This is a genomic window from Micromonospora sp. DT227 (assembly GCF_049841835.1).
Lineage (GTDB): Bacteria > Actinomycetota > Actinomycetes > Mycobacteriales > Micromonosporaceae > Micromonospora.
Window position 1 is genome coordinate 294990 of the sequence record NZ_JBNCLA010000003.1, and the last position, 56241, is coordinate 351230.

Genomic DNA, 56241 nt, shown 5'->3' on the forward strand with positions numbered 1-56241 from the left:
CCCCAGCCCTGACCCACCCCTACCCCCTCCACCCCAAACAGCCTCTTTCACGGAAAGCGGGGCGGGTTCCGCGGGCTGAGCCCCCCATTACCGGGTAAAGCGGCGCGGGGGGGGGGGGCCCCGGGGGGGGGGGGGGGGCCCCCCCCCGCCCGCCTCCTTCGGGTCCGGGTCCGCGGTGCACGCCGTGAGCACAAGGGCAGCGCAGCAGATGACCGCTGCCGAGATCGGACGGTGCTTCATCATCGCTACCAATCATTCGTCGGTCGGCGGTCGCCGGCCTTGATCACTTCCGGCGGCACGGAGGGTCAGTTGGCGCTGGGACCGAGCGCGGAACCGCTGGTCCCGGACGGGGCGGGCTCCTTCAGCTCGACGAAGATCGCGTGCGTGACGGTCTCGCCGATGTTCTCTCCCGCGTGCTCCTGGGCGGCGACCCACCGGACGCCCCCGGCGGGAATGTCCACTTCGACCTGGCGACCGCCGGCCGTGATCCGCCGCTGGAACGAGGTCACCGGGTACATGACCGTGTCCGGGTGTCGGTGCGGATGTGTCCTGGAGCCGGGCCCGTCCTTGTATTCCAGCACCCGGACCCGGGCGTTCTCGAAGATCACTTTGTAGAGCTCAGGGTCGGTGATGGCGGGGTCTGCACTGTCCACGGTCGCCTCGCTTCGTCCACGCCCATGCTGGCAGCGGCGGTGATATGGGACTCAAGTCCCATGGGACGACGGTACCATGATGAGAATGGCGATACCATATGAGGCGACCGGCCGCCGCGAACAGAAGGCACGCACCCGAGCCGCGTTGGTCGCCGCCACCCGCGAGCTGCTGGCCGAGGGGGCCATGCCGACGGTGGAGGATGCCGCGGCCCGGGCCGGGATCTCCCGCACGACCGCCTACCGATACTTCCCGAACCAACGCAGCCTGTTCGCCAGCACGCATCCGGAGATCCAGCAGCGGTCCCTGCTGCCCGACGGCGCGCCGGATGACCCGTCCGTCCGACTCGACCTCGTGATGCGGGAGTTCACCCGCACCACCACGCAGTGGGAGCCGGAGCTGCGGACCTCCCTCCGGCTGTCCCTGGAGCCCGGGGCCGCGCAACCCCAGCTACGCAAGGGTCAAGCCATCGTGTGGATCGAGGACGCCCTGTCTCCGTTGCGCGACACCCATCCGGGAGTCGACATCCACCGACTCGCCGTGGCGATCCGATCCGCGACCGGCATCGAGTCGCTGGTCTGGCTCGTCGACATCGCGGGCCTGTCCCGCGCCGAGGCGACCGAACTCATGAGTGGGACGGCCCGCGCCCTGCTGCGCGCGGCGCTCGCCGACGAGGCAGAGCACCGGCGGTACGCCTAGGCCATCCCGGCGCCCTCGCCCAACACCCCGGGGCCGGAAAGGAGGGGGCCCCGCTTAACGCATTATGCATAAGCGGGGCCCCCGGTTAACACCTGCCTACTTGAGGAAGCGGTCGAGCGCCGCCTCCATGGTGCCGCTGTCCGGCGCCGCGTACGACTTCATCGTCACCTTGTTGTAGGAGATGAAACTCGGGCAGCGGGCGGCCGGCGCGGTCACGGTGCCGCCGTCGCCGATCTTCTCGCCGGTCTTCGCCGCGTGGAACGTCAGCGTGTACCGGGAGGAGATGTAGTCGACCGTGACGGCCTTGCCGTCGCTGGCCTTGTACTGGCACTTCTTCGGCGTGCCCTCGCTGCCGTCGACCATCTTGAGGCAGCCGATCACCGACACGGTGGCGAAGTCCGCCGACTTGGCGTAGTACGGCTTCTCCGAACTGAAGGACTTCTGCGACCAGTACGACGGCCGGTCCGGGGAGTTCGAGAAGACGTACGCCTTCGCGTTCGCCGGGGTGGTGTACGGGGCGGCGTTGAGGATCGCCCCGCCGTCGCAGACCGCGGACATCTCGCTGGAGTAGCGGGCGGTCAGCGCGTCGTTGTTGGACGGCTCGTCCGGCCCGGTCGACTCCGGCGCGGACTCGGTCGGGCCGGGCGTCGAGGCGCCGGGCCCGGGAGTCGCGCTGCCGGACGCGATCGGCGTCGGGTCGTCCTTGTCGTCCCCGCCGAACGCGACGTAGGCGAGCCCGCCGCCGCAGCACAGCAGCGTGAGCGTCACCGCGCCGGCGGCGAGGCCGACGATCAGGCCCTTCTTCGACTTGGCCGGCGGCGGGACCGGCGCGAACGGCGCCGGCGGGGGATAGCCGGGCTGCCCCTGGTACGGCGCACCCGGCTGGGCGCCGAACGGCGCACCGGAGGCCGGCTGCGTGCCGTAGGGCGCGCCGGACGCGGGCGGCGTGCCGTACGGGGCACCCGACGCCGGAGGCTGGCCGTAGGGCGCGCCGGAGGCCGGCTGCTGGCCGTAGGGCGCGTTGGGGTCGGGCTGGTTGCCCCACGCTCCGGCGTTCGGGTCCGGATAACCTCCGTAGGGAGGGTGATTGTCACTCATCTGAGGTTCTTCCACCTGTCGTCCGTGGTTCCGGCGATCAACCACCCCGCAGCGTAATGACGGGTGCAAATCCGCGATCACCGAAGTTCGATCGGTCTTCACCACCGGTGCCGGGTCGGTTCCGGTGCGTGCCCGGCGCGGCGCGTGGCCCGTTCGGCAACCGCGCCCCACCAGGCCGGATCCGTTGCGGCACAACGGATGTCGGCGTCGGGGCCGATCAGCGAGGGTATACGAAAACGTGACACACGCTACATCGGTAATGCGCTCAGTGTGGGACGGGCACCGTGTCCCGGGCCAGCGCCAGCGCGCCGTACAACGCCGAGTCGTCGGCGAAGCGGGAACGCACCACGTCGGGCGGGTGCGGCAGCGCCTCGGTCAGCCGGTCGACGAGCATCCGCCGGATCACCACGCTGCGCGTCACGCCGCCGACCAGCACGATCCGCTGCGGATCGAGCAGCAGGCAGCAGGTCACCAGCGTCCGGGCCGCCTCGTCGACCCGGGCGGCCAGCGCGTCGCGCGCCGCGCCCGGCGTCTCGGCCGCGGCGGCGAGGCCGGCCGCCCCGTCCGGCACGCCGAGGTCGGCGGCGAGCCGGTCCAGCGCCCGGCCGGAGAAGTCCAGCTCCAGCATCGTGCCCGGCCAGGGACCGCCGGCCACCGCGTACCCGATCTCGCCGGCCGCGCCGCGATGGCCCGGCAGCACCGCGCCGCCGACCGTCACGGCCGCCGCGATCCCGGTGCCGATGCCCACCACCAGCCCGGGGTCGACGCCGCGCAGCGCGCCCAGCCGCAGCTCGGCCAGCGCGGCGGCGTTGAGGTCGTTGTCCACCGCGACCCGGGGCACGTCCAGCGCGTCGCGGACCGCGTCGGCCAGCCGCAGCCGTTCCCAGCCGGGCACGTTGGGCGCCAGGTCGATGCCGTCCGGGCGGACCACGCCGGGCGACGCCACGCCTGCGGCGGCGAGCGGGCCGCCGACCTCGCCGACCAGGTCGACGGCGAGCTTCAGCGCCCGGGACAGCGCCTGCGGCGCGCCCTGCTCGGCGTGCGTGGGCACCCGCCGGTGGGCCAGCAGCCGGCCGTCGGCGTCGGACACCCCGACCGCCATCTTCGTGCCGCCGAAGTCGATGCCGAGCAGCAGCCCCGCCGTGCCCGTGCCGGTGACGGACGGATCGGACAGTCGCACGGTCACCGCGCCCCCAGCTCGGCGGCCACGGCGTCCAGGAGGTCGTCCGCCTGGCGCAGCAACCCCCGGACGGCGCTCAGCCGGTCGGCGACCGGGTCGAGCGCGGCGGAGAGGACCCCCACCTGGGTACGGACCGCGCGGGCGCCCGGGCCGTCGGCCTGCGCCCGCTGGAGCACCAGCTCCGGCCGGACCGCGGCGGCGATGAGGTCGGCGACCGCGGCGTCGTCGAGCGCACCGGTGATCCCGTCGGCGGCGGCGCGGACACCGTCCGGGGTCCAGGTGTCCGGTCCGCCGTCGCGCACCAGCCGGCCGACGAGCGAGTGCGCGGCCCGGAACGGCACGCCGTGGCGGGTCAACGCGTCCGCCGCCGCGGTGGTGGTCGCGCCGGAGGCGACGATCTCCGCCCGGCTGGGCGGGCTCAGCGGCGCGATCTCGGCGAGGAAGCCGCCGACCAGCGTGAAGAACCGCTCGGCGCGGTCGTTGCTCTCCCAGAGCCGCACCTGCACGTCGGTGGTGGCGTTGTTGGAGTCCTCCCACCAGGCGGCGCCCACGTTGTTGAGCACCGACGCGGCGTCCGCCGCGGCCTGCCCGGCGTACGAGACGAGGTGCTCCAGCACCACCGGGTTGCGCTTCTGCGGCATGATGCTGCTGCCCTGGGTGAAGTCCCCCGGCGTGGTGACCCACTGCCAGCTCAGCCAGTCCATCAGCGTGCGGGCCAGCCGGGCGCCGGTGGCCAGCGCCCGCGCGTTGAGCGTGCCGACCCGGACCAGGTGGTCGGCGCCGGCCACCGCCTCGTACGAGTTGGTGACCAGGCCGGCGAAGCCGAGCAGCTCGGCCACCCGGGCCGGATCGATGTCCAGATCGGTGCCGGCGAACGCGCAGGAGCCCAGCGGCGAGACGTTGAGCTGGTCGATCACGTCGGCGTACGCGGCGGCCTGGTTGGTGAGCGCCTCGGCGTAGCCGGCCAGCGCGTGCCCGATGGTGGTGGGCTGGGCCGGCCGGCGGTGGGTGTAGCCGGTGATCACCACGTCGGCGTACCGGTCGGCCTGGGCCAGCGCGGTGCGGCCGGTGTCCAGCACCCGCTGGAGCACCTCGACGAGCTGGTCGCGCAGCAGCATCCGGAACACGCCGGCGTCCAGGTCGTTGCGGCTACGGGCGAGCTGCACGTCCAGTTCCGAGGTGGGAATGCCGCACGCCTCGGCGAGGCGCTTCTCCAGCAGGTAGTAGGTGTCCTCGAAGCTGCCGTCGTACGCCGGGGTCGCGGTGGTGTCGGCGCGCAGCTCGGCCAGGCCGCGCAGCAGCCGGGCTCCCCGGTCGGCGGGGATCAGCCGCTGCTCGGTCAGCATCACCACGTGCGCCTGGCTGGCGCGCACCATGGCCGGGTAGAGGTGACCGACGTGGTGGTCGTAGGTCGGGGCCAGGTGGTGGCGCTGGTAGGTGGTCAGCGTGCTCATCGGGTTTCCTTCCGGTTCGCGGTCAGGCCGAGCAGCCGCTCGGCGTTCCCGGCGAAGATCGCGCGCAGGTGGTCCTCGGGCAGGCCCAGCTCGTGGCAGACGCGGAGCTGGTCGTCGAGGTAGCGGGTGACGTAGCCGCGCGGGAACCAGGACGAGTCGCTGCCGTAGACGATGCGGTGCGGGCCGATCGTCTCGTAGCAGCGGCGGAACAGGTCCTCCAGCGTGAGCCGGTACGGCATCCAGCGCACCCACTGGTTCGAGCCGGACGTGTCGATGGAGATGTTGGGGCAGCCCCAGGCGGCGAAGAACAACTCCTGCACGTGCTGGACGCCGAAGTGCGGCACCACCACGTTCAGCTCGGGGAACCGGCGGGCCATCCGGACCAGCTCGTCCGGGCCGCCGTACCGGCCGACGGACAGACCGCCGGCGCTGCCGTAGTGACCGATGTGGATCAGCACCGGCACACCGAGACGCTGGGCGGTGGCCCAGAGCGGATCGAGGTCGGCGTGGTCGAGCGGGCCGCGCAGCAGCGGCGCGAACAGCTTCAGCCCGCGCAGCCCCCGCTCGGTGACCGCGCGCTCCAGCTCGGCGGCGGCGTCCGGGTCGTAGGGGTCGTGGTGGGCGAGGCCGAGCAGCAGGTCGGGGTGCCGGTCGACCACGTCGGCGAGCGCGTCGTTGCCGCCGCCGGTGACGAAGACCGCCCGGCGCACCCGCACCGCGCGCAGCTCCTCGGCCCATCGGTCCGCCTCGTCCTGCCAGCGCTCGGCAGGCGGCTCCGGGTCGGGGAAGCTCCAGGCCCGACGCCACTGCCGGGCGTACGGCGCGGAGCCGGCGGCCCGCACCTCGCGTTCGTGTACGCCGCCCGGGTGCATCCCGGCCGCGTCCTCGCAGGCGTGGATCGTCTCGTCGGCGCCGATGCGGAAGTGCAGGTGGAAGTCGACGACGTCCAGTCCCCGGTCGACGGTCACACGTCCTCCTGAGGTAGCGGGTCGGCGGTGGGCGGGGCCGGCATCGGGGCGGCCACCCAGGCGGCCACGATCTCGCGCAGCCGCGCGCCGGCCGTGGCGCGCACCGTCCGGCCGGCCTGCTCGGTGGCCCGCGACACGTGCCCGGACCAGCCCTGCCACGGGTCGGGGCGCGACTCGACGAGCACGTACGGGTGGGTCACCGGCAGCTTGGGGCGCGGCGGCAGGTCGGTGGCGGCGTCCAGGCGTACCGTCTTCGGCGCGAAGCCGAGCACGCCGGACGTCTCGTACGCGCCGCCGTGCCCGCGGGCGACCACGTCGCCGTAGAGCGCGCCGGTCTCCGCCGGGGTGACCAGTTGGAACCAGTTGACCAGCAGCAGGCTGGCGGTGCGCCGCCCGGAGACCCACTCCATGGCGGCCCGCACGGTGGACATGTTGGCGTCGTGGCCGTTGACCACCAGCAGCCGGGGGAAACCGGCCGCCACGATGCCCTCGATCACGTCGGCGAGGTAGCCGACCGCGATCTCCGGCCGGATCGCCACCGTGCCGGGCCAGGGGCGGGTCTGGCCGGGGCAGGCCGCGTACGCGACCGGCGGGAACAGCACGCCGCGCGGGCCGGGCCCGGGCGCGGCGCTCTCGCCGGCGAAGCCCTCGGCGAGGATGAGGTCGGCGCCGAGCGGCAGGTGCGGCCCGTGCCACTCGACGGCGCCGACCGGCAGCACCGCGAAGTCGGCCGCCGCGACGACGTCGGCCAGTTCGCCGCCGGGGACCTCGGCGGCGGGCAGCAGCCCGCCGCCGGCCGGCCAGCGGTTCGTCACGCCGTCCACTTCGTCGCCTCCCGGGCGGCCCGGCCGCCGTTCTGCAGGCGGCCGGAGACCACCATCACCACGAAGATCAACACAACCTGGAGCATGCCGTACGCGGCGGCGGTGCCGACCTCGAACGAGTACATCCGGTTGTTGATCTCCACCGAGATCGGCGCGGTCTCCGACGTGTAGATGAGCACCGAGGCGACGAACTCGCCGACGCCGTTGACGAACGCGAGCAGCGCGCCGGCCAGCACGCCCGGCAGCATCAGCCGCAGCGTGACCGTGCCGAACGCCCGCGCCCAGGACGCGCCGAGGTTACGGGCGGCCTCCTCCAGCGACGGGTCGAGCTGGGCCAGCGTGGCCGAGCTGGACCGGAACACCAGCGGCAGGAACCGCACGAAGTACGCCAGCGGCATGATCCAGAACGTGCCGATCAGCACCTGACCGAAACTGAACGCGTTGCCGGTGCTGAACGCCGAGATCAGGTTGATCGCCACCACCGTGCCGGGCAGCGCCCAGGCCAGCATGACCGCGACGTCGAGCAGGCCACGCCCGCGGAAGTCGAGCCGGCGCACCGCGTACGCGATGAGCACGCCGACCACGACGCAGCCGACGGTGGCCAGCAGGCTCATCTGGAGCGAGTTGACGATCGGCCGGTACGCGTCCGGGTCGGAGAAGATGGTGACGAAGTTCTGCGTGGTGTAGCCGGACGGGATCACCTCGGTGGTCCACGTCCCGTCCTCGGAGAACGCCACCAGCGCGATGGTCGCCACCGGGGCGAGCAGCACCACCACGGCGAGCAGCGAGGCGGCCAGCGCCAGCCAGCGGGCGAACGGGTTGGTCAGCTCGCGGCGGTGGCTGGCCACGCCCTTGGACTGCGAGCGGTAGCTGCGCCGCCCCTCGTACCAGCGCATGCCGAGCAGGAACAGCACCGAGACGACCGCCAGCACCGACGCGTAGGTCGAGGCCATCGGCAGGTCACCGTTGGTGCGGTTGATGTAGATCTGCATGGTCATGGTGCGGTCCACCCCGAACAGCAGCGGAGCGGTGTACGACGCCAGCGACGTCATGAAGACCAGCAGCGAGGCGGAGACCAGCGCCGGGGTGAGCATCGGCAGCAGCACGGTCCGCCACACCCGCACCCGGCCGGCGCCCAGGTTGTAGGCGGCCTCCTCCACCGACGGGTCCATGCCCATCAGCGCGGCGGACGTGGCCAGGTAGAAGAACGGGTACATGGTGAACGTGTGCACCACCAGCACGCCGGCGATGCCGCTGAACGGCAGCACCGGGTTCTCGGTGCCGAGGAGCTGTTGCAGCGCCCGGGGCAGGATGCCGGTCTCGCTGTAGAGGAGCTGGAACGAGATCGCCCCGATCAGCGGCGGCAGCGCCGCCGGCACCAGGATGATCGCCTCGATGAGCCGGCGGCCGGGGAACGAGAACCGCTTCAGCAGGAACGCCATGGCCACGCCGACGACGCCGCACAGGAACACGCTCGCGGCGGAGATCATCAGCGAGGTGAGCAGCGCGGAGCGGGCCACGCCGTCGCCGGTGAGGAAGCTGGCCCAGTTCTCCGGGCCGTCCACGCCGACGCTCTCGCCGAACGTGGCGAGCATCGGCTGCACCACGTAGCCGAAGAGGATCAGGACCAGCGGGAACACCAGCAGGTACGGGAACCAGCGCGAGTTGGCGTTGAGCTGCGGGCGGCGGGAGCGCCGGCCGCCCGGAGGCGTCGGGTCCTCGGTGATCGGCGGGACGGTGGCCGCGCTCGGGGTCGCGGGGATGGTGCTCACAGCGTCACCTCAGTTCGCGACTGCGGGGCTCGCAGAACCGGCTCACTCCTCGCGCTCACGCCCCCACCACCCACATCCGCTCCGGCGGCAGGCGCAGCCCGACCTGGTCGCCCACGGCCAGCCCGGCCGGGACGTCGATCGCGGCCACCTGCACCGGCTCGCCGGCCACGTCGACCAGCAGGTTGGTGGCCATGCCGGTGAACTCCAGCTCGGTGACCCGGCCGGGCAGCGCGCCCTCGTCGGTGCCCGCCCCGAGCGTGATGTGCTCGGGCCGCACGCTGACCAGCGCGGTGCCACCCTCGCGGAGCCCGTGGTCGACCGGCGCGGCGACCGGGACCTCCCAGCCGCCGGGCAGCGCCACCGTCACCCGTTCCGGGCCGGCGGTCACCACCGGCAGGCTGAGCACGTTGCTGCGGCCGATGAACCGGGCCACGAACGAGGTGGCCGGCCGGTGGTAGATCTCCTGCGGCGTGCCGACCTGCCGGACCCGGCCGGACTCCATCACGGCGATCCGGTCGGACATGGCCATCGCCTCGGCCTGGTCGTGGGTGACGTAGAGCGCGGTGGTGCCGGACTCCTTCTGGATACGGCGGATCTCGACCCGGGTCTCCTCGCGCAGCTTGGCGTCGAGGTTGGACAGCGGCTCGTCGAGCAGCAGCGTGCGCGGCCGGATCACCAGTGCCCGGGCCAGCGCGACGCGCTGCTGCTGGCCGCCGGAGAGCTGGTCGATGCGGCGCTCGCCGTACCCGGCGAGGTGGACCTGCCCGAGCGCCTCGTCGATGCGGCGCTTCGCCTCGGCCCGGCCGACCTTGCGGATCTTCAGGCCGTACGCGACGTTCTGGGCGACGCTCAGGTGCGGGAAGAGCGCGTAGTTCTGGAACACCATGCCGGTGTCGCGCTTGTTCGGCGGCCGGTTGGTGACGTCCTCGGTGCCGAACCGGATCCGGCCCGAGCTGGGGAAGTAGAAGCCGGCGACCATGCGCAGGGTGGTGGTCTTGCCGCAGCCACTCGGGCCGAGCAGGGTGAAGAACTCCCCCGCGCCGATGCGGAGGTCGACGTCGTCGACCGCCGCGGTGTCGCCGGCACGCGGGAAGCGCTTGCTCACCGACTCCAGCGTGACATCGATCATGATGTCTCTCCTTGCGTCCGGTAACCGGATCGGACCGGTGACGGGGTGGGTGGTGCGGAACGGCGACGGCGGGACGCCGGGTGCGCGCGGCACCCGGCGTCCCGGCCGGTCAGCCCTTGTTCTTGATCTGGCTGTTCCAGTGGTTGATCCACTCGGTCTCGTTCTTGCCGATCACGTCCCAGTTGACGTCCAGCGGCTTGAGGTTGAGCTGGGCCAGCCACTCCGGCTTCTCCGCGATGTCCACGGCCGGGATCTGGTAGTAGTCCTTGGCCAGCTCGGCGCGGAGCGAGTCGTCGAAGAGGAACTCCAGGAACTTCTGCGCGCCCTCGCTGTTGCCGCCCTTGACCTGGGCCAGACCGTCGACCAGTACCGGGGCGCCGGAGGCCGGCATCACGTAGCCGAACGGCATGTTGGCCTGGTTGGCCTGGAGCAGGATGTCCTGGAGGTTCCAGGCGCTCAGCGTGCCCTGCTGGCGGGACAGCTTGAGATACAGGTCGGTGGGGTTGGCGGCGTACGCGCCGGTGTTGGCGTCGAGCTTCTTCAGCCAGTCGTAGCCGGGCTGCGGGTTGCTGCCGTCCGGGGACTGTCGCACGATCATCGAGGCGTAGATCGACCGCATGGTGCCGGACGCGGCCACGTCCCGGATGATGATCTTGTCCTTGAACTCCGGCTTCAGCAGGTCGTCCCAGTCCTTCGGGGCCTGCTCCGGGGTGAGCGCCTTGTTGTTGTACATGATGACCTCGGGCAGCAGGATCTCGCCGAACCACCGGCCCTGGGGGTCCTTGTACTTCTCGTCCATCTTGTCGGCGAACGACGGCTTCCAGCCGGTGAGCAGGTCCTCGGACGCGCCCGAGGCGAGGCCCTGCTGGGTGCCGCCCCACCAGACGTCGGCCTGCGGGTTGGCCTTCTCCGCCCGAACCCGCTCCAGGATCTCCTGGGCGCCCAGGTTGAGCACCTCGACCTTGCCCTTGTACTCGGGGTACTTGGCGGTGAACTTGTCGACGACGAAGGTGGTGACCTTCTTGTCGCGGGCCGTGTAGATCGTCAGCTTCTCGACCTCGCCGGAGCCGGAGCCGGAGTCACCGGAGCCGCCGCCGCAGGCGGTGCCGGCGGCGAGGACGGTGGCGAGCGCACCGGCGAGCAGGAGTCGACGTCTCATGGGGTACCTCCGAGGGGTGTTGTGGGGGGATGGAGCGGTCAGGGAGCGGGTAGCAGGGTGGACAGGCCGGACGCGGCGGCCGAGAGCGCGTAGCTGACCGCGCCGTGCAGCACCGCCTGGTCACCGAGGACCGCGCGGCGGACCTCGGTCGGGCTGGGCGCGCCGGCGGACACCAGCGCCTGGAGCCGGTCCACGGCGGCGTCGTCGAGGTCGGCCGCGGCGCCGCTGAGCAGCACCCGGCCCGGGTCGATCACGCAGGCGCAGGAGACGATGAGCCGGGCCCAGGCGGCGAGCACCTCGGCCAGGTACGCGCCGGCCCGCTCGTCGGTGGCGGCCAGCTCGACGAGCGCCCGTACCGGCGCGGCCGGCCGTCGGCCCGGGGCCAGGGCCACCACCCGCTCGGCGATGGCGCCGGCGGACCAGCGGGCCTCGAACGGGCCGATGCCGTCGTGTCCCCGGTCGGCCGGGTCGAGCGGCAGGAAGCCCACCTCGCCGGCCGCGCCGCCGGAGCCGCGACGGACCTGCCCGTCCAGCACCAGCCCGGCGCCGATGCCGTCGGCGACGTGCAGCAGGAGCAGGTCGGCGACGTCGGTCCCGGCGCCGGCCGCGTGCTCACCGGCGGCCATCAGGTTCACGTCGTTGTCAACCACCACCGGCACGCCGAGCCGCCGCTGCACCGACTCCCCCACCGGGCGCGCCTCGACCAGCCCGACCGAGGGGGCGAGCCGGACCGCGCCGCCGGTGGAGACGCCGGGCGCGGCGATGGCCACGCCCCGCAGCGCGGGCAGCCCGTCGCCGGCCAGTTCCGGCACGGCGGTGCAGATCAGGTCGACGATGTCGCCGGTACGCCGCACCGTGCGGTGGGCGATGACGGCGCCGTCACTGTCGGCGATCTCGCAGCTGATCCGGGCCGGTTCCAGCGCGACGGCGGCGACCAGCTCGGCGCGGGGGTTGAACTCGAGGATGGCGCGGGGGCGGCCGGCCCGGGAGGCGCCGGGGCCGCGCTCGATCAGGTAGCCCTCGGCAATCAGGCCCCGGACCAGCGGGGTGAGGGTGGCGGGGCTCAGCCCGGTCAGCTCGGTCAGCTCGGCACGGGACAGCACCCGGGCCGAGCGGGCGGCGGAGATCACGCTGCTGCGCTTGATCTCCTTCGACCGCTCCCGGCTCACCGGGCTCGTCGGTGGGGTCACCACGTCTGTCACACTTCCTTCCTACGGCGAACGAACTATTGCGTCAAGTCACGATCTGGTCTCGCGGGCTCGGTACCCCGACTCGCGAACTGGACAAATGGCAGTGATGGGCGCGTCCGGGCGGGGCTGGTTCCGCCGATGCCACCACCTCGGCACCCACGATGAACCCGCCTTTAGTTCGCGTCACGAAGAAACACCGTCGCGCCCTTCTCCTGAGCGCCGTGATGACCCTGCCATTGAGGACAGTCACCCTTCCGGCCGGGGCGTCGACCAGCCGCGCGGCTCTCCGGCGCCCGGCGCCTGTCGGGCTGAGAGCAGAAACGACCCACCGGCCGCACCCTCGACCGGCCCCTGCCTCGCTCCGGCCGATCATCAGGTCGGGACGCCGGCCACCTACAGTCGTGCCATGCGGACCGACACGACCGGGACAGCCGAACCAGCGGCAGGTTCACATCCGGCGGGTTCGATTGCGGGACGTGCGCCCGTCCGGGCCGTCTACCCCGGCACCTTCGATCCCGTCACGCCCGGACACCTGGACGTGGTGGACCGGGCGCGCGGCCTCTTCGACGAGGTGGTCGTGCTCGTCGCGGTCAACGGCGACAAACAGCCGGGCAGCGGCGAGGAGCAGCGGGCCGCCGCCGTCCGGGCCGCCCTGCCGGCCGGGTGGACCACCGTCACTGTGGCGGCGTGGCGCGGGTTGACCGCCGACTACTGCCGTCGCCACGGTGCGGGAGTGATCATCCGTGGCGTGCGGAACACCACCGACCTCCAGGCCGAACAGCGGCTCGCCGGGATGAACCAGTCGTTGGGCGTCCCCACCGTCTTCCTGCCGGCGCGGCCCGAACTGGCCGCGACGTCGTCCACGGCAGCGCGGTCCGGGGACGGACACCCGCGTAGCCAGCCCCGCGCCACGCCTCCCCAGCCGCTCAACACGTTCCACCGCACGAGAGGCGTGTAGACCTTGGAAGAAAGGCGCCCCCACAGGGGCCATTTCCTACCAAGATCTATGCGAGCGCGGACCGCCGTCGACAGTCGCCCGGCCGAGCACCGGGCAGCCCACCTGGTCGACGCCGCCGGCGCCCGGCTCGCCACCGGCGATCTCACCGCCGCCGGGCGGGCGCTCGTCGACGCCGATCGGATCGCGCCCGCCGAGGTCCGGTGCCGGCCGGTCGCGCGTACCCTGCTCGCCGAGATCGCCCGGCGCGACCCGGCGGCGGCCGACGTCGCCCGGATCGCGGCGCTCATCGGCCTGACCCGCTGAGCGTCGTCGCGGGGCGGTGACCGAGCGTGTACCGAGTTCCGGAACCGTCCGATTTCATTGACTCCGGTCACTCTCACGCGGTTACGTGGCGGTAGCACCCCACCCCACCACCCCCACGGCACACGTGCCGCCCGCGACGCGTGCCGGCGACGAAAGGTGCCCGAAATGATGCGATTCGGAGCGGCGTACCGACGATGGCCCGGCCGGCTCACCGCGTGCGGCGCGGTCGCCGCCGTGCTCGGCGCGGTCGGCGCGGTCGCCGTCCTCGCCCCGACCGGGGCGTACGCCGCCAGCACCGGCTCGCTGGTGAGCGCCGCGAACGGCAAGTGCCTCGACGTGGCGAACAACTCCACCTCGGACGGCGCGACCGTGCACATGTGGACCTGCTACCCGACCGTCGCCAGTCAGAAGTGGACGCTCGCCGACGACGGTTCGGTGCGGTCCCAGGGCAAGTGCCTGGACGTCGCGAACAACGGAACCGCCGTACACATCTGGACCTGCTACGCCACGGTCACCACCCAGCGCTGGACGCTCACCGCCGCCGGGGACCTGGTCAACGCCGCGTCCGGCAAGTGCCTGGACATCCGCGACAACAACCAGGCCGACGGCGCGACCCTGCAGATCTGGTCGTGCGCCGGCTCGGCCAACCAGAAGTGGACACTCACCGGCGTGACCAACCCGACCACCCCGCCACCGACCGCCACCCCCACCGGGCCACCCCCCTCGGACACGCCGGTGACCAACCCGGACCTCGGCCCGAACGTCAGCGTCTTCGACCCGTCGATGTCGACCTCGACCATCCAGAACCGGCTGAACACGGTCTTCGCCCAGCAGGAGACCAACCAGTTCGGCAACGCCCGGTACGCGTTGCTGTTCAAGCCGGGCAGCTACGCGGTGGACGCCAACGTCGGCTTCTTCACCCAGGTCGCCGGCCTGGGCCTCACCCCGGGCCAGACCACCGTCAACGGCCGGGTGCACGTCGAGGCGGACTGGTGGCCGGACGGCTCGCAGAACGCCACCCAGAACTTCTGGCGCTCGGCGGAGGGGCTGACCGTCAACCCGACCGGCGGGCTGGAGCGGTGGTCGGTGTCGCAGGCCGCGCCGTACCGCCGGATGCACGTGCGCGGCAACCTGGCGCTCTCCGACGGCGGCTGGTCCTCCGGGGGTTGGATCTCCGACACGATCGTCGACGGGCAGATCCAGTCCGGCTCGCAGCAGCAGTGGATCACCCGCAGCTCGCAGATCGGCGGCTGGACCGGCTCCAACTGGAACCAGGTCTTCGTGGGCGTGTCGGGCGCGCCGGGCAACAGCTTCCCGAACCCGCCGTACACCACTGTCGGCACCGCGCCGGTGGTGGCCGAGAAGCCCTACCTGTACGTGGACTCGGCCGGGGCGTACCGGGTGTTCGTGCCCGCGAAGCGCACCGACACCGCCGGCACCACCTGGGCCGCCGGCGCCCCGGCCGGGCGGTCGATCTCGCTGAGCCAGTTCCAGATCGTGCGGCCGGGCGACACCGCGGCGAGCATCAACGCGGCGCTGGCCGCCGGGCGGCACCTGCTGGTCACCCCCGGCGTCTACCAGCTCGACCAGACGCTGAACGTGACCCGGCCGGGCACCGTCGTGCTCGGCCTGGGCCTGGCCACGTTCGTGCCGCGTAACGGTGTCACCGCGATGACGATCGCCGACGTCGACGGGGTACGGCTGGCCGGCGTGCTCTTCGACGCCGGCACCACGAACTCGGCCGTGCTGCTCCAGGTCGGGCCGCCCGGGTCGAGCGCCGACCACGCCGCCGACCCGACCGTGCTCTCCGACGTCTTCGTCCGGGTCGGTGGCGCGATCGCCGGTCGGGCGACGGTGAGCATGCAGATCAACAGCGACGACGTGATCGGTGACCACGCCTGGATCTGGCGGGCCGACCACGGCAACAGCGGCACGGTCGGCTGGACCGTCAACACCGGCCGCAACGGGCTGGTCGTCGACGGCGACGACGTCACGTTCTACGGCCTGTTCGTGGAGCACTACCAGCAGTATCAGACCATCTGGAACGGCGAGAACGGGCGGACCTACTTCTATCAGAACGAGATGCCCTACGACCCGCCGAACCAGGCCGCCTGGATGAACGGGTCGACCCGGGGCTGGGCGGCGTACAAGGTGGCCGACTCGGTCACCAACCACCAGGCGTGGGGGTTGGGCAGCTACTGCTTCTTCAACGTCAACCCGGCCGTGGTGAGCGCCCGCGCGTTCGAGGTGCCGGCACGCTCCGGCGTGCGGTTCGGCAACATGGTGACGGTCTCGCTGGGCGGTGTCGGCACCATCAGCCACGTCATCAACGACACCGGGGCCACCGTCGACAGCGGGCACCAGGTGACGAGCATCGTCAGCGGTCCCTGACCGGACGGGTGGCGGGCCGGCCCTCGGCAAGGGGCCGGCCCACACCCCCGACCACCCCTTAGTGAGCCCTGCTCATATTGACGAACATCACCGGCATCGGCAGACTCCCGACCACCACCACCCCTGATCCCGCTCCGGGAGGGCGCCATGAACCGTCCCCACCTGCCGCTGAGGCGTACGGCCGCACGACTGGCCGCGCTCGCCGCGGCCACCGCCGGCGTACTGCTCGCCGTCACCGCGCCCGCCAACGCCGCCGTGCCCGCCGGGCGCTACGTGGCGCTCGGCGACTCGTACACCGCCGGCCCGCTGATCCCCACCCAGGTCGACCTGAACTGCCTGCGGTCCAACCGCAACTACCCGACGCTCGTCGCCGCGTCCGCCGGGTCGTCGTCGTTCGCGGACGTGAGCTGCTCCGGCGCGACCACCGACGACATCCTGTACGGCGGCGACGGCCAGCTCGGCATCAACCTGCCACCGCAGCTCAACGCCGTCACGTCGGCCACGGCGCTGGTGACGGTGCAGATCGGCGGCAACGACATCGGGTTCTCCGGGATCATCAGCGACTGCGCGGAGGCGAGCGTCAGCAGCCCGCTCGGCTCGCCGTGCAAGGACCGGTTCACCGCCGGCGGCACCGACCAGCTCCGGGCCCGGATCGCGGCCACCGTGCCGAAGGTGACCACCGTGCTGCGCTCGGTCCGGCAGGCCGCGCCGAACGCGCGGGTCGTGGTGCTCGGCTACCCGGCGATCCTGCCGGACAGCGGGTACGGGTGCTGGCCGGTGGTGCCGATCGCCTACCAGGACGTGCCGTACCTGCGCGGGGTGGAGAAGGCGCTGAACAGCATGCTGGCCGACACCGCGGCGGCCAACGGCGCGAGCTACGCCGACGTCTACACCCCGTCGATCGGCAAGGACGCGTGCAAGAGCAGCGGCACCCGCTGGGTGGAGGGCCTGGTGCCGCAGAACTCGGCCGCGCCGTTCCACCCGAACGCCCGGGGCGAGCAGGGGATGGCCACCGCGCTGCTGGCGCACCTGAACTGAGTCAACCCCCCGGCCGAGCCGGTCCCGCCGAGCGGCGGGGCCGGCTCGTCGCCGTTCGGCGAACCCCGATCGCCGGCAAATATTTTCGCTCGGAAGAGTAGGGGTGAAGGGTATCGACAGAACGGCACGCGCCGGGATAGCGTGCCCGCACTCACATCCGTCGATCGATCGGATGCCGAGCGCCGTCGCCGAAGGAGCGCCATGCCCACGTCCCGATCCGTCCGTCTGCGGCGCCGAGGTCTGCTCGGCATCCCGGCCCTGGTGGCCGCCGCGCTGACCGTGGTCGCCCGTCCCGGCGCGGCCGTCGCCGCACCGAAGGCGGAGTGCCTGGCCGACCTGCTCCAGGAGCGGTGATGGCCACGATTCCCTGGCTGGTGGACGTGCTGCGGGCCGCCGGCGTGCAGGTCGTCGTGGAGGGCGACTGGCTCAACCGGGCCCGCCCCGGCTCGTTCGACCCGATCGGCGTGCTGTGGCACCACACCGCGGCCACCTCCAGCGCCACCAACCCGCACCCGGCGTTGAACATCTGCATCAACGGTCGCCCCGACCTGGCCGGCCCGCTCTGCCAGGCGCTCGTCGACTACCACGGCGTGTTCCACGTGATCTCCGCCGGCCGGTGCAACCACGCCGGCGTCAGCGGCGGCAGCGGGCCGATCCCGGCCGGCGACGGCAACACCCTGATGATCGGGTGGGAGATCGACTACAACGGCGTGGACCAGCGGATGACCACCGCGCAGTACACCGCCAGCATCGCCGCCACGGCCGCCGTGCTCACCCGACTCGGCAAGGACTCCAGCTATGCCCGTGGGCACCGGGAGACCAGCACCACCGGCAAGATCGACCCGTCCTTCATCGACCTGAACACGATGCGCTCCGACGTCGCGGCGAAGATGGCCGGCGGTGGCGGCGGCTGGTCCTCGATCGTGGACAATGCGACCGCCGGCCGGTTCTCCGCCAGCGGCAACTGGGGCGTCTCGTCCTTCTCCGGGCAGCGCTACGGCGCCGACTACCGGTACGCCGACCCGGTCGCCGCCAGCGACGCCGCCTGGTACAAGTTCAACGTCCCGCGCACCGGCAACTACCGGGTCGAGGCGTGGTGGCCGGCGAACGCGGGTTACAACGCGTCGACGCCGTACGTCGTGGCCACCACCACCGGCAACCGGACGGTCTACGTCGACCAGCGGGCGACCGGCGGGCAGTGGCGCGCCCTCGGCACGTTCACGCTGGCCGCCGGTGACGCCGACCGGGTGGCGGTGAGCCGGTGGAGCTCCGCCGCCGGCCTGGTCATCGCCGACGCGGTCCGGCTCACCGAGGTCTGACCGGGTCGTCTGCCGGGGCGGCGGCCTCGAACCGTTCGCGGGTGAGGAACGCCAACTGGGCGCGCTTCTCCGCCAGGTCGATCTCGGCGGCGAACTCGAAGCCCTCGATCCGCAGACGACGTAGTGCGGCCTCGTTGCGTACGTCCGGCTCGACCACCACCCGCCGCGCCGCCGGGTCGCGCAGCAGGAACCGGAGCAGCGCCGGGACGACGGCCGAGGTGAGGCCGCGCGCGTACCGCCGGGGTGGGTTGAGCAGCAGGTGCATGCCGACGTCGCCGGGGCGGACCGGGTAGCGCTCCCCCACCGGGTCCGCCTCCGGCCGGTAGGTCTGGAACAGCCCGACCGGCTCGTCGTCCAGCATGATCAGGTACGCGTGGTGGGTGTCCAACCCGTCCAGGAAGGCGTAGACCTCGCGCACCTCGTCGCGGGTGTGCGCGCCCATGCCCCAGAACCGGTTGCGGGGCAACGTGACCCAGCCGTGCAGCAGCTCGGCGTGCCGGTCCGGGCGCACCGGCGTCAGCGCCAGCGCACCGAGATCGGGGTCGCGCTCCAGGGGAATCGTCACGGTGTCGTCCTTCGGAAGAGGGTCGGCGGGCACCGGGACCAGCGTCCCGGCGGCCCAGTGCGGAAACTGGTCGGTGAAGTGCGGATGGCCGGGCCGCCCGGACGCGCCGAACGGGACGATCCAGCGGCTGGCCGCCCGGTCGCTCAGGTCCCAGACGTAGCGGGCGACCGGGCCCCGCCAGCAGGTGTCGGAGACGCCGGGAACACCGGACGTGGCCAGCACGCAGTCGGTGTCCCCGCCGAGCGCGGCCCGCTCCCGCATCGCGGCGACGGCGGCCACGGTCCCGGCGGCCACGCCCAGGTGCAGCGGGTGCGGCAGGTGCCGGCGACCCCACGGCTCGGGCGGCGGCCCGGCGGCCACCTCGACCAGCGCGTCGACGCCGAGCGACACGACGTCGACGCCGGGCTCCTCGACGAGGTGGTCCAGGGCCAGGCCGATCCGGGTCGCCGGGTCGGTCCAGGGGGTGAACAGCTCGTCGTACCCGGACGGCTCGTGCAACGCCCGCAGCGACGGGTGGGCGATCAACCGGCGGGCGAGCGCGGCACGCCAGGCCGCGTACGCCCCGGCGTCGGGCGAGTCGGCCACCATCTCGCGGTTCCAGGCCAGCAGCCGGTCACACAGCGCGCGGGCCGGCGCGCCGAGCCCGACGGCGTCGAGCCGGCGCAGCAGCCGGTACGTCGGGGTCGCCGGGAGGCGGGCGTCGGTGTGCACGGTGGACGCCTCGACGCCGTCGGCGAGCAGGGCGCGGATCCGCCGGGCGCGGTGCGGCGGCGCGAAGTCGACCCCGTGCGCGGCGACGTCCGGGCGACGGTCGTTGGCGCAGACCGCGACCCCGTCGACCTTGTCGTCCACCATCGGCAGGTAGTCGCCGCGCCAGTGGTGGCGCGGGTCCCAGCCGGGCACCGGCTCGCGGCGGCAGCGGTCGTCGCGTACCGGGACCAGGCCGGCGACCAGGCGACGGACCGTGCCGCCGGGGTCGGCGACGAGCACGCTGTTGACCGGCTCGACCCAGGCGCGCAGCGCGTCCGCGACGTCGCCGGCGTGGCGGGCGCGCAGCAGCGGCAGCAGCGCCTCGAACCCGAGCCGGGCCTCGACGCGGCTCGGCGCGCGCAGACTGAGCGCCTCGCCGGTGACCCGGTCGTGGTCGACGACCGGGCCGCGCGGCGTCTCCACGATCTCGACGCGTTCGACCGGACCGCCGCGCACCTCGATCTCCTCGACGTGCCGCGCGACCGGCACCCAGCCGGCGGCGTCGCGCGCCAGCAGCCGGTCGCCGTCGCGGCGGAGCTGTTCGCGGTAGACGTCCTGGTAGTCGGCCATCGCGTTGGTGACGGCCCAGGCGACCCCGCCGGCATGACCGAAGTGCGGCAACCCGGGTACGCCGGGAAAGGCCAGCCCGACCACGTCGAACTCCGGGCAGGCGAGCCGGATCTGCTGGTAGACGCCGGGTAGTTCGAGCAGCCGGTGCGGGTCACCGGCGATCAGCGGGCCGCGTCCGGTGGCCGGGTCGGCGGGCAGCGCCCAGGCGTTGCTGCCGGCGGACGCCGGCCCCTCCACCGCGAACCGGCCGACCGCGTCGGGGCCGAGCGTGCGGGCGACGTGCGCGTGCCAGAGCTTGTTCGGAAACGTGGAGAACAGCGCGTGCTGGACCAGGAACACGCCGAGCGGCGTCCACGGCCGCCACGGCTCCGGCGCGCTGCCGGTGGCGGCGAACTCGGGCGCGGCGGCGGCGCCGTCGGCGAACCCGTCGTTGACGCCGTCGACGTACGCCGTGACCCACCGGCGGGTGGCCGGGTCGAGTCGGTCGTGGCAGCGGCGGGCGGTGTCGTCCAGGCGGGCGCGCCTGGCGAACCGGTCCCAGGGCAGCTCCGCGGCGCCGACGTGGGCGGCGAGCCGGCCCTCGGCCCGCCACCGTTCGACGCTGAGCTGCCAGGCCCGGTCGTCCGCGGTGACGCGACCCTGGAGGTACGCGAGCGCGTCCACGTCGTCGGCCCACAGCTGCGGTACGCCCCACCGGTCGCGTTCGACACGCATCCGACCACCCCTCCTTGATAGTTAGGTGAGCCTAACCTAAGCTAACTGCCGCGTGGCTGTCGCCGCGCCCCTGTCCGTTCGACCACCGGGAAGCCGCATGAGTTCGACCGCCAGCGCCGCGCGCGCCCACCTGTTCCACACCGGATCCGTCGAGCGGTACCGGGACGTGCTGACCCGCGGCGTCGAACGGGTCGCCCGCCGGGTCGCCGAAGTGGACCGGCCGGGCACCGGCGTCCGACCCGAGGCGCTCGCGCCGCTGGTCGGCGGCATCGACCTGGACCGGCCGCTGGGCGACACCGACGCCGCCCTGGACGAGCTGCACGACGTCTGGCTACGCGACGCGGTCTGGTTCCACCACCCGCGCTACCTGGCCCACCTGAACTGCCCGGTGGTCATCCCGGCGCTGCTCGGCGAGGCGGTGCTCAGCGCCGTCAACTCCTCGCTGGACACCTGGGACCAGAGCGCCGGCGCGACGCTGATGGAACGCCGGCTGATCGACTGGACGGCCGGCCGGATCGGCCTCGGCGCCACCGCCGACGGCGTGTTCACCAGCGGTGGCACCCAGTCGAACCTCCAGGCGATGCTGCTGGCCCGGGAGGAGGCGTACCGGCGGGAGGTCGGCTCGGCCGCCACCCGGCCGGCCCGGCCGGAGGTGCTGGCCCGGCTGCGCGTCGTCACCTCGGCGGCCGGTCACTTCAGCGTGCAGAAGGCCGCCAAGCTGCTCGGCCTCGCCGCCGACGCGGTGCTCACCGTGCCCACCGACGCCGGCCGCCGGATGCGCACCGACGAGCTGGCCCGCACCATCGACCGCTGCCGGCGCGACGGTCAGGTGGTGATGGCGGTCGTCGCCACCGCCGGCACCACCGACTTCGGCACCATCGACCCGCTGCCGGAGATCGCCGACATCTGCACCGCCGCCGGCGTCTGGCTGCACGTGGACGCCGCGTACGGGTGCGGGTTGCTGGTCTCCCCCACCCGCCGGCACCTGCTCGACGGCATCGAGCGGGCCGCCTCGGTGACCGTCGACTACCACAAGTCGTTCTTCCAGCCGGTCAGCTCCAGCGCGCTGCTGGTGCGCGACGGCCGGACGCTGCGGCACGCCACCTGGCACGCCGACTACCTCAACCCGGCCCGCGCGGCCGAGCAGGGCATCCCGAACCAGGTGGACAAGAGCCTCCAGACCACCCGACGCTTCGACGCGGGCAAGCTGTGGCTGACGCTGCGGATCATGGGACCGGACGCGATCGGCGCGCTGTTCGACCGCGTCGTCGACCTGGCCGCCGACGCCTGGCGGCACCTCGACGCCGACCCGCGCTTCGAGGTGGCGGCGCCCGCCCAGTTGAGCACCGTGGTCTTCCGGTACGTGCCACCCGACGCGCCGCCGCACCTGGTGGACGAGGCGAACCTGCACGCCCGCGAGGCGCTCGCCGCCTCCGGCGCGGCGCTTGTCGCCGGCACGAAGGTGGACGGGGCGCACTGGCTGAAGCTGACGCTGCTCAACCCGGAGACCACAGTGGACGACGTGCTCGCGGTGCGCGACCTGATCGCCGAGCACGCCGCCTGGTACGCCCGCACCGCGGCCACGCTGGCCCCGGTCGGTTGAGGAGCACCATGTCGACGTACGACTTCATCGCCGTCGGGCTGGGCCCGTACAACCTCGGTCTGGCCTGCCTGACCGCGCCGATCGACGACCTGGACGGGCTGTTCCTGGAGGCCCGCGACGACGTCGACTGGCATCCCGGGATGCTGCTCGAATCGGCCCGGTTGCAGACGCCGTTCCTGGCCGACCTGGTCACGCTCGCGGACCCGACCTCGCCGTACTCGTTCCTGAGCCACCTCAAGGAGACCGGCCGGCTCTACCCGTTCTACATCCGGGAGAGCTTCTTCCCGCTGCGCGCCGAGTACAGCGCATACTGCCGCTGGGCCGCCGGCAAGCTGGCGAGCCTGCGCTTCCGGCACACCGTCACCCGGGTCGAGCACGACGACACCGACGACCGCTACGTGGTGCACGCGGACACGCCGGACGGGCCGATCACCCACCGGGCCCGGCACCTGGTGCTGGGCACCGGCACCCCGCCGCACCTGCCGCCGGCGTGCGCGGGCCTGGGCGGCGACCTGATCCACACCTCGCGCTACCGGGAGCACCGGGCGGCGCTACGGGCCAAGCGCAGCATCACCGTCGTCGGCAGCGGGCAGAGCGCCGCCGAGATCTACCACGACCTGCTCGGCGACATCGACACCTACGGCTACCAGCTCAATTGGGTGACCCGCTCGCCGCGGTTCTTCCCGCTGGAATACACCAAGCTGACGCTGGAGATGACGTCACCGGACTACGTGGACTACTTCCACGCGCTGCCGGAGGCCACCCGCTACCGGCTGGAGGCCGCGCAGAAGCCGCTGTTCAAGGGCGTCAACGCCGACCTGATCAACGACATCTACGACACGCTCTACGCCAAGAGCCTGACCGGCCCGGCCCCGACCCGGCTGCTCACCAACACCGAACTGGTCGACGCCGCGTACGCCGACGGGCGCTACCGGCTCGGGCTGCGCCACACCGAGCAGGACCGCACGTTCACGCTGGACACCGAGGGTCTGGTGCTGGCCACCGGCTACCGCCACCGGCTGCCGGACTTCCTCGCGCCGGTGCGCGACCGGCTGCGCTTCGACACGCACGGCCGCCTCGACGTGGCCCGCAACTACAGCGTCGACCGCACCGGGCGGGGCGTGTTCCTCCAGAACGGCGGCACCCACACGCACAGCATCACCTCGCCCGACCTGGGCATGGGCGCGTACCGCAACTCGTGGATCATCCGGGAGCTGACCGGCCGGGAGCACTACCCGATCGAGAAGGCCATCGCGTTCCAGGAGTTCGGGGTGCCCTCATGAGTACCTTCACCCGGATCGACGCGCGACTCGGACTGTTCGCGCTGCGCCCGCTGGACCCGGACGCCGACGCGCCGCTGCTGCACCGCTGGGTCACCCATCCGAAGGCGGCGTTCTGGCTGATGGGCGACGCCGACGTGGCGGCCGTGGCGCGGGAGTACCGGCGGATCGCCGCCCACCCGCACCACGACGCGTACCTCGGGTCCTGGCGCGGCCGGCCCGCGTTCCTGGCCGAACGCTACGACCCGGCCCGGGTGGAACTGGTCGGCCTCTACCGGTCGGAGCCCGGCGACGTCGGCATGCACTTCCTCTGCGCGCCCACCGACACGCCCGCGCACGGCTTCACCCGCGCCGTCATCACCACGGTCCTGGCGTGGCTCTTCGCCGACCCGGCCACCCGCCGGGTGGTGGTGGAGCCGGACGTGCGCAACCACGCGGTGCACGCGCTCAACGCCGCCGTCGGCTTCACCGTCGTCGGCGAGATCCGCAAACCGGAGAAGGACGCGCTGCTCAGCGTCGTCACCCGGGACCAGTTCCGCGACGCCACCGAAGGAGACCCGCCGGCGTGAACCCGATCGCATCCGTCGACCACCTGACCCCCGAGGCGTGGGCGACCGCCAACCGGCTGCTGGTCCGCAAGGCGCTCGCCGAGTTCGCCCACGAACGTCTGATCACCCCCGAGCCGGCCGGCGACGGGTGGTGGACCGTGCGCTCCGACGACGGCGCCGTGGCGTACCGGTTCGCCGCCGAGCGGCTCGCGCTCGACCACTGGCACGTCGACGCCGCCAGCATCACCCGGCACCGCGACGGCCGGGAGCTGCCGCCGGACGCGGTCGACCTCTGCCTGGAGCTGCGCGGCGCGCTCGGCCTCACCGACGCGGTCCTGCCGGTCTACCTGGAGGAGATCACCTCCACGCTCGCGGGCACCGCGTACAAGCTGGGCCGGCCGGCGGTCACCGCCGCCGAGCTGGCCGCCGCCGACTTCCAGACCGTCGAGACCGGCATGACCGAGGGCCACCCGTGCTTCGTGGCCAACAACGGGCGGCTCGGCTTCGGCGTCCACGACCATCATCGGTACGCCCCGGAGGCCGCCGCCCCCCTCCGGCTGCTCTGGCTCGCCGCGCACCGCGACCACACCACGTTCACCAGCGCCGACGACCTGGACTACGACACGCTGGTCCGGGCCGAGCTGGGCGCGGAGACGCTCGCCCGGTTCGCCGCCACGCTGACCGGGCTCGGCCTCGACCCGGCCGACCACCTGCTCATCCCGGTGCACCCGTGGCAGTGGTGGCACCGGCTCGCGGTCACCTTCGCCGGTGAGGTGGCCGCGCGCCGGCTGGTCTGCCTCGGCGAAGGACCCGACGAGCATCTGGCCCAGCAGTCCGTCCGGACCTTCTTCAACGTCACCGACCCGACGAAGCACTACGTCAAGACCGCGCTGTCGGTGCTGAACATGGGCTTCCTGCGCGGGCTGTCGGCCGCGTACATGGCGGCCACGCCGGCCATCAACGACTGGCTGGCCGCGCTGATCGCCGACGACCCGGTGTTCACCCGCGCCGGGCTGACCATCCTGCGGGAACGGGCCGCGATCGGCTACCGGCACCGGCAGTACGAGGCGGCGACCGCGCCCGGCTCGCCGTACCGGAAGATGCTGGCCGCGCTCTGGCGGGAGAGCCCGGTGCCCGGCCTGGCGCCGGGCCGGCGGCTGGCCACCATGGCGGCGCTGCTGCACGCCGACCGGGACGGCCGCCCGTTGGCCGGCGCGCTGATCGCGGCCTCCGGGCTGCCGCCGGCCGACTGGCTGCGCCGCTACCTGGACGCCTACCTGGTGCCGCTGCTGCACAGCCTGTACGCCTACGACCTGGCGTTCATGCCGCACGGCGAGAACGTCATCCTGGTGCTGCACGACGGCATCGTGGAGCGGGTGGTGTTCAAGGACATCGCCGAGGAGATCGTGGTCATGGACCCGGACGCCGACCTGCCGGAGCGGGTCCGCCGGGTACGGGCGACGGTGCCGGACGACGAGAAGATCCTGGCCATCTTCACCGACGTGTTCGACTGCTTCCTGCGGCACCTGAGCGCCACCCTGCACACCGCCGGCGTGCTCGATCAGGACGACTTCTGGCGCACGGTCGCCGAGTGCGCCACCGGGTACGCCGCGACGGTGCCGCACCTGGCCGAGCGGATGCGGCGGCACGACCTGTTCGCGCCGGAGTTCCCGCTGTCCTGCCTCAACCGGCTCCAACTCCGGAACAACCAGCAGATGGTGGACCTGACCGACCCGTCCGCCGCGCTCCAGTTCGCCGGCACGCTGACCAACCCGATCGCCCGCTTCGCTCCGACCCGGTAGGTGCCACGGCGAGTGAGATCTTGGTAGGAAAAGGCCCCTATGAGGGCCATTCCTTTCCAAGATCTCGCCCGCCATCCCCAAAACGGGGTGCGGCACGGGACCGGTCGACTGTCAGGCGGCGGACCCAGCCGAGAAATCGGCCGTACAGCGCCACCGGGTCCGGTGGGTTCGGGCACAGTCGCGTTAGGTCAGCAGTGGCCTCGTACAGCAGCTCGGCCATGTCGACGGCGAGCCAGGTCGTCTCACCGAAGTAGTCGGCGGCCAACTCGACCTGGGCCCTAGCGCACGGCCACGGGTGGGCGCACGCGGTGCAGATCCAGAGGGGCTTGAGCGGGGCATGACGCTGCACGTCTGGCCTCCTGGGATGGGCGGCCTGGTCGGACGGCACCCCGCCCCACCGGGCATCGCCTCCAGCTGGGGGCGGGGGCCTGGAACCACTCCACCGCAATCCCGATGGGTTGTCAATCTGTAAGTGACAAATGCACAGTACAGGTCGTGCATACGTTCGGGCGGTGAGACGACCACGCCTGTACGGGCCCGGCGAGTTGGCCGCCCTGTTCGGCGTATCGCGTCAGCGGGTCCTTCAGATCACCCGCCGGCCCGGGTTTCCCGAGCCGCTCGCCCGGCTGATCGGCATGAACGTCTGGGACGCGGACGAGGTGGACGAGTGGGCCCGGCACCACCGCCCGCCCCGCCCTACCGACGGTGACGAGCAGGGCTGACCACGCTCGCCGCCACTGGACCCGGTAGGCGCTTCGAGATCTTGGTACGAAAGTGCCCGCCGGATGCCGAAATCTCTACTCGTCAGGCGGACAGGGAAGGTTCGATGACGACAACGAACCGGCCGGCGTTTGACGTCCATGCCGTTCCACTCATGACGCGCAGGCCGAGTGGGTGGAACGGCATGGCTGTCTCCGCGCCCGTTTGACGTTCATGCCGTTCCACCCACCGCTTTGCACTGCACCCAGATCAGCCCGGCCTGCCACAGACGCAGGAAGCACAACTGGCGCTGCGGTGCGGAATCGTCGACGCCGCACGCCACACACCTCCCCCACGAGGGCAGGGCTGGTCAGTGGTGGATCGGCATGGCCAGGGTCCGGTCGCAGTGGGACCGGTCCTCGGGCAGGTGCGAGGCGAGCACGACCGTCGACTCCGGACGGCGGTCCAGCGCGGCCCAGAACAGCGCCCGCGCCGTCGCGTCGAGGGACCGGCCGGGCTCGTCCAGCAGGATCACCGGCGGGTCGCCGAGCAGGGCGCGGGCGACGCTGACCCGGGCCCGCATGCCGGCCGAGCAGCGGTTCGCCGGCTGCTGGGCGTACGCGGTGATGGCGAACTCCTCCTCGATCCGGGCGACCGCGTCGGCGGCACGGCTGGTGGGCAGGCGCATCCGGGCCACCAGCATCAGGTTGTCGTGCGCGGAGAGCCCGCCGCAGAGCGTCTGCTCCGGGGCGAGCGCGACACCGACCAGGTGACGGGCCGCGCGCGAGCCGACCGGGTGACCGGCGACGGTGGCCCGGCCGCGGCTCAGCGTGAGGACGCCGGCCAGGCAGCGCAGCAGCGTGGTCTTGCCCGCGCCGTTGCCGCCGGTGAGCAGCAGCCGGGCGCCGGGCGCGACCTCCAGATCGAGGCCCGAAAAGATCGCGCGCCGTCCGAAGGCGCGCCCGGCATCGTGCAGTCGCAGCATGGCCTGTCGATCCTAGCGAGCCGGGCCGGGGGAAACCGGCGAACGAGTCGCGCGCCGGGACCCGGCGGCAGGACCGGTACGGAAACCGCACGGACAGGCCGGATAGCGACGGCCGGTCCGCCCCCGGGGAACTCCGAGCAGGGTGAAGTGGTATATCGGAGATTGTTCGGTATCAATGAATGTGAATCCGACTCGGAAGGCGCGTTCGATGTCACCGCTGCTCCGTCTCCGCGACCGGACCGCACCGGGCGTCACCCCGGCGGCTCCTGGACGCCACCCCGGATCCGTCGGGGCGCGGTCGTGACCGCCGGCCTCGCGGTGCGCTGCCTGGCCCTGGACGCCCTCGCGGTGGCCACCAGCGACCTGCTGCGCCGGCACGGCGTCGACTGCCTGCTGCTCAAGGGCGCCGGCCTGGCCCACCGGCTCGGCGTCGACCGGGTCTACGGCGACGTGGACCTGCTCGTCGCGCCGGAGACCGTGCCCGCTGTTCGGGACGCCCTGCACGCCGCCGGCTACCGCCCGACGCTGCCGCCCGAACCGTACGACGTCGCGGCGTCCTGGCACGAACAGCCCTTCACCGCCCCCGGCGCGCTGCCGCTGACCGTGGACCTGCACCGCGGCTTCGCCGGCGTCGGCGACCCGGACGCGCTGTGGCGGGCGCTGCGCGGCCCGGCCGAGCCGCTCGACCTGGCCGGCGGGCGGGTCCTCGTCCCCGACGAGGCCGGGACCGCGTTGCTGGCCGCGCTGCACGCCGCCTGCCCGGGAGACAGCGACAAACCCGTGCACGACCTGGAGCGCGCGCTGGCGGTGCTGCCGCCGTCCGCCTGGGTCGGGGCCGGTCGACTGGCCACCCGCTGCGACGCCGTCCCGGCGTTCACCGTCGGAATGCGGCTGCGGCCGGCCGGCGCGGCGGTCGCCGACCGGCTCGGTCTGCCCGCCACGGCCGAGCCGGCGTCGATGTGGCTCGCCGCCCGACGCGCCACCCCCACCACTGTCGGGCTGGCCGGCGCGGTGGAACTGCCCGGCCCGTGGCTGCGCCGGCTGCGCCTGCTGGCCCGGCTGGCGCTGCCGGCACCGGCGTACCTCCGGCAGGCCGATCCGGCGGCGCGCGGCGGCCGGTGGCGTCTGCTGCGGGCGTACACCCGCCGGACCTGGCGGCACGTCCGGCGGCTGCCCCGGGGGGTGCGGGAACTGCGGACCGCGCGGCGGCGTCATGGTTGACCCGGTACGCGCGCTGCGCGCCCTGGCCCGGGTGATCCGCCGGCACGGGCCGCTGGGCCTGGCGCTGGTGGCGTGGACGCTGCTGGCCTGTCGGCGGGTGCGTCGGCAGCTCGCCCGCGGCGGGCTGGGCGCGGTGCGCCTGTCCGCGCCGCCGCCCGGCGGCACCGACGCGCTGGTCCGGCAGGCGTTGCGACGCGGCGGCGGCAACTGCCTGGAGAGCGCGCTGGTGCGCCAGCGTTTCCTGGCCCGGCGGCGGGTGCTGCGGACCGTGGTGATCGGGGTCAGCGCGCCGGGCACCGGCTTCCACGCGCATGCCTGGCTGGACGGCGACCCCGACCCGCACCGGCACGAGCTGGCGGAGATCCTGCGCCGACCCGTGCCGCCCGCCTGGCTGCCCTGACCGGGGTCAGACCCGTTCGAGCAGCCCGGCGGCCTCCAGGTCGGCCAGGAACGAGCGCACATCGGCGACCGCCCGCTCCCGCTCGACCTCGGCGTGCCCGACCAGCACCTCAGCCAGTTGGGCGGTGGAGGCGCCGGCCACCAGATACGGCCACAGCGCGGTGGCGGCGCGGTCCAGCGCGAAGTAGACGGACTGCCCGACATCCAGCAGCACCGTCTCGTCGCCGTTGGTCCGCCACGCGACCCGGTCGCCACGGACCCGGTACAACACGGACGGTTCACTGGTCATCTCGGCGCCTCCAGATCGGGTCGTCCCTCGGTGGCCGACAGACCGGCCAACCACACCTGCTGCACCAGCGCCGCCGTGCGGGAGTCGAACCGCCGGCGCGACCACTCCCGACGCAGTGCCGCCACGTCGACGAGCGAGTCGTCGACACCGCTGCCGTCCCAGGCGCGTACCAGCTCGCGGGTGGCCGCCCGGAGGAACACCTCGTCGAGGGTGGCCTTGCGACGCGGCGTGATGATCACCGGGGGCAGCGCGGCGTCGGCGACCGCCGCGAGCAGTTCCTGGCGGGACGGGGACCGCAGCCGGCCGTGACGGGCGGCCAGCGCGGCGGCGAACCGCTCGTCCAGCAGCGGCGCCACGGCCAGCACGTCGTGGTCGGCGGCGATCGCGGCCAGGCCGACCCGGGTCATGGTGAGGTCCCGGCGACGCAGGTGCCAGGCGATCCGGGCCGCCAGCCGGTGCGGCTCGGCGCGCCGCTCGGCGACGAACGCGCGGCGCGCCTGCCGGGCCACCTCCGGGCGCAGCCAGGGCAGCGGATCCGGCGGCCGGCGTCGCAGCCCGGCCCGGAGCCGGCTGAGCCGGGCCCGCAGCGAGGCCGGACGCCGCCGCCAACCGGCGAGAATCGGGTCGCCGCCGACGCCGGTGAGCAGCGCGCCGCCGCGGGCCAGCTCCACGATCGGCAGGTGCAGGTGCCGGTCCGGCGGGTGCACCTGGCCGTACCGGGTCAGCAGCCGCCGGGCGACGGGCCCGACCAGGTCCAGGTCGTCACCGGCCTGGAGGATCTGCCACTGCCGGGTCAGGTCCAGCTCCGCGATGATCTTGGCTTGCCAGGGCGTCTCCTGCGCACGGGGCGCGTCGGTGAACCGCCAGGTGACCGGCACCGGGTCGGGCAGCCCCTCCCGCCGCGCCACCCGGGCGGCGATGGCCAGCACCAGCGAGGAGTCCAGCCCGCCGGAGAAGCTGACCAGGCAGGGCGGCCGGCGCAGCGCCGGCAGCACGGCCCGTTCCAGGGCCACCAGCGGCGGCAGCGCCGGACCGGACCGGGCAGCCGGCGTGGGCGCTGCCGGGTCCAGGCCCAGCACGACGCCGTACGCCACGTCGCGGGCGGTGGGACGCGGGATCAGGTCAGTCACGGGTGAGCACCCCTCTGCGCCGGGCCAGCCACAGCGCACGGTCGAAGATCCAGGCGGCGAGCGGCAGCAGCACCGCGGCGGCGACGGCCAGCGGCCCGGCGGCCCGGCCCCAGTCGCCGCCGGCGAGCGCGGCCCGCAGCCCGTCCAGCGCGACCCGGGTGGGCAGCACCGCGCACACCGGGTGCAGGACGCCGGGCAGCGCCGAGATCGGGAAGTAGGTACCGGACAGGAACGACAGCGCCACCACCAACAGCCGGGCCGCCGGGTCGCCGTACCCGACCGCCACGGTGAGGCCCATCAGCGCCATTCCGAACGGCAGCGCGCCCAGCACGGCGAGGACCAGCATCACCACCGCCCCGGGCCAGGACGTGTCGGCGACGTGCAGGCCCAGGACGCCGGCCAGCAGGCCCAGGTAGAGGCCGGCGCGCAGCAGCGCGAACGCGAACGGGTACGCCACCAGCCCCAGCGCCAGCGACCAGCCCGGCACCGGCTGCGCCGCCCACAGCTCCAGCATCCCGTCCCGCTGCTCGGCGGCCACCCGCGTGACCACCTGCACGATCGCGGACTGGAGCACCAGCAGGAACACGATGCCCACCGCGACGAAGTCGAAGTAGCCGCCGGGGCCGGTGAAGCCGGCGCCCGGGTGCGGGACGAGCACCCGGGAGACGAACAGGAACGCCAGCAGGTTCAACACGCCGAACACCAGGTCCAGCAGGAACGGCACACGCAGGCCACGGCGCTCGGTGAGGTCCCGGCGCAGCAGCGCCGCCACCGCGCGCCCGGCGACCCGCCACCGGGACGGCACGTCGCCGGCAGCCGGAGTCCCGGCTACGGCGACCGGTGCCTCGACGCCCCTCATCCGCACCTCCTCCCGGCGGTGAGCACCCGACCGGTCCGCGATCCTTGCGGGGCGGGGACCGGCCGATCGGGGTCGGCATCGTCGCCTGACTCCGATCGGCCGGCCGTCTGCGCCGGGCCGGGTGCAACGGCTCGGACAGGGCAGACGCTAGAACCGGGCGACGACGCCCGCCGGAACGTCCGAACAGTCAGCTACCCGACAATCTCGCCCGTCGCACTGCGTAACCACATTGTCGTTTTCTCCCGGCCTGATCGGTCCTACGACGGGAACGTGGAGTGTGGAGCGGATATCGTGTTGCCGGCCGATGAATCGATCCGACCCGTCGCATCGCGCCCGTGTTCGCAAACCGGTCGGTGAATTACGGAAAGTGGATCGGCTGTTTCGCTCGGCGTGTCTTAGGCGGTGCATCCGTTCGTGTCGGGCCGTTGCCCTCCGGCAAGTGACCCGTTCAATGAGGCGTACGAACGCCGGAACGGTGCAGCGGGAGGTGACACGTGACCGGGCAATGGACGTGCCGACCGGAGTCGGCCGACCGCGACGTGGTGGAGACGGACGACCCCGAGCACGCGCACCACCTGATGGCCCGCCGGTTCGGTGCCCACCGGGCCCGGATCTCCGGTTCCCGTGATCGCTTCCGCTACCGTCGGGAGACCCGGGGCGCGGACGAACTCCACCTCGACGAGGTGCGGTACACGCTCTCCGCCCGATCCGAGAACTCGCCCTATCCCGGCTTCGCGGCGCTCACCGTGACACGCGGCCGGTACAGCTTCCTGCACCGGGGTGACGAGCTGCACCTCGGCCCGGGCACCACCGGCCGCTATCCCGACGTGTCCTTCACGCTGCTCGCCGACGACGTGGCGGCCTCCGTCGTCCGGTTGCCGACGCCCCGGATCGCGGTGGTCGCCGCCACCCGCACCGGGTTGCCCGTCGCCGCGTTCCGCTTCACCGCGCTCGCGCCGCTGTCCCCCACGATGGCGACGCTGTGGCAGTCGACCGCGGCGTTCCTCCGGCACCAGCTCACCGACGACGCCGTGTCGGCCAGCCCACTGATCCGCGCCGGCCTGGTGGACCTGGCCGTCGGCACCGCGCTGTCGGTGTTCCCGAACACCACCATGACGCTGCCCTACCTGCCCGCCCCACCGTCCGTACGCCCGGCGTCGGTGCGCCGGGCCGCCGAGTTCATCGAGGCGCACGCCGCACGACCGCTGACCGTCGCGCAGATCGCGGCGGCCTGCGACGTCGGCCCCCGCTCGTTGCAGGCCGCGTTCCGGCAGCACCACGGGCAGAGCCCGATGGCGTTCCTGCGCGCGGTCCGGCTCCGCCGGGCACACCAGGACCTGACGCAGGCCCGACCGGGACAGACCGTGGCCGGCACCGCCCGCCACTGGGGCTGGGCCCACCCCGGGCGGTTCGCCCAGGCGTACCGCGAGACGTACGGCTGCCACCCCGGCGACACGCTGCGCGCGGCGGGAGTGGCGGCGCCGCCGGGGCGGGATCGGTGACGGACGACCGCCCGGCACGGCGGTTCGAGTTGTCCACCCGGGACCCGGACGTCGCCCGCCGGGCAATCAGCGAGGCGTGCGGCGAGCACCGTCCACACTTCCGGGGGACCCGACGCGACTTCCACTTCGCGTGGCGGGGCGTGCAGGCCGGGCCGCTCGGCCTCATCCGGGCCGCGCACTCCATGGACGCCCGGGCGGAGGCCGGGCCGTACTCCGACTTCCTTGCCATGCACGTGGTCCGGGGCCGGTTCCGCTTCGTCGACGGTGACGAGGAGCTGCTGCTGCCGGCCGGCGGCGTCGGCCGGTATCCGCTGCGCCGGTCGGTGCTGTACTGGACCGACTCGGTGGCCACCACGGTCCGCCTGCCGATGGAGCTGGTGGCGCACGTCGCGGCCGGCCGGGTGGAAGCGGCACCGCACACGTTCCGCTTCCTCGCTCTCGCGCCGGTGTCGCCGGCCATGGCCCGGGCCTGGGCGCACCTGTCGGCGTTCCTCTACCGGATGTCCGCCACCGGCGACGACAGCCTCGACCAGCCGCTGGTCCAGGTGTCGCTGGCCGACCTGACCGCGGCCACCGCGCTCACCGCCTTCCCGAACACCACCATGACCAGCAGTTACGTGCCGCAGCCCCGCCGGGTCGCGCCCTCGGTCGTCCGTCGCGCGCAGGCATACCTGGACGAGCACGCCGCAGAGCCGGTCACCGTTGCCCAGGTCGCCTCCGCCTGCGGCGTCGGCCCACGCGGACTCCAGGCCGCCTTTCAACGGCACCTCGGCTACAGCCCGCTCACCTACCTCCGCCGGGTCCGCCTCGCCCGCGCCCACCGCGAGCTGCTCGCCGCCGAGTCGGGCGGCGGCGAGACGGTCGCCGGCATCGCCCGCCGCTGGGGCTGGACCAGTCCCGGCCGCTTCGCCGCCGCCTACCGCGAGGCGTACGGCCGGCCGCCGCACGAGACGCTGCGCGACTGACCGGTCAGTACTCGGCCCGACCGGCCCGCCAGTAGCCCATGAACGCCACCGCCCGACGGTCGAGCCCACGGTCGGTGACCAGGTGCCGGCGCAGGCCCCGGATCACCGCCGCCTCGCCGGCCAGCCAGGCGTAGAGCGTGGCGTCGGCCGACCGCTCCGGCACCTCCCAGAGAATTTCCCGGTCGACGTCCACCTCGGCCGGCGGCGGGCCGGCCGGTGACCCGGTCGGCGGCGGCAACAGCCGGGCGGCGAGGGCGGTCACCGCCTCGGTGAGCCGGCTGCCGTGCGGGGCGCCGGCCCGGGGCAGCCAGGTCACCGTCACGCCGGCCGGGACGCGACACGGCAGCTCGTCCCCCACCGCCGGCACCTCCACCACGGCGTGGCCGTGCGCGTCGCCCGGCAGCCGGTCCAGGATCGCGCAGATCGCCGGCGCGGCGGTCTCGTCGCCGGCGAGCAGCAGCGTGGCACCGGCCGGCGGCCGGAACTCGACGCCGCCGTGCCCACCCGGCCAGCCGGCGTCCGGGCCGACAAGCGCGAGCCGGTCGCCGAGGCGGGCGCGGCGGGCCCACCGGGTGGCCGGGCCGCCGTCGCCGTGCAGCGCCAGATCCACGTCGATCTCGTACGCCGCCGGCCGGGCCGCCCGGACCGTGTAGGTGCGGATCGGGCTGCGTTCCTCCGCCGGCAGGTCCCGCCACCGCTGGTACCAGTCCGGTCCGTCGGGCAGTTCCGCCGCGCCGCCGTCCACCAGCGGCAGCGCCAGCTTGATCCGCTGGTCGTAGCCGTTGTCGGCGAACCGGTCCAGGTCCGGTCCGGTGAACGTGACGCGCAGGAACGACGGGCCGAGCCGGCGCAACGCGCGGACCTCGACGGTGAACACGCGCCACGGCGTGGCGGCCAGGGTGCTGGTCATGGTGACTTCCTCTCGGGCTCAGTGGACGCCGGCGGCGGCGCGGGAGCGCCACAGCAGCCAGACGAAGTAGGGGGTGCCGATCAGCGCGGTGACCAGGCCGGCGGGCACCTGCGCCGGGGCGATGACGGTGCGGCCGAGCGTGTCGGCGAGGCTGACCAGCGTGGCGCCGAGCAGCACCGCCACCGGCAGCACGCGGGTGTGCCGGCCGCCGACCAGCGCCCGCGCGGCGTGCGGCGCGACCAGGCCGACGAAGCCGATCACGCCGACCGCCGACACGGCGGTGGCGGTGAGCAGCGCGGCCAGGCCGAGCGCGACCAGCCGGGCGCGTTCCAGCCGGACGCCGAGCACCCGGGGCGTGTCGTCGTCGAGCGCCAGCAGGTCCAGTTCCCGGCGTACCGCGGCCACCACTCCGACGGCGACCAGCAGCGCCAGCGCCACCGGCAGCACCTGCGGCGCGGTGCGCCCGTAGGTGGAGCCGGAGAGCCAGGTCAGCGCCTTGCCGGTGTTCCACGGGTCGGAGGAGACCACGATGAACGTGATGACCGCGGCGCCACCCTGCCAGACCGCGAAGCCGATCAGGACGAGCCGGTCGGAGTTCAGCCCGCGCCGCCGCGCCAGCCCGTAGACAAGCGCGAACGCGGCCACCGCGCCGAGCCCGGCCGCGCCGGAGAGCATGAGCACGCCGGCCGTCGGGGCGAACGTCAGCAGCGCCACCGCGCCGATCCCCGCGCCGCCGGTGATGCCGAGGATGCCCGGCTCCGCGAGGGGGTTGCGGCAGACCGCCTGCACGATGGTGCCGGCCAGGGCGAGGGCCGCGCCGGCCAGCAGCGCCGCCGCGACGCGCGGCCAGCGCGCGTCCAGCACGAAGGTGTACGCCGGCCCGGTGCGCCCCCGGAGCCAGTTGACGATGTCGCCGAGCAGCACCCCCGTGTCCCCGGCGAGCATGCCCACCACCAGCGCCGCGACGACCGCGACCGCGCAGACCGTGACGACCGTGGTGTGCACGGCACGGGAGCGGACGGCGGCGTGGCCGGCCGGGGGTTGCCGGGTGGGCCCGGCGTCGCGGTGCCGGCGGGCCAGCCAGACCAGCAGGACCGCGCCGAACAGCGTGGTGACCACGCCGGTGGGCACCTCCACCCCGGCCTGCCCGCCGAGCACGGCCCGCAGCAGCACGTCGGAGCCGAGCACGATGATCACGCCGACCAGGCCGGCCAGCGGCAGCAGCACCCGGTGCCGGTGCACCTCGGGCACCCACCTGCCGAGCAGCCGGACGATCACCGGCGCGCCGAGCCCGACGAAGCCGATCGGGCCGGCGAGGGTGACCGCCGCGGCGGAGAGCAGCACCGCGAGCAGCACCACGACGAGCCGGGTCCGGCGCACGTCCAGCCCGAGCACGGTGGCGGTGTCGTCGCCGAGGGCGAGCAGGTCCAGCCGGTGCCCGAGCGCGACCAGCAGCAGCGCGGCGAGCACGATCACCGGGCCGAGCTGGGTGACCGCCACCAGGTCGCCCTGCACGAGCGAGCCGTTGCCCCAGGCGAACAGCCCGATGGTGGCCTGCTCGAACAGCAGCAGGAGCAGCATGGTGAGCGAGGCGAGCGCCATCGCGGTGGCCGAGCCGGCGAGGATCAGCCGGGTGGTGGCGGCCTGGCCGCCGGCCGACAGCAGCATCACCAGCGCGGCGGCGGCCAGCCCGCCGCAGAACGCCAGTCCGCCGGCGGGCAGCGCCGGCAGCGCGATGCCGAACGCGGCGGTGGTCACGATCGCCAGGTGGGCGCCGGCGTTCACGGCGAGCGTGTCCGGCGAGGCGAGCGGGTTGCGGGTGGTGGACTGGAGCGCCGCGCCGGCGAACCCGAGCGCCACGCCGACCGCCAGGCCGGTGAGCAGGCGCGGCAGCCGGGAGGCGACAAGCACCCGGGCGGTCTCGTCGTCCGCGCCGGTGAGCAGCCGGAGCAGGTCGAGCGCGCCCACCGACGACGTGCCCTGGGTGAGGTGCACCGCGGTGACCGCGACCAGCAGCGCGGCGGCGAGCAGGAACGCGCCGGCGACCCGGCGGCGGGCCGGCGGCGGCCCGACCGGGGCCGGCCGGGTGGCCGGCTCCGGTACGGCGGTGGCGATCATCGGGCTCAGGCCGTGTAGACGGCGACGAACTGGTCGACGTACTGCTTCGCGGACAGGGTGCCGCCGAACGTCCAGATGCCGTCCGGCATCTTGTGCAGCTTGTTCTGCTGCACGAACGGCAGGGAGCGCCAGATCGCGTTGCCGGCGAGGCCGTCGGCGAAGACGTCCTGACCGTCCGAGGCGTTGTAGAAGAAGTGCAGGTCCTGTCCCTTGAGGACGCCGAGCCCCTCGACGTCGGTCTGGCCCAGGCCCCACATGGCGTCGGTCTTGCCGGTCCAGGCGTTCTTCAGGCCGAGCTGGATGCCGAGCTGGGAGACGAGCGCGCCCTGACCGAACATCCGGATGGAGACCGTGCTGCCCTCCTTCCAACCGTCGGCGAAGGCGAACTGCCGGCCGGCCGCGCCGGCGTCGGCGATCTTCTTCCGCCCGTCGGCGAGCGTGGCGTCGAAGTCGGCGAGCAGCTTCTCGGCCTGCGCGGTGCGTCCGGTGGCGGTGGCGATCATGGTGAGGTCGGACCGCATCCGGGCGAGGTTGTCGGCGGCGTCGCTGCCCTTGGTGACCAGCACCGGGACGTACTTCTCCAGTTGGGTGACGATCGCGGCGCCGCGCTCGGCCTCCATCACCACCAGGTCCGGCTGGAGCGCCACGATGGCGTCGACGCTCGGCTCGCCCCGGGTGCCGACGTCCTTGACGCCCGGGTCGAGCGGGGCGGCGGTGACCCAGGTGGCGTACCCCTTGGGGTCGGCCACGCCGACCGGCATCACGCCGAGGCCGACGAGCATCTCCACCTCGCCCCACTCCAGGCCGACCACCTTGGCGGCCGGGTTCTTCAGCGTGATCGCCTTGCCGCGGCTGTCGGTGACGGTGACCGGGCCGGTGGCGGTGGTGTCGGAGGGGGACGGCGCGGCGGCGGGCGCCTCGGTGGTGCCGCAGCCGGCGATCAGCAGCGCGGTCGCGGCGGCGGCCAGCAGGGTCAGACGGGTACGCAACATGGGTTTCTCTTCTGTCGTCAGGACGTGGATCAGCGGACGTTGTGCCGGCCGACGGGACGGGTGGTGAGCAGGCCGGTGACCGGGTCGGCGGTCACCTCGACGCGGATGCCGTACGCCTCGGTGAGCGCCGCCTCGGTGAACACCTCGCGCGGGGTCCCGGTGCCGCGCACCCGACCCTCGTGCAGCAGCACGACGTGGTCGGCGACGGCGGCGGCCTGGTTGAGGTCGTGCAGCACCACGCCGACGGCCACGCCGGCGGTGTCGGCGAGGTCGCGCACCAGGTCGAGGATCTCCACCTGGTAGCGCAGGTCGAGGAACGTGGTCGGCTCGTCCAGCAGCAGCACGGCGGTGTCCTGGGCCAGGCAGGTGGCCAGCCAGACCCGCTGGAGTTCACCGCCGGACAACGCGTCGACGGGTCGGGCGGCCATGGCGGCCACGCCGGTCACCGTCATGGCCCGGTCGATCGCGGCCGGGCCGTCCGGGTCGCCGGCCCGCCACCGCTGCCGGTACGGGTGCCGGCCGTAGCCGACCACGTCCCGGACGGTGACGCCGCTCGGGGTGGGGCGGCTCTGCGCCAGCAGCGTGACCCGGCGGGCGAAGTCGCGCGCCGACAGCGCCCGGGCCGGGGTGCCGTCGGCGAGCACGATCTCGCCGTGCTGGAGCGGGTGCAGCCGGGCCAGCCCGCGCAGCAGCGTGGACTTGCCGCTGCCGTTCGGCCCGACCAACGCGGTCACCGCCGCCGGCCGCAGCGTGATGGCCGCGTCGTGCACCACGGTGGTGCCGTGGTAGCCCAGGCGCAGCTCACTGCCCCGCAGGCCGTCGGCCCGCATCGTTCCGCTCGTCACGAAGGTTAGGCTAACCTAACCACTGATCACCCTGTCAAGCCGGTCCCGACGTCCGTCCGGGTGCGTTCGCTGTCGCCGCGACGACAACGAACGCACCCGGATCGCGCCGGCGGCGGAACGGATCAGAGGGAGACGACCCGGCCGCCGATCGTGACGACCAGCCGGCCGTCGGCGGCGAACGACCAGCCCAGGGCGCCGGCATAGGCGGCGCAGCGGGAGCCGTTGGCGCCGGACCAGAACTGGTTCGAGCCGTCCACGTTGCCGATCGTCTTGTCGTTCGACCCGCTGCCGCTGCGGCAGGACGTGTTGGTGCGGAAGACCGAGGTGCCCGCGTCGAACGAGAAGTTGCGCTCGGTGTTGTCGATGCTCAGGTTGTTGGAGATCGTCATCGAGCCCGGGTTCCGGTTGTAGGTGAACCCGTGCTTGCCGTTGCGGTACGCGATGGTGCGCCGGACGGTGTGGTTGACCGCGATGTCCTCGCCGCCGAGCTTGAAGCCGTTGCGGTCACCGTTGCCGTTCTGCGTGCCGTTGCTGAGCGTGCCGTTGTTGTAGGAGAGGGAGTCCTCGATGGTCACCGGGCCGATCGCGCCGGTGTCGGTCTTGGTGTACAGGTCCCAGCCGTCGTCGATGTTGTGGTGGGACACCGCGTACCGGAAGACGTTGCCGGTGCCGACGGTGAGCTTGGCGGCGAACCCGTCGGCGTCCTCGCCGTCGGAGTCGGCGTTGTCGTGCGACTCGACGCTGACCATGAGGTTGTTCGCCGGCCACTGGTCACGCGGGGTGCTGGAGGCGATCCGGGACAGTTGCAGGCCGCTGTCACGGTTGAACCGGGTCACCGTGCGCTCGATGACGTTGTTGCTGCCGCCGACGAAGATGCCGTTGTCACCGGCGCGCTCCACCACGATCCCCCGCACGTGCCACCAGGACGCGTTCAGCGCGAGCCCCCGGTTGGCGGGGTCCTCGGTCATCGCGGAGAAGTTGAGGATCGGCGTCTCGCCCGGGTACGCGTACAGGTTCTTGCGGGCGCTCGCGGTGCCGTTGTTGCCGGCGGCGATGGTGACGGTCTGGGCCAGGTTGTAGGTGCCGCCCCGCAGGTAGACGGTGCCGCCCGCGCCGACCCGGGTGATCGCGGCGGCGATCGTGGTGGGGTTGGCCTGGGTGCCGGCCGCGCCGGCGGTGCCGTTCGGCGCGGCGTACACCGCGCCGCTGGTCGGCGGCGGCGTGGTGGGCGACGGTGGCGGGGTGGTGGGCGAGGGCGGCGGGGTCGTCGGCCCGGGCGGCGGGGTGAGGGTCCCCCCGGGGTCGGTGGGGATGGCCCCGCCGCAGAGGACACCGTTGACCGCGAACGAGGCGGGGACCGGGTTGCTGGTGTTGTTCCAGCCGCCGTTGAACCCGAACGACGTGGTCGCGTTCGTGCCGAGACCGCCGTTGTAGCTGACGTTGGCGGCCCGGACCGACGCGCCGGTCTGGGTGATGTCGGCGCCCCAGGCCTGGCTGACGGTCTGGCCGCCGCTGAAGTTCCAGGTGACGGTCCAGCCGTTCAGCGGGTCGCCGAGGTTGGTGAGGTTGACGTTCGCGGTGAAGCCGCCGGACCACTGCGCGGTCACCGCGTAGTCGACCCGGCAGCCGGCGGCGGCCTGGGCGGGGTTCGCGCCCATCGCCAGGCCGCCGGCGGCGAGCGTGGCCGCCGCGATCGTGGAGGTCCACAACGCCGCACGGCGGTGTCGGTTGATCATGGGATTTCTCCTGCGGGTGGTGGTTGGGTGCCGCGCCGGCGTCGACACCGATGCCCGGTCGGTGCCGCCGGCGGGCCTTCCTGCTGCCCGGACGCCCGTGTGCTCGACGGGCCCGTCACGCCTCCCGCTGTGAAAGCGCTTTCAGCGCAGTCTACTGACGCACGCCGATGTGGTCAATCTCCGCCCCGACGTGAACGATCCGGCCGCGCCGACCGTACCCATCCCCGACAGGGACATCGTCCGGAACCGCGATGCCGGAGCGGGCACGAGAGGCGATTCCTGCGTCTCACTTCGCACCGCGGAGCGGCGGCGCGGCACACGCCGCGCCGGCCCTCCAGGTCAACCAAAGGAGAGGTGCATGGCCAGGGGTACGCGCAACAACGCGGTCCTGAAACTCGGTGGGGTGGGCGCCCTCGCGGCGCTCCTGCTCGCCGGCGGACTGCAACTGGCGTCCGCCGACGAGAACGGCGGCTCGGCCGCACCGGCCGCCGCGGCACAGACCGTGAACTGCCCGACGGTGCGCGACAAGCTGCCCGCGGTGCCGGCGGCGGCGAACGCCGAGGTGGAACGGGAACTGGCCAACCTGGACCAGGAGATCGCCCGGCAGAACGAGCGGTTGGCCCGGCTCGCGGTCAAGCCCGAGGGCGGCCCGAACTTCGTCAACAACGCCATCCTCGGCCCGCTGAAGAACAAGCGCACCGCCGCGCTCGACCGGATCGAGATCGCCTTCAACCGGATCGGCGCGCAGCGCCCGAACCTGGACGCGCTGGCCGGCTGCGGGCTCAACACCGCCGGCGTGCCGAGCGCCGTCAACGGCGGCGCCGGCCAGGGCGGCGCGACCGGCGGACAGAACGGCGCGGGCGGACAGAACGGTGCCGGCGGACAGAACGGCGCGGGCGGACAGAACGGTGGGGCGGCGACCGGGGCGGCCCGGACCGTCAACTGCCCCGGGGTGCGGCTCCCCGCCGTCCCCGCGGCGGCGGCGGCCCAGGTGCGGGCCGAGCTGGCCACACTGGACAACCAGATCGCCGAGGCGAACGCCCGCCTGGCCCGGCTCGCGGTCCGGCCCGAGGGCGGGCCGGCGTTCATCGACAACGCCATCCTCGGCCCGCTGAAGAGCAAGCGTGGCGCCGCGCTCGACCGCATCGAGATCGCCTTCAACCGGGTCGGCGCGCAGCGCCCGAACCTGGACGCGCTGGCCGCCTGCGGCCTGAACTGAGGTGATTGCCGGGGCCCCTTCCTCACGCCTGGGCGATAGGAAGGGACCCCGGCAAACCCGCGGGGCCGGGCCGGCGGCTAGCCCTCGGCGGAGGGGTCGTGCGCCCGGAGCGTCGAGCGCACCACGGCGCGGACCCCGCCGGCGACCAACAGGCCGAAGCCGGTGGCCATCAGCGGCAGCCCGACCCCGAACGGCAGGTCCGCGATCCAGTTGATGCTGCCGCGCTCCCGGAACTCGGCGAAGCTCGCCGCGACCACGGCCAGCGCGAAGGTCAGCGCGCCGACGGCCGCGGTCAACGCGGTCAGCGCGGCGCCCGGGTACGCCCGCGCCCAACCGCCGGCCACCAGCGCCACCAGCAGCCAGCCCAGCGTCAACAGGGTCCAGCCGCCGCCGGTGCTCAACGACGCGTACGCCCAGCCGGAGAAGGACCAGGAGTAGCCGGCCGAGACGCGGAACCACGGCGACAGATAGCCCACGGTGGCCACCAGCGCGCCGAGCACGACCACGGCGTCCGGCGCGAACGATGGCCTGGTGTCCTGCGTCGTCACGTCGGCCACCGTAGCCGACGCCGGCCACCACCGGTGACGGCCCGAGGTGGTGCCTGCGGCCGGCAGCGCCGGCGGCGGAAGGTAGCGCCTGCTGTACCGCTCAGGTCGCGTCGTGCAGACGGCCGTCGCGCATCGCCACGATCCGGTCGGCGGCGGCGAGGTGGTCGCGGTCGTGGGTGACCAGCACCGTGGCGGTGCCCCGCTCGCGGGTGAGCCGGCCGATCAGGTCGATGACGGCGGCGCCCCGCTCGTGGTCGAGCGCGCTTGTCGGCTCGTCGACGAGCAGGACGACCGGGTCGTTCATCAGGGCGCGGGCGATGTTGACCCGCTGGCGCTGGCCGCCGGAGAGCTGGTGCGGGCGCCGGCCGGCCTGGGCGGCGAGCCCGACCGCGTCGAGCAGCCCTCGCGCCCGGTCCCGGGCCCCGGCCGGCGACCGGCCGGCGAGGGTGGCCATCACCTGGAGCTGCTCGGCGGCGGTCAGCGACGGCAGCAGGTTGGGCTGCTGGAAGACGATGCCGATCGCGCGCCGGCGCAGCGCGGCGAGCGCGCCGCGGCCCATCCCGGTGGTGGCGACGCCGTCGACGTGGACGGTGCCGGCGTCCGGGGTGACGAGCGTGGCGGCGACCGCGAGCAGGCTGGACTTGCCCGACCCGGACGGGCCGACCACGGCGGTCAGGTCGCCCTTCGCGACCGAGAGCGTCACGTGGTCGAGCGCGGTGAGCCGGTTCTCGCCGTCCGGGTAGGTGAGCGTGACGTCGGTCAGGTCGAGGCTCATCGGGCGCTCCCCAGTGCGGTGAGCGGGTCGACGGCGGTGATGCGGCGCACGGACAGGGCGGCGCCGAGCATGCCGAGGACGATCATCACGGTGGCCGGGACGGCGACGGTGGCGGGCGTCAGCACGAACGGCACGTCCGAGCCGGAGACCAGCACGCCGAGCCCGGCGGCCAGGCCGGTGCCGAGCGCGGTGCCGCCGACCAGCAGGACGCCGGCCTGCCCGAGCGCGTCGACGAGCAGGGCGGCGGTGGAGGCGCCGAGGGCCTTCAGGACCGCGACGTCGCCGCTGCGCTGGATCGTCCACACCGTGAAGAAGGCGCCGATGACCAGGGCGGAGATGGCGAACAGGAAGCCGCGCATGAGTTGGAGCGAGCCGTTCTCCGAGCGGTAGGAGCCGATCGCGGCCAGCGAGTCGCCGGTGCGGACGGTCCGGGTGCCGGCGGCCCGGTCGGTGGTGGCCACGTCCACGCCGGCGGCGGTGCGCAGCGCGATCACGGTGGCGGTGTCCGCGTCGGCGTCGCCGGTCCGCCGCCACGAGTCGAGGCTGGTCCACACCACCGGGGTGTGGCTGAAGGAGGCGTCGCCGCGGACCGCCGCCACGGTCAGCTCCCGGCCGGCCACGGTGAGGCGGTCGCCGACGCGCAGGCCCAGGTCGGTGGCGGCCGGGGTGGACAGCACCGCGGTGTGGTCGTCGAGGTCGCCGGGGGCGAGGCGGGAGCCGGCCCGGACGCCGAACACGGAGACGGCGGCGCTGCGGCCACCGGCGGTGACCCGGGTGGTGCCGATGCCCAGCGGCTCGGCGGCGGTGACGCCGGGCGTGTCGGCCCAGCGCTGCCACTGCCGGCGCGTGACGGTCGAGTCGGCGTACGACGGCTGCGGGCCGCCGAAGGCGATCCGGTCGGCGGGCAGGCCGGTGATCGCGGAGGTGTTCTGCCGGCCCAGCCCGGCGGTCAGCCCGGACAGCAGGCCGACCAGCAGGGTGATCAGCACGATGACGGTTCCCATCAGGGCGAAGCGCCCCTTGGCGAACCTGAGGTCTCTCCAGGCGACGAACACGGGCGACGCGGTCCTTTCGACGGCGGGGTGGTCGCTTCCACGGTCGTCGCCGGAGGCCGGCCCGGGCATCCGGCGGGGGACGGCACTTTCCGGGCGGAACGGCGGTGGACCGGTTACACCTTTCGACAGATCCCCGCCGACCTGCGCCTCCTCTAGGCTGGGAGGGCCGTGACCGCCGTTCCCGCCCTGACCTCCACCGCCCGCGTGCTGGCCTGGTGCCTGCACCTGCTGGTGGGTGTCCTCTTCGCGCTCGCCGGCCTCCGGGCCGTCGTCACCGGGCAGCCGCACGCGCCGGTGATCGCCGCGGTCGCGGCGGCGGGCCTGCTGACGTACGCCGCCGGGGCGCTAAGGCCCGGCGTCCACCGCTCCCGACGGGCCGCCGGCTGGTGGCTGGCCGCGGTCGGCGTCGGGTGGCTGGCGCTGACCGTGCTGACCGTGGACGGGCTGTGGCTCGCGTTCCCGCTCTACCTGCTGCAACTGCACCTGCTGTCCCGGCGCGCCGGACCGGTCGCCGTCGCGGTGACCGCCGTGGTGGCCGTCGTCGCCTTCGCCGCCCATCGCGGCGCGGTCAGCGTGGCCGGCACGGTCGGGCCGGTGCTCGGCGCCGCGGTCGCGGTGGCGGTGGTCCGGGGCTACCAGGCGCTCTACCGGGAGAGCGAGCGCCGCCGGCGGCTGATCGAGGAGCTGACCGCCACCCGCGCCGACCTGGCCCGGGCGCAGCACGAGGCCGGGGTGGCGGCGGAACGCGAGCGGCTGGCCGCCGAGATCCACGACACGCTGGCGCAGGGCCTGACCAGCATCCAGTTGCTGCTGCGCGCCGCCGGCCGGGTGCTGCCGGACCGGCCGGACACCGCCGCCCGCCACGTCGAGCAGGCCCGGCAGGCGGCGGCGGACAACCTCGCCGAGGCCCGGCGCTTCGTCGCCGCGCTCACCCCACCGGCGTTGGACGACACCACGCTGGCCGACGCGCTGCGACGCCTCTGCGCCACCACCGGCGCCCGGCACCGGCTCGCTGCCCGGTTCGCGGTCACCGGGGCGCCGGTCCCGCTGCCGACCACGTACGAGGTCGCGCTGCTGCGCGTCGCCCAGGCGGCGCTGGCCAACACCGTGCGTCACGCCGGGGCCACCACCGTCGAGGTGACGCTCGGCTATCGCGCCGACCGGGTGACCCTGGACGTGACCGACGACGGCGGCGGGTTCGACCCCGAGCGGCTGCCCGGTCCGGGGCCCGACGGCGGTGGGTTCGGCCTCGCCGCCATGCGGGCGCGGACCCGCGCGCTCGGCGGCGCGCTGACCGTGGCCGCCGCGCCCGGCCGCGGCGCCACCGTGTCGGCGAGGCTCCCCCGCACCCCGCCCGGCGGGCGGCCGTGATCGACGCGCCGGTCCGGCTGCTGATCGCCGACGACCACCCGGTCGTCCGGGCCGGGCTGCGCGCCGTGCTGGAGACCGAGCCGGGCCTGGTCGTGGTGGCCGAGGCGGCCACCGCCGAGGCGGCGGTGGCCCGCGCTGCCGGCGGCGACGTCGACGTGGTGCTGATGGACCTGCGCTTCGGCGCCGGCCTGAGCGGGGTCGACGCGACCGCCGCCATCACCGCCCGACCGCACGCGCCCCGGGTGCTGATCGTCACGACCTACGACAGCGACGCGGACACGCTGCCCGCGATCGAGGCCGGCGCGACCGGCTACCTGCTCAAGGACGCCTCGCCGGACGAGCTGGCCGCCGCCGTGCGGGCCGCCGCCGCCGGCCGTACCGCGCTGGCTCCGGCCGTCGCGGACCGGCTGGTGAACCGGCTACGCACGCCGGACACGGCGCTGACCCGGCGGGAGACGGAGGTGCTCGGCCTGGTCGCGGACGGGCTGTCCAACCAGGCCGTCGGCCGTCGCCTGCACCTGACCGAGGGCACGGTCAAGTCGCACCTGTCGCGCATCTACACCAAGCTGCGCGTCGACTCCCGCACCGCGGCGGTCGCCGCCGCCGTCGACCTCGGCATCCTCCGCCGCTGACCGGCCGCGCGGTTCCGCGAACGGCCGGCGGCACCGGTCAGGCGTCCCGGCGGCGCAGCAGGACCAGGGCGGCGCCGAGCAGGACGAGCAGCCAGGCCGCGAGGACGGCCGCGCCGGCGCCCGGGGAGAGCAGGTCGCCGCCCCCGCCCACGCTCATGAACGCCTGCCCGGCGTTGGACGGCAGGTACGGCGAGATCCGCTCCGACCAGCTCTCCGGCAGCAGCGACACCACTCCCGGCACGACCAGCAGCAGCGCGACCACGCTGGTCAGCGCGCCGGCGGTGGTGCGCAGCAGCGAGCCGAGCGCCGCGCCGAGCACACCGACGGCCGCGAGGTAGCCGGCCGTGCCGAGCACCGCGCGCAGCACGCCGTCGTCGGAGAGGGAGATGCCCTGGTCGCCCAGGATCGCCTGCCCGCCGAGGAAGGTGAGCAGCGTGCTCGGCACCAGCACGACCAGCACGACGCCGGCCAGCACGACGACCTTGCCGGCGAGCACCGGCCAGCGGGTCGGCACCGCGGCGAGGGACGAGCGGATCATGCCGGTGCCGTACTCGCCGGCGGCCAGCAGCACACCGAGCGTGCCGACGAGCAGTTGGGCGAGGTTGACGCCGCCGAGGCTGGCGCCGAGCGGGTCGAGCGACGACGGCCCGCCGGGCGGCGCCGGGGTGCCCGGCTCGATCGTGGCGTCGGCCAGGAACGTCGAGAAGCCGAGCCCCAGCGCGGCGAACACCACCACGGTCGCGGCCAGCATGATCAGCGACGAGCGCAGGGAACGGAACTTGATCCATTCGCTTCGGACCACCCGGGGGACGGTGATCCGGGCGTCGGTCGGCACGGTGGTGGCGGGTGGGGCCGCGGTGGTCATCGGTCAGCTCCTTCGGTGGCGCCGACGTACTCGACGGCGTCGCGGGTCATGGTCATGAACGCCTCTTCGAGCGACGCCTCGGTGGGGGTCAGCTCGTGCAGGGTGAGCCCGGCGGCGGCGGCCCGGTCGCCGATCGCATCGGGGCGCAGTCCGCTGACGTCCAGCACGCCGGGCTCGCCGCCGGTGATGGTGACGTCCGGGCCGGCCAGCAGGTCGCGCAGCGCCGTGGCCTGGGGTGAGCGCACCCGAACGGTGCCGCGGGAGGCCCGGCGGGTGAACTCGGCGAGCGACACGTCGGCGATCAGCCGGCCCCGGCCGACCACGATCAGATGCTCGGCGGTCTGGGCCATCTCGCTCATCAGGTGCGAGGAGACGAAGACCGTCCGGCCCTCGGCGGCGAGGCCCTTGAGCAGGCCGCGGATCCACCGGATGCCGTCCGGGTCGAGGCCGTTGACCGGCTCGTCGAGCATCACCACCGCCGGGTCGCCGAGCAGCGCGCCGGCGATGCCCAGCCGCTGACCCATGCCGAGCGAGAACCCGCCGGCCCGCCGGCCGGCCACCTCACGCAGGCCGACCAGGTCGATCACCTCGTCGACACGGCGGCGGCCGATGCCGTGCGTGGCGGCCACGGCGAGCAGATGGTTGCGGGCGGACCGGCCGGTGTGCACCGCCTTGGCCTCCAGCAGCGCGCCGACCTGGCGCAGCGGGTCCCGGTGCGCGACGTAGCGGCGGCCGTTGACCCGTACGGTCCCGGCGGTCGGCGCGTCCAGGCCGAGGATCATCCGCATGGTGGTGGACTTGCCGGCGCCGTTGGGACCGAGGAAACCGGTCACCACGCCGGGCCGGACGGTGAAGGTCAGGGCGTCGACGGCGAGCTTGTCGCCGTACCGTTTGCTCAGGTCGTGGGCTTCGATCATGTGCTCAACCCTGGCCCGCGTACCCCGGCCGGCGCGTCGGCCGGACGCGGACACCTGCGCGTACCGCGAACGCGGTACGTCAGCGGCCCGGCTACCGCGCCGGTGGGTCGGCCCGGACCAGGCCGCTCTGGTAGGCGATCACCACCAGTTGGGCCCGGTCCCGGGCGTCGAGCTTGGCCATCGCGCGGTTGACGTGGGTCTTGGCGGTCAGCGGGGAGACCACCAGCCGCTGGGCGATCTGCTCGTTGCTCAGCCCGGCGGCGACCAGCGTGACCACCTCGCGTTCCCGTTCGGTGAGCACCCGCAGCCGCTCCGGGGTGGCCCCGGGCCGCGGGTCGGGCTGGGCCAGGAACCGGGCGATCAGCCCACGGGTCGCCTTCGGGGACAGCAGCGCCTCCCCGGCCGCGACGGTACGGATCGCGTCGAGCAGCTCGGCCGGTTCCACGCCCTTGCCGAGGAAGCCGCTGGCGCCGGCGCGTAGCGCCTCGAAGACGTACTCGTCGACCTCGAACGTGGTCAGGATCAGCACCCGTACGCCGGCCAGGTCCTCGTCGGCGGTGATCTCCCGGGTGGCGGCCAGGCCGTCGAGGTCGGGCATCCGGATGTCCATCAGCACCACGTCGGCGCGGGTGGCGCGGGCCCGTTCGACCGCCTCCCGCCCGGTGGCGGCCTCCCCCACCACGCACAGGTCCGGCGCTGAGTCGACGAGCGCGCGGAAGCCGGCGCGGATGAGGGTCTGGTCGTCGGCGAGCAGCACCCGGACGGTCATGCCACCTCCTGCGGGATCGGGGCGGGCAGTTCCGCGCGGACCCGGAAGCCGCCGCCGGGCCCGGCACCGGCGTGGAACACGCCGCCCACCGCCTCGGCCCGTTCCCGCATCCCGAGCAGGCCGAGGCCGGTTCCCTGGTCGCTGGTTCCGCTCGGGCCGGGCCCGTCGTCGCGGATCTCCACCACCACGCCGGCGCCGGTGTACGTGACGCCGACCGTGACGGCCGCGCCGGGCGCGTGCCGGTGGGCGTTGGTCAGCGACTCCTGGACGATCCGGTAGGCCGCCACGTCGACCGTGCTGGGCAGCGGCCGGGGCCGGCCGGTCAGGGTCCAGCGCACCGGCTGGACGGCGGCGAAGCCGTCGACGAGGGCGTCGAGGCGGCCCAGGCCGGGCGTCGGCTCGGTCGGCGCGTCCGGCTCACCGCGCCGGAGCAGGCCGAGCAGGGTGGCCAGCTCGTCCAGCACGGTGCGGGTCGCGGACCGGACGTGCCCGAGCGCCTCCTCGGCCGCGTCCGGCCGCTCCCGCAACAGGTGCCCGGCCACCCCGGCCTGCACGTTGATCAGCGCGATCTGGTGGGCCACCACGTCGTGCAGCTCCCGGGCGATCCGGAGCCGTTCCTCCACCACCCGGCGGCGGGCCTCCTCCTCGCGGGTCCGCTCGGCCCGCCGCGCACGCTCCTCCAGCACCGCCACGTAGGCCCGCCGGCTGCGGACCGCGTCGCCGGCCGCCACCGCGACGCCGAACCAGAGCAGCAGCACCACGACCGCCGGGTCCAGCCAGCCCACCCCGAGCGCGACGACCGCGCCGCCGCCGAGCACCAGGCCGCTCGCCGCGCCGGCCGCCACCGCGGTCCGCCGGTCGGTCCGGGTCGCCACCGTGTACGCGGCCAGCGCCACGGTCAGCACGAACGGCCCTCGCGCCTGTTGCACCAGCAGCGCGGTGGCCGCCGTGGCGGTGACCAGCGCGAGCACCGGCAACGGGTGGCGGCGGCGCAGCACCAGCGCGCCGCAGCCGGCCAGCGCGAGCAGCACCGCGCCGACGGTCAGCGGGTCGCGCGGGGGCCCGCCGGGCGGGTTCACCGGGAGCAGGCTGACCACGAAGAGCAGCGCGGCCAGCAGCGCATCGGTCACGGTCGGGTGTGCCCGGGCCACCCGACGCCACCGCGCGACGCGTCCCATGCGGTCACCGTACGACACCGCTCGGGCGGACGCCCCGACGGGACGGATCCCGCCGGAGCGCCCGCCCGGCGGTCACTCCGCCGCCCGGTCGGCGCCGAAGTAATCGGGTCGGCTGACCCAGGCGTCGCTGACGAACATCACGCCGGGCCGCTGGGCCAGGATGTCGCGCAGCCCGGTGACCACCGGCTCGGCCCGGCCCGGCGGGAGCACGGCGATGACCATGACGAGTCCGGCCCGGTCGTTGAAGAGCAGCCGCCCCTCGTGGGTGCCGTGGTGGCCGAAGCCGGAGACGCCGCTCAGGCTGGTCCAGCCGCTCACCCCGGAGGCGTGCAGCAGGGTGCGGACGGCGTCGGCGTCGTCGGCGCGCGTGACGACCTCCACCTTGACCATGCGGGTCAGTCCCAGTTCGTTCATGCCGTGTACTCCTTCTCCGTCGCGGGCGCCGGGTGGCGCGCGGGCGGCTCGGTGGTGGGTGCGGTGACGTGGCGCGGGGCGGGCAGCGCCCGCCACGATCCACCCGACGCGGGCTCGGACCACGCGCCGGTGCCGGGGTCGACGACGGTCAGCGACAGCCACCCGCCGTCGACCAGGTGCCGCAGCCCGGGGTTGCGGCCCAGCACCGCGTCGACCAGGTGGTGCGGGGCGCGGATCACCGCGAGCAGCCGCAGCGGCTCGTGCGCCGGCCGCGTGCCGTCGGCGACCGACTGGAGCGGCAGGCCGAGGCGCAGGTCGCCGCCGGATCCGGAGAGGACGCCGAGCGCGTCGCCGAGCACGGTGTGCACGGTCTTGGTGCCCGCGCCGAGCCGCTGCGGGTCGACCGTGGAGAAGTAGTACTGGAGGTTGATCCAGGCGGCCACCACCAGCGGGCCGGTCATGATCGCCTCCAGCGCCGCCGCGTCCCGGTCGCCGGTCCAGTCGTAGGAGTGCAGGAACGTCCGGCAGCCGAGGTCGACGCCGGCGGTCAGCTCGCGGGGCGCGGCGATGAACGCGGCGTTGCCGGCCAGCGCCCACTCCGGGCGGACCTGCGCCCAGTCCCCGGCCCGCCGGGGCAGGCGGCGCGGACGCGGCCGGCCGGGCAGTCGCGCGGCCCGTTCCGCGCGCAGCCGCGCGCCCGCCCCGGCCAGCCGGCCGGCCAGTTCCTCGACCGCCGGTCGCAGCCCGGCGGGCACGGCGTCCACGTCGAACAGCCGCACCTCGTCGGTGACGGTGTCGTGCTCGCCGGCCAGCACGTGCGTGCCGTCGGGCAGGTGGATGCCCCGGTCGGTGAGGGCCGCGCGCACCTCGGGCCGGTTGAGCATCCCGGCGACGAGACGGGCACTCACCCCGCCCCGGTTGCCGCCGCAGGCGCCGCAGTCCAGCGCGGCGGCGTACGGGTTGTTGGCGCTGGTGGCGCCGTGCCCGCAGAGCAGCACCAGCGGCGCGAAGCCGGCGGTGAGCCCGATGGTGCGCAGCGTCGCCTCGGCGTAGTAGACCTGTTCGTCGAGGCTCATGGCGGCGGTCAGGTCGGCGACGGTCGGCGCGGTGTGGTCGGCGGGCGGCACGAACCGGCCCGGCGCGGCGGCCCGCAGGAGCAGGGCGGCGGTGGCGAGCACGCCGGCGACCTCGACGAAGGCGAACGCGCCGACCGGGTTCGCCTTGGCGGCGGCGTAGGCGCGTCGCCACGCCTGCCGCGAGCGCGCCGCGTGGCCGGCCCGCGCCGCCTCGACGGTGGCCACCGGTCGCATGAGGACCGGGCAGCGGTCCCGCCCGCGCCGGGCGCCGGCGGTCACGGTACGCACGGGCAGGCCGAAGAAGCCGGCGAAGCCGTACGTGTCGACCGGCCCGGTCGCCTCCAGGTGGCGGCGCAGGCCCTCGCTGCGCACGTCGATGCAGAACACCGCCTGGGTGAGCGTCGGGGCGTCGACGGCCGGCCGGTCCGCGCCCCGGTCCAGCCGGTACCGCAGCCGACGCCGGTACGCGTGCTCGGCGGCGGCGAGCCACACCTCGGACTGCCGGGACGGGGTCAACTGGCAGGCCACGTCCCGCAGCGTGGCCACGGTCTCCCCGGGCAGGCAGGCCAGCGTGGCGACGTCGACGTCGAGCGCGCCGGCGAGTCGGGCGAGCGCCTCCGGGGTGATCCCGGCGGACCTGGGGAGCGTGGTGGGTGTCGCGGCGGCGAGCGAGTCCAGCACCGGGGGCAGCTCCAGGTGGCGCTGGGCGGCGGCGCCGGCGAGCGCGTACTCGTAGGTGAGGCGCACGGCGAGCAGGTCCAGCGGGCTCAGTGCCGGCCCCTGCCCGGGGTTGGTCTGGGCCCAGCGGGCGTGCCCGGCCCAGCCGGGCAGCCGGAGCAGGGACCGGGACAGGTAGGTGGACCAGGCCGCCGGCGGCACCCCCATCGCGCGCAGGAGCACCGCGACGGCCTGCTCGGGCGCCTCGGGCAGGGCGTCGACGAGCGTCGCGAGGCCGGTGACGCCCCACCGGGCCAGCGCCGGGTCGGCGCCGGCCATCCGCCGCCAGCGCGCCCAGCAGCCCGCGTCCGTCGGGCCGGGGACCGGCCAGAGCGCCGCCGGGCGTCCGCTGTGCGCCGCGCACCAGGCGGCCACCAGGTCGTCGACGTCCGCGGTGGTCCGGGTGCCCAGCGCCCGGTCGAGCGTCTCGGCGAGGGTGTGCGGTCCGGCCTCGCCCGGGGTACGGGGGCGGGGCCGCGCGGGCAGCTCGGCGAGCCGGCGCCGCGCCACCGCGAGCAGGTCGGCCGGTGGGGGCGGCCCGTCGTGCACCGGCTGGCTCAGCACGGTCAACTGGAGGTCGGTGACGTCGATCCGCCGGTCGCCGAGCAAGACCGCACCGGCGACGCGCGGTGGTGGCGGGAGCACGGCGGCGAGGTCGGCCGGGGTGATCCGCCCGTCGCGCAGCCGCTGCCGGTACTCGGCGGCCGGCAGGTGGGTCCGCGTGCCGGCGAGGCCCCGCAGCTCGGCGGTGGCCCGGGCGAACGGCACGCGTTCCCGGCCGGCGAGGGGGTTCACCGCGACGAAGGCGTCCAGTGGTCCGACGGCGCCGACGTGGTCGGCGGCGGCGGTCGCCGCGGCGACGACCCGCGCGCCGTCCGAGCGGTCGAGCAGACCGGGGCGCGGCACGGTGAGCGCCGCGGGGGTCGGCCCGTCGGGCGGGGCCGTCCGGCGGGCCCGCGGGATGGCGGCGCCGTCGTGCCAGGCCCACCACCAGAGCGTGGCGCTCGGCCGGCGGCGCAGCACGGTCCCGGCGACGGCCACCACGGCGAGCACGCACGCCACGGCGCCGACGCCGAGCAGGCTCGTCCCGGACGGCAGCGCCAGCCAGCGGTCGACCGCCCGCCCGGCGACGAGGTGCCCGCCGGCCAGCGCCGCCACGGTGACGGTGAGGGCAGCGGCGGTACGGGCCGGCAGCGCGCGGTCGGCGAGGGCGGACCACACGGCGGCCAGCGCGGCGGCGGCGACCAGCGCGGCGCTGAGCGCACCGTTCGCGGTGGTGCCGAGCAGCAGCTCGGTGGCGAGCACGGTGACGATCACCGTCGCGGCGGCGAGGACGCGGGGCCGGGTGGGCGGCGGGCCCTCCGGCCGGGGCGTGCCGGCGGCGCGGGCCTGCGCCTGGAGCGTGCCGCCGGCGGAGAGGAACGCGTACGCCTTGTAGACGGCGTGCCCGACCAGGTGCACGGCGGCCAGCCCGAACGCGCCGAGCCCGCACTGGGCGAGCATGAACCCCATCTGCGCGACGGTGGACCGGGCGAGGGTGCCCTTGACGTCGGTGCGCACCGCGGCGAACAACAGCCCCGAGACGGCGGTGACGAGGCCGACGAGCACCATCGCCGGCATCATCCCGGGCGCGGCGGTGACCACCGGCGCCAACGTGATCATGAGGAACCCGGCCACGTTGACCATTCCGGCGTGCAGGAACGCCGAGACCGGGGTCGGCGCGTCCAGGGTGGACGGCAGCCAGCGGTGCGCCGGCACCTGTGCGGACCGGACCATGGCGGCCGTCAGCAGCAGCGCGCCGGCGGTGGCGAGCAGCCATCCGGGCCGCTCGCCGGCGGTGGCGCGCACCGCGTCCAGGTCGGCGTCGCCGGCGGGCGTGACCAGCAGCGCGAGGCCGGCGACCAGGGCGGCGTCGCCGACGAGGAACAGTCGCCGGGTCCGGCGGGCGGCGGCCCGCACCCTGGGCTGGTCCCGGTAGTGGCCGATGAGGCCGACCAGCAGATGCCCGGCCGCGATCCAGCCGACGGCCAACTGCACCAGGCTGGGCGCGGTGGCCATCACCAGTGTCGCGGTGGTGGCCGCCGCCACCCGGGCCTGGAGCGCGCGGGCGCCCGGCTCGCCGTCGAGGTAGCGGCGCGCGTAGCCGGCGACGACGGCGGCCAGCCCGCAGACGAGCAGCACGAACAGCGCGGTGAACCGGTCGACGCGGACGCCGACGGAGAACGCCGGCCCGAGCGTGTCGACGCGGGTGAGCACGCCCGGTACGGCCGGGTCGGCCGCCACCCGGACCAGCAGCGCGGTGGCCGCCACCGCGCTGAGACCGAGCAACGCGCCCACCACCCGGGCGGCCCGGCGCGGGTCGGGCACCACCAACGCGCCGAGCACCGCCGACGCAGGACCGATCAGGACTCCCAGGACCAGTGCGACGTCCATCGCCACCTCCTTCAGACAAGCGCACTCTATTACACGATTTCTAATTCGTGTATCGTGAGACGCACGACAGTGGCTCGTCACGAGGAGCAGTGATGGACATGACCGGATCGCCGCCGCAGGGATGGCCCGTCAGCCCGAGCTTCGCCCTCGCCCGGCTGCGGGCGGGACACCACCGGTTCCGGGTGGGTGCGGCGCCCACGCCGTTCACCCCGGCCGGCGCCCCGGTGGCGGCGGTCCTCTCCTGCGCCGATCCGCAGCCGGAAGCGGTGACGGTGTTCGGCGGCGCCGACGTGTTCGCGGTCCGCGCCGCCGGTCTGAGCACCGGGCCCTCGGTGCGGGGCAGCCTGGAGTACGCGGTCGGTCACCTCGGCACACCGCTGGTGGTGGTGCTCGGCCACACCGCCTGTTCGCTGCCGCACGGCAGCGGACCCGAACGGGTGCGCGCCACGCTCGCCGCGCTGCGCCGGCACTCCCCCCTGCTCGATCAGGCGGTACGCGCCGGCCGCTGCGGCCTGCACGGCATGGTCTGGCACGACGGGGAGCTGACCCTCGTCGAGGTGCGTCCCAGCGCCCCGCCACCGGTCCGGCGCGTCGGCCGCCGGCGACCGCCGAACCGGGCCGGGGCCCGGCTGGCCTGAACCGGGACGGCGCTCAGGGGTTGCAGCGCGGGCAGGACCCGGGGTCGGCCGCACCGGCCACCGGACGACGCTCGCGGTACGGGCACCGGGCACATCCGGAGACCCGCGCCGCCACGTCGTGGGTGGGCGTACCGCAGTCCCGGCAGGGCAGGCCGGCCTCCGTGCCGAGCGGGCCGAACCCGGGCACGGCGCATTCCGGGCAGGTCGTGGCGAGCCGGCGGGTCAGGCCCAGCCCGGCGGCGGCGATCACCCGCATCCGGGTCGGGTTCACGTGGGCCCGCAGGTCCGCCGCGAGCACGGCGTCGCCATCGGCGCTGCCGGCGGCTGCCCGGCGCAGCGCGGCGAACACCTCACCGAGCCGGCGCAGACCCTTCTCCGGCCGGCCCGCGCCCCGCGCCGGCCGGACGACGACGGCGTGGTGCGGGAAGCCGACCCGGCGCAGGAAGGCCACCACCGCGGGCCGGTCCCGACCGTCGGTGGTGAACTGCGCGTGGTTGGTCTCCAGGCTGACCACGGACTCCACCACGGTCAGGCCGGACCGGTCGTCGACAAGCGCGACGTACTCCACGTCGGCGGGCACGCCGGGCAGCGTCGGGTGCGGACCGAACGCCCCCTCGCTGGCCAGGCCGACCGGGCATCCGGTGGCGGACATCCCGAGCCGCGCCTTGCGCAGCACGACCTCCCGCGCGGTGCCGGGCCGGGGCACCTCACCGGTGAACGTGCCGAGCGCGTCGGTGTCCACCGCCGCCACCCGCAGGCCCAGGCCCAGCCGGCGGCGCAGCGGCGGGCGGAGCGCCCACTGCTTGCCGTGCATGGTCGCCAGCGCCGCCGTCACACCACGGAACGGGGAGCCCTCCACTCCCCGGACCCTACCCGACAGCCGAAATCGAATTCCGGATTCTGGCTACGTGTCGGCTCGGCCGAGCGCGTCGATCAGGCCGGCCAGCAGCGCCACCCGCGGCACCACCGAGTCGAGGTCGAGCCACTCCCCCGGGCTGTGGTCGGCGCCACCGACCGGG

51 protein-coding genes and 1 pseudogene (1 of these 52 cut by a window edge) are annotated in these 56241 nt (G+C 74.4%); 20 read left to right on the plus strand and 32 right to left on the minus strand.

The annotated features are described in order from the left end of the window. Positions 1-305: 305 nt before the first annotated feature. Complete coding sequence (locus ACLQ2W_RS13625; protein ID WP_425786704.1) at positions 306-653, minus strand: cupin domain-containing protein; 348 nt, start codon at positions 651-653, stop codon at positions 306-308. 85 nt (positions 654-738) lie between these two features. Between ACLQ2W_RS13625 and ACLQ2W_RS13630 the strand changes: the two genes are divergently transcribed. Further along, the gene (locus tag ACLQ2W_RS13630; RefSeq protein WP_425786705.1) at positions 739-1350 is read left to right on the plus strand and encodes a TetR/AcrR family transcriptional regulator; all 612 of its coding nucleotides are present in this window, start codon (positions 739-741) and stop codon (positions 1348-1350) included. A 96-nt stretch (positions 1351-1446) separates the two neighbouring features. Here the strand turns inward: ACLQ2W_RS13630 and ACLQ2W_RS13635 are convergent, their stop codons facing one another. The 9 genes from ACLQ2W_RS13635 to ACLQ2W_RS13675 form a co-directional block, all read right to left on the minus strand. Further along, on the minus strand, positions 1447-2448 hold the full coding sequence (locus tag ACLQ2W_RS13635; RefSeq protein ID WP_425786706.1) for a hypothetical protein: 1002 nt from the start codon (positions 2446-2448) through the stop codon (positions 1447-1449). Positions 2449-2713: 265 nt separating this feature from the next. Beyond that, positions 2714-3634 (minus strand): ROK family protein, encoded by a 921-nt coding sequence (locus ACLQ2W_RS13640; protein WP_425786707.1) that lies wholly within the window; start codon positions 3632-3634, stop codon positions 2714-2716. Next, positions 3631-5082 (minus strand): argininosuccinate lyase, encoded by a 1452-nt coding sequence (locus ACLQ2W_RS13645; RefSeq protein ID WP_425786708.1) that lies wholly within the window; start codon positions 5080-5082, stop codon positions 3631-3633. The genes ACLQ2W_RS13640 and ACLQ2W_RS13645 overlap by 4 nt, the downstream gene beginning before the upstream one ends. Continuing rightward, positions 5079-6050, minus strand: coding sequence for an amidohydrolase family protein (locus ACLQ2W_RS13650; RefSeq protein ID WP_425786709.1), 972 nt, complete (start codon positions 6048-6050; stop codon positions 5079-5081). Before ACLQ2W_RS13650 ends, ACLQ2W_RS13645 begins: the two co-directional genes overlap by 4 nt. After that, complete coding sequence (locus ACLQ2W_RS13655; RefSeq protein WP_425786710.1) at positions 6047-6865, minus strand: creatininase family protein; 819 nt, start codon at positions 6863-6865, stop codon at positions 6047-6049. The genes ACLQ2W_RS13650 and ACLQ2W_RS13655 overlap by 4 nt, the downstream gene beginning before the upstream one ends. After that, the gene (locus ACLQ2W_RS13660) at positions 6862-8646 is read right to left on the minus strand and encodes an ABC transporter permease (protein WP_281942051.1); all 1785 of its coding nucleotides are present in this window, start codon (positions 8644-8646) and stop codon (positions 6862-6864) included. The genes ACLQ2W_RS13655 and ACLQ2W_RS13660 overlap by 4 nt, the downstream gene beginning before the upstream one ends. A 55-nt stretch (positions 8647-8701) precedes the next feature. Continuing rightward, positions 8702-9775 (minus strand): ABC transporter ATP-binding protein, encoded by a 1074-nt coding sequence (locus ACLQ2W_RS13665; protein ID WP_425786711.1) that lies wholly within the window; start codon positions 9773-9775, stop codon positions 8702-8704. A gap of 109 nt (positions 9776-9884) precedes the next feature. Beyond that, positions 9885-10934 carry an extracellular solute-binding protein gene (locus ACLQ2W_RS13670; protein WP_425786712.1) on the minus strand — a complete coding sequence of 350 codons (1050 nt, stop codon included), beginning with the start codon at positions 10932-10934 and terminating at the stop codon, positions 9885-9887. A 38-nt stretch (positions 10935-10972) separates the two neighbouring features. Continuing rightward, positions 10973-12136, minus strand: coding sequence for an ROK family protein (locus ACLQ2W_RS13675; protein WP_425786713.1), 1164 nt, complete (start codon positions 12134-12136; stop codon positions 10973-10975). A gap of 394 nt (positions 12137-12530) precedes the next feature. On the opposite strand from ACLQ2W_RS13675, the gene coaD reads away from it, so the two are divergent. The 6 genes from coaD (at position 12531) to ACLQ2W_RS13705 (ending at position 18133) form a co-directional block, all read left to right on the plus strand. Beyond that, entirely contained in the window at positions 12531-13082 is a 552-nt protein-coding gene (gene coaD, locus ACLQ2W_RS13680) for a pantetheine-phosphate adenylyltransferase (protein WP_425786714.1), read from the plus strand. A gap of 48 nt (positions 13083-13130) precedes the next feature. Next, positions 13131-13385, plus strand: coding sequence for a hypothetical protein (locus tag ACLQ2W_RS13685; RefSeq protein WP_425786715.1), 255 nt, complete (start codon positions 13131-13133; stop codon positions 13383-13385). Positions 13386-13553: 168 nt separating this feature from the next. Continuing rightward, positions 13554-15776 (plus strand): ricin-type beta-trefoil lectin domain protein, encoded by a 2223-nt coding sequence (locus tag ACLQ2W_RS13690; protein ID WP_425786963.1) that lies wholly within the window; start codon positions 13554-13556, stop codon positions 15774-15776. Positions 15777-15923: 147 nt separating this feature from the next. Further along, positions 15924-16814: an SGNH/GDSL hydrolase family protein gene (locus ACLQ2W_RS13695; protein ID WP_281942067.1), complete on the plus strand. Its 891-nt coding sequence runs from the start codon at positions 15924-15926 to the stop codon at positions 16812-16814. A 201-nt stretch (positions 16815-17015) separates the two neighbouring features. Beyond that, positions 17016-17168, plus strand: a complete 153-nt coding sequence (locus ACLQ2W_RS13700; protein ID WP_281942069.1) for a hypothetical protein — start codon at positions 17016-17018, stop codon at positions 17166-17168. Further along, positions 17168-18133 carry an N-acetylmuramoyl-L-alanine amidase gene (locus ACLQ2W_RS13705; protein ID WP_425786716.1) on the plus strand — a complete coding sequence of 322 codons (966 nt, stop codon included), beginning with the start codon at positions 17168-17170 and terminating at the stop codon, positions 18131-18133. Before ACLQ2W_RS13700 ends, ACLQ2W_RS13705 begins: the two co-directional genes overlap by 1 nt. Here ACLQ2W_RS13705 and ACLQ2W_RS13710 read toward each other — a convergent pair. Further along, the gene (locus tag ACLQ2W_RS13710; RefSeq protein WP_425786964.1) at positions 18120-18692 is read right to left on the minus strand and encodes a GNAT family N-acetyltransferase; all 573 of its coding nucleotides are present in this window, start codon (positions 18690-18692) and stop codon (positions 18120-18122) included. The genes ACLQ2W_RS13705 and ACLQ2W_RS13710 overlap by 14 nt on opposite strands. Positions 18693-18719: 27 nt before the next feature. After that, positions 18720-20732 (minus strand): annotated as a pseudogene (locus ACLQ2W_RS13715) (penicillin acylase family protein); the annotation flags it as partial. 97 nt (positions 20733-20829) lie between these two features. Between ACLQ2W_RS13715 and ACLQ2W_RS13720 the strand changes: the two are divergent. The 5 genes from ACLQ2W_RS13720 to ACLQ2W_RS13740 all read left to right on the plus strand — a co-directional run bounded on the left by ACLQ2W_RS13720 (position 20830) and on the right by ACLQ2W_RS13740 (position 26687). Then, positions 20830-22335, plus strand: coding sequence for a pyridoxal phosphate-dependent decarboxylase family protein (locus ACLQ2W_RS13720; RefSeq protein WP_405089849.1), 1506 nt, complete (start codon positions 20830-20832; stop codon positions 22333-22335). Positions 22336-22343: 8 nt separating this feature from the next. Then, positions 22344-23618, plus strand: a complete 1275-nt coding sequence (locus tag ACLQ2W_RS13725) for a lysine N(6)-hydroxylase/L-ornithine N(5)-oxygenase family protein (RefSeq protein WP_425786718.1) — start codon at positions 22344-22346, stop codon at positions 23616-23618. Further along, entirely contained in the window at positions 23615-24184 is a 570-nt protein-coding gene (locus ACLQ2W_RS13730; protein ID WP_425786719.1) for a GNAT family N-acetyltransferase, read from the plus strand. The genes ACLQ2W_RS13725 and ACLQ2W_RS13730 overlap by 4 nt, the downstream gene beginning before the upstream one ends. Further along, positions 24181-25965 (plus strand): IucA/IucC family protein, encoded by a 1785-nt coding sequence (locus tag ACLQ2W_RS13735; protein ID WP_425786720.1) that lies wholly within the window; start codon positions 24181-24183, stop codon positions 25963-25965. The genes ACLQ2W_RS13730 and ACLQ2W_RS13735 overlap by 4 nt, the downstream gene beginning before the upstream one ends. A gap of 512 nt (positions 25966-26477) precedes the next feature. Further along, positions 26478-26687 (plus strand): helix-turn-helix transcriptional regulator, encoded by a 210-nt coding sequence (locus ACLQ2W_RS13740; RefSeq protein ID WP_089155922.1) that lies wholly within the window; start codon positions 26478-26480, stop codon positions 26685-26687. Between the two features lie 347 nt (positions 26688-27034). Here the strand turns inward: ACLQ2W_RS13740 and ACLQ2W_RS13745 are convergent, their stop codons facing one another. After that, entirely contained in the window at positions 27035-27649 is a 615-nt protein-coding gene (locus ACLQ2W_RS13745) for an ABC transporter ATP-binding protein (protein WP_425786721.1), read from the minus strand. A gap of 300 nt (positions 27650-27949) precedes the next feature. Between ACLQ2W_RS13745 and ACLQ2W_RS13750 the strand changes: the two genes are divergently transcribed. Together ACLQ2W_RS13750 and ACLQ2W_RS13755 are read left to right on the plus strand one after the other, a co-directional pair. Further along, complete coding sequence (locus ACLQ2W_RS13750; RefSeq protein WP_425786722.1) at positions 27950-28870, plus strand: nucleotidyltransferase family protein; 921 nt, start codon at positions 27950-27952, stop codon at positions 28868-28870. Further along, on the plus strand, positions 28863-29270 hold the full coding sequence (locus ACLQ2W_RS13755) for a lasso peptide biosynthesis protein (RefSeq protein WP_425786723.1): 408 nt from the start codon (positions 28863-28865) through the stop codon (positions 29268-29270). The genes ACLQ2W_RS13750 and ACLQ2W_RS13755 overlap by 8 nt, the downstream gene beginning before the upstream one ends. Before the next feature lie 6 nt (positions 29271-29276). Here the strand turns inward: ACLQ2W_RS13755 and ACLQ2W_RS13760 are convergent, their stop codons facing one another. From ACLQ2W_RS13760 to ACLQ2W_RS13770, 3 genes are read right to left on the minus strand one after another with little or no spacing between them, the layout of a single operon-like run. Further along, complete coding sequence (locus ACLQ2W_RS13760) at positions 29277-29558, minus strand: PqqD family protein (protein WP_405089857.1); 282 nt, start codon at positions 29556-29558, stop codon at positions 29277-29279. Continuing rightward, positions 29555-30688, minus strand: coding sequence for an asparagine synthase-related protein (locus ACLQ2W_RS13765; protein WP_425786724.1), 1134 nt, complete (start codon positions 30686-30688; stop codon positions 29555-29557). The genes ACLQ2W_RS13760 and ACLQ2W_RS13765 overlap by 4 nt, the downstream gene beginning before the upstream one ends. Next, positions 30681-31547: an ABC transporter permease gene (locus ACLQ2W_RS13770; RefSeq protein WP_425786725.1), complete on the minus strand. Its 867-nt coding sequence runs from the start codon at positions 31545-31547 to the stop codon at positions 30681-30683. The genes ACLQ2W_RS13765 and ACLQ2W_RS13770 overlap by 8 nt, the downstream gene beginning before the upstream one ends. A 494-nt stretch (positions 31548-32041) precedes the next feature. Here ACLQ2W_RS13770 and ACLQ2W_RS13775 point away from each other — a divergent pair, with 494 nt between their 5' ends. Together ACLQ2W_RS13775 and ACLQ2W_RS13780 are read left to right on the plus strand one after the other, a co-directional pair. Further along, positions 32042-33049 carry an AraC family transcriptional regulator gene (locus ACLQ2W_RS13775; RefSeq protein WP_425786726.1) on the plus strand — a complete coding sequence of 336 codons (1008 nt, stop codon included), beginning with the start codon at positions 32042-32044 and terminating at the stop codon, positions 33047-33049. Beyond that, positions 33046-34014 carry an AraC family transcriptional regulator gene (locus tag ACLQ2W_RS13780; RefSeq protein WP_425786727.1) on the plus strand — a complete coding sequence of 323 codons (969 nt, stop codon included), beginning with the start codon at positions 33046-33048 and terminating at the stop codon, positions 34012-34014. Before ACLQ2W_RS13775 ends, ACLQ2W_RS13780 begins: the two co-directional genes overlap by 4 nt. Before the next feature lie 4 nt (positions 34015-34018). On the opposite strand, the gene ACLQ2W_RS13785 is transcribed toward ACLQ2W_RS13780, so the two are convergent. The 5 genes from ACLQ2W_RS13785 to ACLQ2W_RS13805 form a co-directional block, all read right to left on the minus strand. Beyond that, positions 34019-34924 carry a siderophore-interacting protein gene (locus tag ACLQ2W_RS13785; RefSeq protein WP_425786728.1) on the minus strand — a complete coding sequence of 302 codons (906 nt, stop codon included), beginning with the start codon at positions 34922-34924 and terminating at the stop codon, positions 34019-34021. An 18-nt stretch (positions 34925-34942) separates the two neighbouring features. Then, a complete protein-coding gene (locus tag ACLQ2W_RS13790; protein WP_425786729.1) occupies positions 34943-37042 on the minus strand; it encodes an iron ABC transporter permease in 2100 nt (699 codons plus the stop codon). A 5-nt stretch (positions 37043-37047) separates the two neighbouring features. Beyond that, the gene (locus ACLQ2W_RS13795) at positions 37048-38034 is read right to left on the minus strand and encodes an ABC transporter substrate-binding protein (RefSeq protein ID WP_425786730.1); all 987 of its coding nucleotides are present in this window, start codon (positions 38032-38034) and stop codon (positions 37048-37050) included. Between the two features lie 29 nt (positions 38035-38063). Next, positions 38064-38864: an ABC transporter ATP-binding protein gene (locus ACLQ2W_RS13800; RefSeq protein ID WP_425786965.1), complete on the minus strand. Its 801-nt coding sequence runs from the start codon at positions 38862-38864 to the stop codon at positions 38064-38066. Positions 38865-39001: 137 nt separating this feature from the next. Further along, complete coding sequence (locus ACLQ2W_RS13805; RefSeq protein ID WP_425786731.1) at positions 39002-40615, minus strand: cellulose-binding domain-containing protein; 1614 nt, start codon at positions 40613-40615, stop codon at positions 39002-39004. Between the two features lie 358 nt (positions 40616-40973). On the opposite strand from ACLQ2W_RS13805, the gene ACLQ2W_RS13810 reads away from it, so the two are divergent. Further along, positions 40974-41834, plus strand: coding sequence for a hypothetical protein (locus tag ACLQ2W_RS13810; protein ID WP_425786732.1), 861 nt, complete (start codon positions 40974-40976; stop codon positions 41832-41834). Positions 41835-41911: 77 nt separating this feature from the next. Here the strand turns inward: ACLQ2W_RS13810 and ACLQ2W_RS13815 are convergent, their stop codons facing one another. From ACLQ2W_RS13815 to ACLQ2W_RS13825, 3 genes are all read right to left on the minus strand, one after another. Then, the gene (locus tag ACLQ2W_RS13815) at positions 41912-42382 is read right to left on the minus strand and encodes a hypothetical protein (RefSeq protein ID WP_425786733.1); all 471 of its coding nucleotides are present in this window, start codon (positions 42380-42382) and stop codon (positions 41912-41914) included. Positions 42383-42482: 100 nt separating this feature from the next. After that, positions 42483-43157, minus strand: a complete 675-nt coding sequence (locus ACLQ2W_RS13820) for an ABC transporter ATP-binding protein (protein WP_425786734.1) — start codon at positions 43155-43157, stop codon at positions 42483-42485. Continuing rightward, positions 43154-44161, minus strand: coding sequence for an ABC transporter permease (locus ACLQ2W_RS13825; RefSeq protein ID WP_425786736.1), 1008 nt, complete (start codon positions 44159-44161; stop codon positions 43154-43156). The genes ACLQ2W_RS13820 and ACLQ2W_RS13825 overlap by 4 nt, the downstream gene beginning before the upstream one ends. A gap of 219 nt (positions 44162-44380) precedes the next feature. Here ACLQ2W_RS13825 and ACLQ2W_RS13830 point away from each other — a divergent pair, with 219 nt between their 5' ends. Further along, positions 44381-45583, plus strand: a complete 1203-nt coding sequence (locus ACLQ2W_RS13830; protein WP_425786737.1) for a sensor histidine kinase — start codon at positions 44381-44383, stop codon at positions 45581-45583. Further along, on the plus strand, positions 45583-46215 hold the full coding sequence (locus tag ACLQ2W_RS13835) for a response regulator (protein WP_425786966.1): 633 nt from the start codon (positions 45583-45585) through the stop codon (positions 46213-46215). Before ACLQ2W_RS13830 ends, ACLQ2W_RS13835 begins: the two co-directional genes overlap by 1 nt. Before the next feature lie 37 nt (positions 46216-46252). Here the strand turns inward: ACLQ2W_RS13835 and ACLQ2W_RS13840 are convergent, their stop codons facing one another. The 6 genes from ACLQ2W_RS13840 to ACLQ2W_RS13865 all read right to left on the minus strand — a co-directional run bounded on the left by ACLQ2W_RS13840 (position 46253) and on the right by ACLQ2W_RS13865 (position 54584). Further along, positions 46253-47080 (minus strand): ABC transporter permease subunit, encoded by an 828-nt coding sequence (locus ACLQ2W_RS13840; protein WP_425786738.1) that lies wholly within the window; start codon positions 47078-47080, stop codon positions 46253-46255. After that, entirely contained in the window at positions 47077-47997 is a 921-nt protein-coding gene (locus ACLQ2W_RS13845; protein ID WP_425786739.1) for an ABC transporter ATP-binding protein, read from the minus strand. The genes ACLQ2W_RS13840 and ACLQ2W_RS13845 overlap by 4 nt, the downstream gene beginning before the upstream one ends. 91 nt (positions 47998-48088) lie before the next feature. Beyond that, positions 48089-48766: a response regulator transcription factor gene (locus tag ACLQ2W_RS13850; RefSeq protein WP_281942109.1), complete on the minus strand. Its 678-nt coding sequence runs from the start codon at positions 48764-48766 to the stop codon at positions 48089-48091. Beyond that, a complete protein-coding gene (locus ACLQ2W_RS13855) occupies positions 48763-49944 on the minus strand; it encodes a sensor histidine kinase (protein WP_425786740.1) in 1182 nt (393 codons plus the stop codon). The genes ACLQ2W_RS13850 and ACLQ2W_RS13855 overlap by 4 nt, the downstream gene beginning before the upstream one ends. 72 nt (positions 49945-50016) lie before the next feature. Further along, positions 50017-50358 (minus strand): DUF190 domain-containing protein, encoded by a 342-nt coding sequence (locus tag ACLQ2W_RS13860; RefSeq protein WP_405089875.1) that lies wholly within the window; start codon positions 50356-50358, stop codon positions 50017-50019. Further along, positions 50355-54584, minus strand: a complete 4230-nt coding sequence (locus ACLQ2W_RS13865) for a putative inorganic carbon transporter subunit DabA (protein WP_425786741.1) — start codon at positions 54582-54584, stop codon at positions 50355-50357. Before ACLQ2W_RS13865 ends, ACLQ2W_RS13860 begins: the two co-directional genes overlap by 4 nt. A 92-nt stretch (positions 54585-54676) precedes the next feature. Between ACLQ2W_RS13865 and ACLQ2W_RS13870 the strand changes: the two genes are divergently transcribed. Beyond that, positions 54677-55222, plus strand: coding sequence for a carbonic anhydrase (locus ACLQ2W_RS13870; RefSeq protein WP_425786742.1), 546 nt, complete (start codon positions 54677-54679; stop codon positions 55220-55222). 13 nt (positions 55223-55235) lie between these two features. Here ACLQ2W_RS13870 and ACLQ2W_RS13875 read toward each other — a convergent pair whose 3' ends face one another. Together ACLQ2W_RS13875 and ACLQ2W_RS13880 are read right to left on the minus strand one after the other, a co-directional pair. After that, on the minus strand, positions 55236-56081 hold the full coding sequence (locus ACLQ2W_RS13875; protein WP_425786743.1) for a DUF6671 family protein: 846 nt from the start codon (positions 56079-56081) through the stop codon (positions 55236-55238). 45 nt (positions 56082-56126) lie between these two features. Beyond that, a protein-coding gene (locus ACLQ2W_RS13880) for a M20/M25/M40 family metallo-hydrolase (RefSeq protein WP_425786744.1) crosses the window boundary here: on the minus strand, positions 56127-56241 show its 3' end. 1052 nt of this gene lie beyond the right edge of the window; only the last 115 of its 1167 coding nucleotides appear in the window; its start codon lies off the right edge, out of view — the gene reads right to left on this strand; the stop codon is at positions 56127-56129.

Bases quoted from the DNA above. Each gene is read 5' to 3' on its own strand.
- ACLQ2W_RS13630 (WP_425786705.1), top strand. From the start codon at position 739: ATGGCGATACCATATGAGGCGACCGGCCGCCGCGAACAGAAGGCACGC.
- ACLQ2W_RS13635 (WP_425786706.1), bottom strand. From the start codon at position 2,448: ATGAGTGACAATCACCCTCCCTACGGAGGTTATCCGGACCCGAACGCC.
- ACLQ2W_RS13645 (WP_425786708.1), bottom strand. From the start codon at position 5,082: ATGAGCACGCTGACCACCTACCAGCGCCACCACCTGGCCCCGACCTAC.
- ACLQ2W_RS13665 (WP_425786711.1), bottom strand. From the start codon at position 9,775: ATGATCGATGTCACGCTGGAGTCGGTGAGCAAGCGCTTCCCGCGTGCC.
- ACLQ2W_RS13670 (WP_425786712.1), bottom strand. From the start codon at position 10,934: ATGAGACGTCGACTCCTGCTCGCCGGTGCGCTCGCCACCGTCCTCGCC.
- coaD (WP_425786714.1), top strand. From the start codon at position 12,531: ATGCGGACCGACACGACCGGGACAGCCGAACCAGCGGCAGGTTCACAT.
- ACLQ2W_RS13685 (WP_425786715.1), top strand. From the start codon at position 13,131: ATGCGAGCGCGGACCGCCGTCGACAGTCGCCCGGCCGAGCACCGGGCA.
- ACLQ2W_RS13690 (WP_425786963.1), top strand. From the start codon at position 13,554: ATGCGATTCGGAGCGGCGTACCGACGATGGCCCGGCCGGCTCACCGCG.
- ACLQ2W_RS13695 (WP_281942067.1), top strand. From the start codon at position 15,924: ATGAACCGTCCCCACCTGCCGCTGAGGCGTACGGCCGCACGACTGGCC.
- ACLQ2W_RS13700 (WP_281942069.1), top strand. From the start codon at position 17,016: ATGCCCACGTCCCGATCCGTCCGTCTGCGGCGCCGAGGTCTGCTCGGC.
- ACLQ2W_RS13705 (WP_425786716.1), top strand. From the start codon at position 17,168: ATGGCCACGATTCCCTGGCTGGTGGACGTGCTGCGGGCCGCCGGCGTG.
- ACLQ2W_RS13720 (WP_405089849.1), top strand. From the start codon at position 20,830: ATGAGTTCGACCGCCAGCGCCGCGCGCGCCCACCTGTTCCACACCGGA.
- ACLQ2W_RS13725 (WP_425786718.1), top strand. From the start codon at position 22,344: ATGTCGACGTACGACTTCATCGCCGTCGGGCTGGGCCCGTACAACCTC.
- ACLQ2W_RS13730 (WP_425786719.1), top strand. From the start codon at position 23,615: ATGAGTACCTTCACCCGGATCGACGCGCGACTCGGACTGTTCGCGCTG.
- ACLQ2W_RS13745 (WP_425786721.1), bottom strand. From the start codon at position 27,649: ATGCTGCGACTGCACGATGCCGGGCGCGCCTTCGGACGGCGCGCGATC.
- ACLQ2W_RS13755 (WP_425786723.1), top strand. From the start codon at position 28,863: ATGGTTGACCCGGTACGCGCGCTGCGCGCCCTGGCCCGGGTGATCCGC.
- ACLQ2W_RS13760 (WP_405089857.1), bottom strand. From the start codon at position 29,558: ATGACCAGTGAACCGTCCGTGTTGTACCGGGTCCGTGGCGACCGGGTC.
- ACLQ2W_RS13770 (WP_425786725.1), bottom strand. From the start codon at position 31,547: ATGAGGGGCGTCGAGGCACCGGTCGCCGTAGCCGGGACTCCGGCTGCC.
- ACLQ2W_RS13785 (WP_425786728.1), bottom strand. From the start codon at position 34,924: ATGACCAGCACCCTGGCCGCCACGCCGTGGCGCGTGTTCACCGTCGAG.
- ACLQ2W_RS13790 (WP_425786729.1), bottom strand. From the start codon at position 37,042: ATGATCGCCACCGCCGTACCGGAGCCGGCCACCCGGCCGGCCCCGGTC.
- ACLQ2W_RS13795 (WP_425786730.1), bottom strand. From the start codon at position 38,034: ATGTTGCGTACCCGTCTGACCCTGCTGGCCGCCGCCGCGACCGCGCTG.
- ACLQ2W_RS13800 (WP_425786965.1), bottom strand. From the start codon at position 38,864: ATGCGGGCCGACGGCCTGCGGGGCAGTGAGCTGCGCCTGGGCTACCAC.
- ACLQ2W_RS13805 (WP_425786731.1), bottom strand. From the start codon at position 40,615: ATGATCAACCGACACCGCCGTGCGGCGTTGTGGACCTCCACGATCGCG.
- ACLQ2W_RS13810 (WP_425786732.1), top strand. From the start codon at position 40,974: ATGGCCAGGGGTACGCGCAACAACGCGGTCCTGAAACTCGGTGGGGTG.
- ACLQ2W_RS13820 (WP_425786734.1), bottom strand. From the start codon at position 43,157: ATGAGCCTCGACCTGACCGACGTCACGCTCACCTACCCGGACGGCGAG.
- ACLQ2W_RS13825 (WP_425786736.1), bottom strand. From the start codon at position 44,161: ATGGGAACCGTCATCGTGCTGATCACCCTGCTGGTCGGCCTGCTGTCC.
- ACLQ2W_RS13840 (WP_425786738.1), bottom strand. From the start codon at position 47,080: ATGACCACCGCGGCCCCACCCGCCACCACCGTGCCGACCGACGCCCGG.
- ACLQ2W_RS13845 (WP_425786739.1), bottom strand. From the start codon at position 47,997: ATGATCGAAGCCCACGACCTGAGCAAACGGTACGGCGACAAGCTCGCC.
- ACLQ2W_RS13850 (WP_281942109.1), bottom strand. From the start codon at position 48,766: ATGACCGTCCGGGTGCTGCTCGCCGACGACCAGACCCTCATCCGCGCC.
- ACLQ2W_RS13855 (WP_425786740.1), bottom strand. From the start codon at position 49,944: ATGGGACGCGTCGCGCGGTGGCGTCGGGTGGCCCGGGCACACCCGACC.
- ACLQ2W_RS13860 (WP_405089875.1), bottom strand. From the start codon at position 50,358: ATGAACGAACTGGGACTGACCCGCATGGTCAAGGTGGAGGTCGTCACG.
- ACLQ2W_RS13865 (WP_425786741.1), bottom strand. From the start codon at position 54,584: ATGGACGTCGCACTGGTCCTGGGAGTCCTGATCGGTCCTGCGTCGGCG.
- ACLQ2W_RS13870 (WP_425786742.1), top strand. From the start codon at position 54,677: ATGGACATGACCGGATCGCCGCCGCAGGGATGGCCCGTCAGCCCGAGC.